At 45.0% G+C, this 57,671-nt stretch carries 53 protein-coding genes (1 of these 53 running past the window's edge); 26 read left to right on the top strand and 27 right to left on the bottom strand.

Annotated features, from left to right (window positions below):
* Positions 1-707, bottom strand: the 5' portion of a protein-coding gene (locus C8R11_RS12135; RefSeq protein ID WP_107795931.1) for an NnrS family protein. 532 nt of this gene lie to the left of the window's left edge; the window shows 707 of its 1,239 coding nt (coding positions 1-707); the start codon lies at positions 705-707; its stop codon lies off the left edge, out of view.
* 132 nt (positions 708-839) lie between these two features.
* On the opposite strand from C8R11_RS12135, the gene C8R11_RS12130 reads away from it, so the two are divergent.
* The 6 genes from C8R11_RS12130 to scpB all read left to right on the top strand — a co-directional run bounded on the left by C8R11_RS12130 (position 840) and on the right by scpB (position 5,817).
* Complete coding sequence (locus C8R11_RS12130) at positions 840-1,697, top strand: 3',5'-nucleoside bisphosphate phosphatase (protein ID WP_107795930.1); 858 nt, start codon at positions 840-842, stop codon at positions 1,695-1,697.
* 29 nt (positions 1,698-1,726) lie between these two features.
* Positions 1,727-2,362 carry an L-threonylcarbamoyladenylate synthase gene (locus C8R11_RS12125; protein WP_090701014.1) on the top strand — a complete coding sequence of 212 codons (636 nt, stop codon included), beginning with the start codon at positions 1,727-1,729 and terminating at the stop codon, positions 2,360-2,362.
* Positions 2,358-3,023 (top strand): site-2 protease family protein, encoded by a 666-nt coding sequence (locus C8R11_RS12120; RefSeq protein WP_090701017.1) that lies wholly within the window; start codon positions 2,358-2,360, stop codon positions 3,021-3,023. Before C8R11_RS12125 ends, C8R11_RS12120 begins: the two co-directional genes overlap by 5 nt.
* Before the next feature lie 77 nt (positions 3,024-3,100).
* Positions 3,101-4,303 (top strand): tryptophan--tRNA ligase, encoded by a 1,203-nt coding sequence (locus tag C8R11_RS12115; protein ID WP_090700913.1) that lies wholly within the window; start codon positions 3,101-3,103, stop codon positions 4,301-4,303.
* Positions 4,304-4,337: 34 nt separating this feature from the next.
* Positions 4,338-5,162: a segregation and condensation protein A gene (locus C8R11_RS12110; RefSeq protein ID WP_107795929.1), complete on the top strand. Its 825-nt coding sequence runs from the start codon at positions 4,338-4,340 to the stop codon at positions 5,160-5,162.
* On the top strand, positions 5,137-5,817 hold the full coding sequence (gene scpB / locus C8R11_RS12105) for an SMC-Scp complex subunit ScpB (RefSeq protein WP_244907660.1): 681 nt from the start codon (positions 5,137-5,139) through the stop codon (positions 5,815-5,817). The genes C8R11_RS12110 and scpB overlap by 26 nt, the downstream gene beginning before the upstream one ends.
* Positions 5,818-5,843: 26 nt before the next feature.
* Here scpB and C8R11_RS12100 read toward each other — a convergent pair whose 3' ends face one another.
* Positions 5,844-6,674 carry an inositol monophosphatase family protein gene (locus tag C8R11_RS12100; RefSeq protein WP_090700920.1) on the bottom strand — a complete coding sequence of 277 codons (831 nt, stop codon included), beginning with the start codon at positions 6,672-6,674 and terminating at the stop codon, positions 5,844-5,846.
* A gap of 283 nt (positions 6,675-6,957) precedes the next feature.
* Here C8R11_RS12100 and C8R11_RS12095 point away from each other — a divergent pair, with 283 nt between their 5' ends.
* From C8R11_RS12095 to C8R11_RS12065, 7 genes are all read left to right on the top strand, one after another.
* The gene (locus tag C8R11_RS12095) at positions 6,958-7,998 is read left to right on the top strand and encodes a type IV pilus twitching motility protein PilT (RefSeq protein WP_090700922.1); all 1,041 of its coding nucleotides are present in this window, start codon (positions 6,958-6,960) and stop codon (positions 7,996-7,998) included.
* Between the two features lie 15 nt (positions 7,999-8,013).
* The gene (locus C8R11_RS12090; protein ID WP_107795927.1) at positions 8,014-9,153 is read left to right on the top strand and encodes a PilT/PilU family type 4a pilus ATPase; all 1,140 of its coding nucleotides are present in this window, start codon (positions 8,014-8,016) and stop codon (positions 9,151-9,153) included.
* Between the two features lie 39 nt (positions 9,154-9,192).
* Positions 9,193-9,888, top strand: coding sequence for a hypothetical protein (locus C8R11_RS12085; RefSeq protein ID WP_107795926.1), 696 nt, complete (start codon positions 9,193-9,195; stop codon positions 9,886-9,888).
* Between the two features lie 95 nt (positions 9,889-9,983).
* Entirely contained in the window at positions 9,984-10,787 is an 804-nt protein-coding gene (gene amrB / locus C8R11_RS12080) for an AmmeMemoRadiSam system protein B (protein ID WP_244907659.1), read from the top strand.
* A gap of 11 nt (positions 10,788-10,798) precedes the next feature.
* Positions 10,799-11,401 (top strand): AmmeMemoRadiSam system protein A, encoded by a 603-nt coding sequence (gene amrA, locus C8R11_RS12075; RefSeq protein ID WP_244907658.1) that lies wholly within the window; start codon positions 10,799-10,801, stop codon positions 11,399-11,401.
* Positions 11,394-12,518 carry an AmmeMemoRadiSam system radical SAM enzyme gene (amrS, locus tag C8R11_RS12070; RefSeq protein ID WP_107795925.1) on the top strand — a complete coding sequence of 375 codons (1,125 nt, stop codon included), beginning with the start codon at positions 11,394-11,396 and terminating at the stop codon, positions 12,516-12,518. The genes amrA and amrS overlap by 8 nt, the downstream gene beginning before the upstream one ends.
* A gap of 24 nt (positions 12,519-12,542) precedes the next feature.
* Positions 12,543-14,945 carry a DNA internalization-related competence protein ComEC/Rec2 gene (locus tag C8R11_RS12065; protein WP_107795924.1) on the top strand — a complete coding sequence of 801 codons (2,403 nt, stop codon included), beginning with the start codon at positions 12,543-12,545 and terminating at the stop codon, positions 14,943-14,945.
* A 723-nt stretch (positions 14,946-15,668) separates the two neighbouring features.
* Here C8R11_RS12065 and C8R11_RS12060 read toward each other — a convergent pair.
* The 4 genes from C8R11_RS12060 to C8R11_RS12045 all read right to left on the bottom strand — a co-directional run bounded on the left by C8R11_RS12060 (position 15,669) and on the right by C8R11_RS12045 (position 20,237).
* Entirely contained in the window at positions 15,669-16,274 is a 606-nt protein-coding gene (locus tag C8R11_RS12060; RefSeq protein WP_107795923.1) for a DUF938 domain-containing protein, read from the bottom strand.
* A 13-nt stretch (positions 16,275-16,287) separates the two neighbouring features.
* A complete protein-coding gene (locus C8R11_RS12055; RefSeq protein WP_107795922.1) occupies positions 16,288-17,442 on the bottom strand; it encodes a PQQ-dependent sugar dehydrogenase in 1,155 nt (384 codons plus the stop codon).
* Positions 17,443-17,608: 166 nt separating this feature from the next.
* Positions 17,609-19,624 carry a TonB-dependent receptor family protein gene (locus C8R11_RS12050; protein ID WP_107795938.1) on the bottom strand — a complete coding sequence of 672 codons (2,016 nt, stop codon included), beginning with the start codon at positions 19,622-19,624 and terminating at the stop codon, positions 17,609-17,611.
* A gap of 226 nt (positions 19,625-19,850) precedes the next feature.
* Positions 19,851-20,237, bottom strand: coding sequence for a VOC family protein (locus tag C8R11_RS12045; RefSeq protein WP_107795921.1), 387 nt, complete (start codon positions 20,235-20,237; stop codon positions 19,851-19,853).
* 142 nt (positions 20,238-20,379) lie between these two features.
* Here C8R11_RS12045 and C8R11_RS12040 point away from each other — a divergent pair, with 142 nt between their 5' ends.
* Positions 20,380-21,996, top strand: coding sequence for a hypothetical protein (locus C8R11_RS12040; protein ID WP_107795937.1), 1,617 nt, complete (start codon positions 20,380-20,382; stop codon positions 21,994-21,996).
* Positions 21,997-24,149: 2,153 nt separating this feature from the next.
* On the opposite strand, the gene trbK is transcribed toward C8R11_RS12040, so the two are convergent.
* From trbK to C8R11_RS12010, 6 genes are all read right to left on the bottom strand, one after another.
* Positions 24,150-24,341 carry an entry exclusion lipoprotein TrbK gene (trbK, locus tag C8R11_RS12035; protein WP_090700944.1) on the bottom strand — a complete coding sequence of 64 codons (192 nt, stop codon included), beginning with the start codon at positions 24,339-24,341 and terminating at the stop codon, positions 24,150-24,152.
* Between the two features lie 182 nt (positions 24,342-24,523).
* Positions 24,524-25,477 (bottom strand): tetratricopeptide repeat protein, encoded by a 954-nt coding sequence (locus C8R11_RS12030; protein WP_107795920.1) that lies wholly within the window; start codon positions 25,475-25,477, stop codon positions 24,524-24,526.
* Between the two features lie 52 nt (positions 25,478-25,529).
* Positions 25,530-26,156, bottom strand: a complete 627-nt coding sequence (locus tag C8R11_RS12025) for a phage tail protein (RefSeq protein WP_107795919.1) — start codon at positions 26,154-26,156, stop codon at positions 25,530-25,532.
* Between the two features lie 91 nt (positions 26,157-26,247).
* Positions 26,248-27,168: a hypothetical protein gene (locus C8R11_RS12020; protein WP_107795918.1), complete on the bottom strand. Its 921-nt coding sequence runs from the start codon at positions 27,166-27,168 to the stop codon at positions 26,248-26,250.
* Between the two features lie 177 nt (positions 27,169-27,345).
* The gene (locus C8R11_RS12015; RefSeq protein WP_107795917.1) at positions 27,346-29,790 is read right to left on the bottom strand and encodes a spermine/spermidine synthase domain-containing protein; all 2,445 of its coding nucleotides are present in this window, start codon (positions 29,788-29,790) and stop codon (positions 27,346-27,348) included.
* A 15-nt stretch (positions 29,791-29,805) separates the two neighbouring features.
* Complete coding sequence (locus C8R11_RS12010) at positions 29,806-30,555, bottom strand: protein-L-isoaspartate(D-aspartate) O-methyltransferase (RefSeq protein ID WP_244907657.1); 750 nt, start codon at positions 30,553-30,555, stop codon at positions 29,806-29,808.
* Positions 30,556-31,143: 588 nt separating this feature from the next.
* On the opposite strand from C8R11_RS12010, the gene C8R11_RS12005 reads away from it, so the two are divergent.
* Positions 31,144-31,542 carry a surface-adhesin E family protein gene (locus C8R11_RS12005; protein WP_107795916.1) on the top strand — a complete coding sequence of 133 codons (399 nt, stop codon included), beginning with the start codon at positions 31,144-31,146 and terminating at the stop codon, positions 31,540-31,542.
* A gap of 193 nt (positions 31,543-31,735) precedes the next feature.
* Here the strand turns inward: C8R11_RS12005 and msrB are convergent, their stop codons facing one another.
* Positions 31,736-32,251, bottom strand: a complete 516-nt coding sequence (msrB, locus tag C8R11_RS12000; RefSeq protein ID WP_107795915.1) for a peptide-methionine (R)-S-oxide reductase MsrB — start codon at positions 32,249-32,251, stop codon at positions 31,736-31,738.
* A 314-nt stretch (positions 32,252-32,565) separates the two neighbouring features.
* Between msrB and C8R11_RS11995 the strand changes: the two genes are divergently transcribed.
* The 3 genes from C8R11_RS11995 to C8R11_RS11985 all read left to right on the top strand — a co-directional run bounded on the left by C8R11_RS11995 (position 32,566) and on the right by C8R11_RS11985 (position 34,922).
* Positions 32,566-33,198 carry a DUF4202 domain-containing protein gene (locus tag C8R11_RS11995; protein WP_107795914.1) on the top strand — a complete coding sequence of 211 codons (633 nt, stop codon included), beginning with the start codon at positions 32,566-32,568 and terminating at the stop codon, positions 33,196-33,198.
* A gap of 186 nt (positions 33,199-33,384) precedes the next feature.
* Positions 33,385-33,822: a CBS domain-containing protein gene (locus tag C8R11_RS11990; RefSeq protein ID WP_090700965.1), complete on the top strand. Its 438-nt coding sequence runs from the start codon at positions 33,385-33,387 to the stop codon at positions 33,820-33,822.
* A gap of 371 nt (positions 33,823-34,193) precedes the next feature.
* Positions 34,194-34,922: an ABC transporter permease gene (locus C8R11_RS11985; RefSeq protein ID WP_107795913.1), complete on the top strand. Its 729-nt coding sequence runs from the start codon at positions 34,194-34,196 to the stop codon at positions 34,920-34,922.
* Positions 34,923-35,562: 640 nt separating this feature from the next.
* Here the strand turns inward: C8R11_RS11985 and C8R11_RS17015 are convergent.
* The 14 genes from C8R11_RS17015 to gyrA form a co-directional block, all read right to left on the bottom strand.
* Entirely contained in the window at positions 35,563-35,691 is a 129-nt protein-coding gene (locus tag C8R11_RS17015; RefSeq protein WP_280523902.1) for a hypothetical protein, read from the bottom strand.
* Positions 35,684-36,676 carry a hypothetical protein gene (locus C8R11_RS11975; RefSeq protein ID WP_107795911.1) on the bottom strand — a complete coding sequence of 331 codons (993 nt, stop codon included), beginning with the start codon at positions 36,674-36,676 and terminating at the stop codon, positions 35,684-35,686. The genes C8R11_RS17015 and C8R11_RS11975 overlap by 8 nt, the downstream gene beginning before the upstream one ends.
* Entirely contained in the window at positions 36,669-37,058 is a 390-nt protein-coding gene (locus C8R11_RS11970; protein ID WP_107795910.1) for a hypothetical protein, read from the bottom strand. Before C8R11_RS11970 ends, C8R11_RS11975 begins: the two co-directional genes overlap by 8 nt.
* A gap of 115 nt (positions 37,059-37,173) precedes the next feature.
* On the bottom strand, positions 37,174-38,232 hold the full coding sequence (locus tag C8R11_RS11965) for a response regulator transcription factor (protein WP_107795909.1): 1,059 nt from the start codon (positions 38,230-38,232) through the stop codon (positions 37,174-37,176).
* A 245-nt stretch (positions 38,233-38,477) separates the two neighbouring features.
* Positions 38,478-39,257 (bottom strand): DUF3618 domain-containing protein, encoded by a 780-nt coding sequence (locus C8R11_RS11960; RefSeq protein WP_107795908.1) that lies wholly within the window; start codon positions 39,255-39,257, stop codon positions 38,478-38,480.
* The gene (locus C8R11_RS11955) at positions 39,250-39,654 is read right to left on the bottom strand and encodes a phage holin family protein (protein ID WP_107795907.1); all 405 of its coding nucleotides are present in this window, start codon (positions 39,652-39,654) and stop codon (positions 39,250-39,252) included. The genes C8R11_RS11960 and C8R11_RS11955 overlap by 8 nt, the downstream gene beginning before the upstream one ends.
* 42 nt (positions 39,655-39,696) lie before the next feature.
* Complete coding sequence (locus C8R11_RS11950; RefSeq protein WP_107795906.1) at positions 39,697-40,194, bottom strand: hypothetical protein; 498 nt, start codon at positions 40,192-40,194, stop codon at positions 39,697-39,699.
* Between the two features lie 627 nt (positions 40,195-40,821).
* Complete coding sequence (locus C8R11_RS11945; protein ID WP_107795905.1) at positions 40,822-41,703, bottom strand: prephenate dehydrogenase; 882 nt, start codon at positions 41,701-41,703, stop codon at positions 40,822-40,824.
* 9 nt (positions 41,704-41,712) lie between these two features.
* Positions 41,713-42,729, bottom strand: coding sequence for a 3-deoxy-7-phosphoheptulonate synthase (gene aroF / locus C8R11_RS11940; protein ID WP_107795904.1), 1,017 nt, complete (start codon positions 42,727-42,729; stop codon positions 41,713-41,715).
* The gene (gene hisC / locus C8R11_RS11935; protein WP_107795903.1) at positions 42,726-43,844 is read right to left on the bottom strand and encodes a histidinol-phosphate transaminase; all 1,119 of its coding nucleotides are present in this window, start codon (positions 43,842-43,844) and stop codon (positions 42,726-42,728) included. The genes aroF and hisC overlap by 4 nt, the downstream gene beginning before the upstream one ends.
* 84 nt (positions 43,845-43,928) lie before the next feature.
* Entirely contained in the window at positions 43,929-44,999 is a 1,071-nt protein-coding gene (gene pheA / locus C8R11_RS11930; protein WP_107795902.1) for a prephenate dehydratase, read from the bottom strand.
* Positions 45,000-45,018: 19 nt separating this feature from the next.
* Entirely contained in the window at positions 45,019-46,218 is a 1,200-nt protein-coding gene (locus C8R11_RS11925) for a 3-phosphoglycerate dehydrogenase family protein (RefSeq protein WP_107795901.1), read from the bottom strand.
* Positions 46,211-47,302 (bottom strand): 3-phosphoserine/phosphohydroxythreonine transaminase, encoded by a 1,092-nt coding sequence (gene serC, locus C8R11_RS11920; protein WP_107795900.1) that lies wholly within the window; start codon positions 47,300-47,302, stop codon positions 46,211-46,213. The genes C8R11_RS11925 and serC overlap by 8 nt, the downstream gene beginning before the upstream one ends.
* Positions 47,303-47,376: 74 nt before the next feature.
* Entirely contained in the window at positions 47,377-49,923 is a 2,547-nt protein-coding gene (gyrA, locus tag C8R11_RS11915) for a DNA gyrase subunit A (protein WP_090700992.1), read from the bottom strand.
* Positions 49,924-50,224: 301 nt separating this feature from the next.
* Here gyrA and C8R11_RS11910 point away from each other — a divergent pair, with 301 nt between their 5' ends.
* The 8 genes from C8R11_RS11910 to C8R11_RS11875 form a co-directional block, all read left to right on the top strand.
* Positions 50,225-51,397, top strand: coding sequence for an aspartate aminotransferase family protein (locus C8R11_RS11910; protein WP_244907656.1), 1,173 nt, complete (start codon positions 50,225-50,227; stop codon positions 51,395-51,397).
* 52 nt (positions 51,398-51,449) lie between these two features.
* The gene (gene argF, locus C8R11_RS11905) at positions 51,450-52,373 is read left to right on the top strand and encodes an ornithine carbamoyltransferase (protein ID WP_107795898.1); all 924 of its coding nucleotides are present in this window, start codon (positions 51,450-51,452) and stop codon (positions 52,371-52,373) included.
* 46 nt (positions 52,374-52,419) lie between these two features.
* Positions 52,420-53,634: an argininosuccinate synthase gene (locus tag C8R11_RS11900; protein ID WP_107795897.1), complete on the top strand. Its 1,215-nt coding sequence runs from the start codon at positions 52,420-52,422 to the stop codon at positions 53,632-53,634.
* A 51-nt stretch (positions 53,635-53,685) separates the two neighbouring features.
* Complete coding sequence (locus C8R11_RS11895; protein ID WP_107795896.1) at positions 53,686-54,171, top strand: YajQ family cyclic di-GMP-binding protein; 486 nt, start codon at positions 53,686-53,688, stop codon at positions 54,169-54,171.
* A 290-nt stretch (positions 54,172-54,461) separates the two neighbouring features.
* On the top strand, positions 54,462-54,839 hold the full coding sequence (gene rpsL, locus C8R11_RS11890; protein WP_090701005.1) for a 30S ribosomal protein S12: 378 nt from the start codon (positions 54,462-54,464) through the stop codon (positions 54,837-54,839).
* 34 nt (positions 54,840-54,873) lie between these two features.
* The gene (gene rpsG, locus C8R11_RS11885) at positions 54,874-55,344 is read left to right on the top strand and encodes a 30S ribosomal protein S7 (RefSeq protein WP_090701008.1); all 471 of its coding nucleotides are present in this window, start codon (positions 54,874-54,876) and stop codon (positions 55,342-55,344) included.
* Between the two features lie 69 nt (positions 55,345-55,413).
* Complete coding sequence (fusA, locus tag C8R11_RS11880) at positions 55,414-57,504, top strand: elongation factor G (RefSeq protein WP_107795895.1); 2,091 nt, start codon at positions 55,414-55,416, stop codon at positions 57,502-57,504.
* Positions 57,505-57,531: 27 nt separating this feature from the next.
* Positions 57,532-57,671 (top strand): GTP-binding protein (locus C8R11_RS11875; protein ID WP_244907662.1); only part of this gene is annotated, 140 nt, incomplete at its 3' end.

Here is a 57,671-nt window from a genome sequence, read left to right as displayed (position 1 = left end):
CCATGTGCTGCGCTGCAGGCGAGCATGACCCAGAGGATCCAGTAAGGTCTGACAAGGACATAATTGTCCAGCACCCGGCTGGAGAAAAAAGGAATCATGCGGTGTGAGACGGTCAGTAAAATAGGCATCAGGAAAAACCAGATACCCGCATGGCGTGAAAATTCCAGCAAAAAATGTATATCAGTCAGCAACCAGAGAAAATAAGCGGCAATACCCAGGCACCCCATGAAAAGTGCTGTACTGGTGACAATCGCATGACGCCTGTCCTGACCGCTGGCTCCGATCAGAATGCGCTGCAATACGCCAAAAGCATTGCCAAAGCCGGCGAGCATGGCGAGGACGCCCAGAATAGCTATCCATTTGCTATGCACTAATCCGGTATAAAACAAAGCGACACCTGCAGCCATTAACAGACAGGTTGTCATGTAGGCGCGCGCGGTGATTTTTTTTCCATTCATCCAGTTTGGATAAGTGGTAAACAGAAAACCGAAAATAAAAAAAGGGAAAAAAGCATAGATCATCAAAAAAGCATGCGCCCAAGTTGGCGCAATGCTCCAGATCGACAGCGTGCCAAAAACCGCATAGCGCCCGGTCAGATCATAAATCCACCAGACGAGTGTAAGCACGCCTTGCAGTGCGCCAGCTAAAAATAAACTGCGATGGGGTGCTGCGGTAAGATGGCGCCATATATTTAAATTATTGTGCATTACGAGTTCCTTGTGCAAGCATTTGATATAATCTGATTATTTTTATATTGAATGATCGGTATTATTATTTATCTTCGCCGGGTTAATTTGTTATGATGCGAGTCCTTTCCTTTATACACCGAAAAAACCTGCATGCTCAACATTGATTTACATTGCCACTCTACTATTTCTGATGGCATTTTAACGCCTGCGCAGCTGGTGCTGCGCGCTTCTCAACGAGGCGTTAAAATACTGGCGTTAACTGACCATGACGATGTGGCTGGATTGGATGAAGCCTGTATGACAGCTGTCGAGAAAAATATCACATTTATCAATGGTGTGGAAATTTCTGTCAGTTGGCGTGGGCGCACAATTCATGTGCTCGGATTGAACATTGATCCGAATTATCAGCCACTTTTCGACGGCCTTGCCGCGATTCGCGACGGGCGTACACAACGCGCCCGGAATATTGCATCTGAACTGGAAAAAATAGGTATTAAGGGCAGTTTTGAAGGCGCTTTTGCGCACGTAGGAGAGCGTGGTTTAATTGGTCGTACGCATTTTGCCCGTTTTTTGATTGAAAACGGACATGCCAAGGATATGAAATCGGTTTTCAAGAAGTATCTGGTTAAAGGAAAACCGGGTTATGCGCACCATGAGTGGGCTGCGCTCAGTGAAGCGGTGGAGTGGATCACCGGCAGTGGAGGAAACGCTGTTATCGCACATCCGGCAAGATATAATTTAGGGAAAAATGTTTTAAATGATTTGCTGGATGATTTTTGTGCGCTGGGTGGTACGGCATTAGAAGTGATCAGTGCCAGCCATACGCAACAACAGGTTGAGATTTTTGCCGGCCATGCGAGAACGCGGGGCCTGATGGTTTCATGCGGTTCGGATTTTCATGGGCCGGGTGAAAGCTTCTATGATTTGGGTAAATTGCCCGAACTGCCGGCAGGGTGCGTGCCAGTATGGCGTGACTGGAAAGTGCCTGGGCATATCGCAGTCTCATAATATTGCAATTTGATATCAAATCTGGCTATATGGCTCAATTTTTCACGATACATACAGATAATCCTCATTTACGTTTAATAAAGCAGGCTGTCAATATTGTGCATAATGGCGGTGTTATTGTATATCCGACCGACTCTTGCTATGCATTGGGTTGTCAGATTGGCGATAAAAGTGCGATGTCACGTATCAGAAGGATACGTCAGGTGGATGATAAGCATCACTTTACACTGGTATGCAGAAATCTTGCTGAAATATCGCTCTATGCCAGAGTCGACAATACGCAATATCGATTACTCAAGGCGAATACACCGGGCAGTTATACGTTCATATTACAGGCCAGTCGCGAGGTGCCGCGCCGTTTGCAGCATCCAAAGCGCTATACAATTGGTTTGCGTATTCCTGATCATCCCGTGGCGTTGGCGTTACTGGAGGAACTGAATGAGCCCCTGCTGAGTTCGACGTTGATATTGCCAGATGATGAATTTCCTTTAAATGATGTTGAAGCTATCAGAGAGCGTCTGGAGCATCAGGTCGATCTGGTGATGGATGCTGGTTCCTGCGGTTTGGAAATGACCTCGGTGATCGACCTGACGGATGAAGTGCCCATGCTTGTCCGGGCAGGAAAAGGTGATCTGGAACCTTTCGGAATCGAACATGGATATTGACAGCATTGTTCAGGGAATCGCAATTTATGCTTTGCCGGTTATTCTTGCCATAACCATGCACGAAGCAGCGCATGGTTATATAGCCAGGCATTTTGGTGATTTTACCGCGTTTAATCAGGGGCGTATCAGTCTGAATCCGGCAAAACATATTGATCCGGTAGGAACAATTCTGGTGCCGGCTACGTTGTTTGTTATCAGTAAGATGACGATGGGCGCAGGCTTTCTTTTTGGCTGGGCCAAACCGGTGCCTGTCAATTTTGCCAATCTACGCCATCCCAAGCAAGATATGCTTTGGGTCGCAGCTGCAGGACCGGCAGCCAATCTGTTCATGGCATTAATCTGGGCGTTGGTGATCAAGCTTGCCATATTCATGCCTATCGGTGATTTTACCAAGCCCATGATATTGATGGGTATTGCAGGTATAGAAATCAATGTAATTCTGATGGTGTTAAATCTACTGCCGTTGCCGCCACTGGATGGGGGGCGTATGGCTGTGAGTCTGTTGCCACACCGGATTGCATACCATTTTGCCAGAATTGAACCTTATGGCTTTATGATATTACTGGTGCTCTTAATCAGCGGTGTTCTGGGCTTCATTGTTTGGCCACTGATCACGTTTATCAAATTAATGATAGTTTCTTTTTTTGGTTTATATGTCTAATCTGGCTCTACTTGTTTCAATTTTAAGCTGCTGAAACAAACAGACTAACTTGTAACGTTTGATATTAGGACACAAAAATGTTTGCTGACCGTGTTTTATCGGGGATGCGCCCAACAGGCAATCTGCATTTGGGGCATTATCATGGTGTGTTAAAAAACTGGGTTGAATTGCAGCAACAATATGAATGCCTTTTTTTTGTTGCTGATTGGCATGCGTTGACGACCCATTATGATTCGCCAGAAATTATCGAGAAAAATGTCTGGGATATGGTGATCGACTGGCTTGCTGCGGGTGTTGATCCGTCAAAAGCTGTTTTGTTTATTCAATCCAAGGTGCCTGCGCACGCCGAACTATATCTGTTGCTGTCGATGATGACGCCATTGGGTTGGCTTGAACGTGTGCCTACCTATAAAGATCAGCAGGAAAAATTGACGGAAAAAGATCTCAGTACATATGGGTTTCTGGGCTATCCGTTGCTACAAAGCGCTGATATCCTGATTTATCGCGCAAACCGTGTTCCGGTTGGTGAAGACCAGGCACCACATATTGAATTTACACGAGAGATTTGCCGCCGTTTTAATCATCTATACGGTAAGGATCCTGGTTTTGAAGAAAGAGCACAAGCTGCTATCAAGAAGCTTGGATCTAAAAAATCAAAATTATACAGTGAGTTACGCAATCGTTATCAGGAGCAGGGTGATGAAAGTGCGCTGGCAGAAGCCAAATCATTGCTCGAAGAGCAGCAAAACCTCAATTTGGGTGACAAGGAACGGTTATTCGGTTATCTGGAAGGTGGTGGGAAAATGATACTTTGCGAACCCGAGACCCTGCTTACAAAAGCATCACGTATGCCGGGACTGGACGGCCAGAAAATGTCCAAGTCTTATAATAATACCATCGGTATGCGCGAAGATTCAGACAGCGTACATAAAAAAATCCGTACCATGCCGACCGACCCGGCGCGCGTTCGGCGGACAGACCCCGGTAATCCCGCGGTCTGTCCGGTGTGGCAATTTCACCTGGTTTATTCGGATGACGATACTTGTAAATGGGTTCAGGAAGGATGTACCACTGCAGCAATCGGTTGTCTTGATTGTAAATCACGCGTAATTGATAAAGTGCTCGCTGAGCAGGAGCCGATGCATGATCGTGCCCGAATGTATGAAGAAGATCCTGTGCTGGTGCGTAATATCATTGCTGATGGTTGTGAAAAAGCAAATCAACTGGCCGAGGAAACCATGCGGGATATTCGTGCCGCTATTGGGCTGGATTATTCCTGATATGCAAATGGGCGTGTTGAATATTTAAGAAACTATGACTTCATCAGTAGATTCTGCTGCTATCCCGCCCGTTAATCAGTCTATAGAAAAGCCTGTGGCCAAAATCTGTGGCGAACCTTTAATGGAGATTCCGCAGGATTTATATATCCCGCCTGATGCGCTGGAAGTATTTCTGGATTCTTTTCAGGGACCATTGGATTTGCTGCTTTATCTGATTCGCAAGCATAACCTCGATATTTTGGATATTCCAATGGTGCAGTTGACGCAGCAGTATATGGCTTATGTTGATATGATGGAGGTGGAGCAATTTGAACTAGCCGCCGAGTATCTGCTCATGACGGCTTTGTTGATTGAGATCAAATCACGTATGCTGCTGCCCGTACCTGTCACTGAAAACGAGGAAGAAAAAGATCCGAGAGCCGAGCTGGTACAACGACTGCTCAAGTATGAACAGATAAAACTGGCGGCATTGCGATTGAACGAATTGCCGCAGGCGGGCCGTGATTTTTCAACTGTACAGGTATGGATGGAACAGAGTACGTATGATCGTTTGCCAAATGTTTCCGCTGATATGCTTCGTCAAACCTGGCTGGGGTTGCTGGCCAGAGCCAAAATCAATCGGCATCATCAAATTAATCGGGAGGCACTCTCGGTACGCGTTTACATGAGCCAGGTTTTGAGAAATTTACATCAATGCGGACAAATTGTTTTTCATGAATTGTTCAGTCCGGCTGCAACCGTGACCGAAGTCATAGTCACATTTCTCGCGATTCTGGAGCTTGCGAAGGAGATGCTGGTGGAAATTTCACAGCCGGAAGTGCTGGGTGTCATTTATGTCCGGTCAGTCGATGCTGTCTGATCAACAGGCGTCTACTGAAGGATATTCACTAGACGCAGCGTTCGATCCGGGGAATCCGGAAAAAATAAAACGGATTCTGGAAGCTGCTTTGCTCACCACGCAGGAACCGCTTCCTGTTTCAGAGCTGAGAAAATTATTTGACAATGCAGTCAGTGTAAAAAACCTGTCCAGGTTGCTTGAAGATTTGCAAGCGCACTGGACAAATAGAGGTGTTGAACTTGTTCAGGTGGCAAGCGGCTGGCGCTTCCAGGCCAGAACCGAAATGCAGGTTTTTCTAAATCGACTGGATCCGCCCAAAGTACCGCGTTATTCGCGCGCGGTACTGGAAACGCTGGCGATTATTGTCTATCATCAGCCAGTTACACGCGGTGATATTGAAGAAATACGCGGCATCAGTGTGTCGTCTTCCATTCTTAAAACACTGACAGCGCGTGGCTGGATTGATCAGGTTGGACATCGTAACGTAGCGGGAAAGCCGGCATTGTTTGCGACCACACAGCATTTTCTGAATGATCTGGGCCTGCGTTCTCTGGACGAGCTCCCACCCTTAGAAGAATTGGGATCATTGATAGAAATAGATGAACATAGCCTGGCAATCGAAGATGACGAATCTGAAACCAAATCCACGGCATCCGATACAGAACCGGATGCTTAAGTTGTGATCCAGGATTCTGCGACTTGTTAACGTTTTTCTGCAGCACGATGATTTTCTATAAGCGCTTGACTGAGATGTGGCATGATAATCTGCAGTAATTGCGAGAATACTTTGGGGTTGCCGGCAATTATCTGCCCGCTTTCCAGATAGGTATCATTTCCTTCCAGGTCACCCACCAATCCACCGGCTTCTTGAATCATCAGACAGCCGGCAGCCATATCCCAAGGGGCCAGCCCGATTTCCCAAAAGCCATCATAGCGACCAGCTGCAACATAGGAGAGGTCAAGTGCGGCTGAGCCGGGGCGGCGAATACCGGCAACGCGTGGGATAACATCTTTAAACATTTTTAAATAGGCTTCCACGTGAGTCAGATCCCTGAACGGAATGCCTGTGCCGATGAGACAATCTTCCAAACGAAAACGTTTACTGACACGTATGCGTTGATTGTTCAGATAAGCCCCGCCGCCTCTGCTGGCGGTAAAAAGTTCGTTGTTATTAGGATTGTAAACGACAGCCTTATTTAACAATCCTTTATGTTTTAATGCAATTGAGACTGAATACTGGGGAAAACCGTGCAGAAAGTTAGTCGTTCCATCCAGAGGATCGATAATCCATTGGTATTCCGCTTTTTCAATGTCTCCACGAATGCCACTTTCTTCCGCCAAAATGGCATGGTCCGGGTACGTATCTCGCAATATTCTAATAATAGCTTCTTCTGCGGCGCCATCGACCTCGCTGACAAAGTCACTATGGGATTTTCTGGAGACATTGAGTAAATCCAGATTCCGTGAAGCCTGATTAATAATGTCGCCAGCGCGGCGAGCGGCCTTAACCGCAATGTTTAGCATTGGGTGCATGTTGTTCTCAAAATTTTAAAGAATAAAGAAAGGCGTAATTTTAATATGAATCCGGAATGTTCGTGCGTTAATGTATTAAATTGCGCGGGGTGGGAAATGATCAGCAATGTATTGTCATCATGTGTTGGCTTTTGAATGGGCAGGTCGATGGTGAAAAACCATTGAATTCTCAATTCTCAGTTGTTTTGTCCGTAATAAAAGAAACATTCTCACTCCCCGGATCTGGTAATCCAGATCTTTCAGGTATTTGAAAAATGATGATAAGTCTGCAAGAGGACAATACATGAATATAGTAGAACTACTCTCATTTGTAGTTAAAAATAAAGCTTCGGATTTGCATTTGTCTGCGGGTATGCCACCGATGATTCGTGTGCATGGTGAAGTAAAGCGAATTAATCTGCCGGAAATGGAACATAAAGAAGTACATAGTATGGTGTACGACATTATGAATGACGGTCAGCGCAAACTCTACGAAGAAAATCTGGAATGTGATTTTTCTTTTGAAATACCCAATCTGGCACGTTTTCGTGTAAACGCTTTTAATACGCAGCGTGGTGCCGCGACCGTCATGCGGACGATTCCATCCAAAGTGCTGACGCTTGAAGATTTGAATGCACCTAAGATTTTTGCTGAAATTGCCAATCAACCACGGGGCGTTGTATTGGTGACCGGACCGACGGGATCGGGTAAATCTACGACGCTGGCGGCTATGATTAATCATATTAATGAGAATGATTATGGACATATATTGACATTGGAAGACCCGATTGAATTTGTGCACGAAAGCAAAAAAAGCTTGATTAATCAACGCGAAGTTGGGCGAGATACACATAGTTTTGAGAATGCATTGCGTTCAGCGCTACGCGAAGATCCGGATATTATCCTGGTGGGTGAACTACGGGATCTGGAGACTATACGTCTGGCAATGACAGCTGCGGAAACCGGTCATCTGGTTTTCGGGACATTGCATACCAGTTCCGCTGCAAAAACAATTGACCGTATTATTGACGTGTTTCCGGCGGAAGAAAAAGAAATGATGCGCGCCATGCTGTCGGAATCATTAAGAGCGGTTATTTCACAGACGCTGCTGAAAACAAAAGACGGTAATGGCCGTGTTGCCGCGCATGAAATCATGATTGGCACACCGGCTATTCGTAATTTAATACGTGAAGCCAAAGTAGCGCAAATGTATTCAGCGATACAGACCGGACAAAGTGTAGGTATGCAAACATTGGATCAGAACCTGACCGATCTGGTTAAACGCAACGTTGTTTCTGTAGCGGAAGCCCGCAACAAGGCTGCCAATAAAGATAATTTTAGATAATCTCAGGAATCGACAATGGAAAAGGCGCAAGCTACAAAATTTATGCATGACATGCTGCGTTTGATGCTGAATAAAAAGGCATCGGACTTGTTTATTACATCGGGATTTCCACCTGCATTGAAGGTTGATGGGAAAATGACTCCCGTCTCCCAGCAATCGCTATCGCCGCAGCATACAGAGGCATTGGCGCTTGCGATAATGAATGATAAACAGGCAGCGCAATTTGAACAAACCAAGGAATGTAATTTTGCCATTAATCCTTCAGATATTGGGCGTTTTCGTGTTAATGCCTTTATTCAGCAACAAAGAGTAGGCATTGTAATAAGGACCATCACTACGCAGATTCCTGATTTTGACGAACTGGGTCTGCCGCCAGTACTTAAAGAAGTAGTGATGAGTAAAAGAGGACTGGTAATCTTTGTTGGAGGTACCGGTTCCGGCAAATCGACATCAATGGCAGCACTCATTGGTCATCGTAATAAAAACAGTTACGGTCATATTATTACCATTGAAGATCCTGTGGAATATGTGCATGAGCATATTAACTGCGTTATTACGCAGCGCGAGGTAGGTGTCGATACAGAATCGTGGGAAGCGGCGTTAAAAAACACTCTGCGTCAGGCGCCTGATGTTATTTTAATCGGTGAAATTCGTGATCGTGAAACCATGGAACATGCCATTGCATTTGCTGAGACAGGCCATCTTTGTATGGGCACACTGCATGCTAACAGTGCAAACCAGGCACTCGATCGGATTGTTAACTTTTTCCCGGAAGAACGCCGGGCACAGTTATTGATGGATTTGTCACTAAATATGCGTGGTTTGATTGCACAGCGCCTGATACCCAAGAAAGATGTAAAGGGACGTGTCGCCGCAATTGAAATTATGCTGAATTCGCCGCTGATCTCTGATTTAATATTTAAAGGGGATGTGCATGAAATCAAGGAGGTTATGAAGAAATCACGCGAACTTGGCATGCAAACGTTCGATATGGCTCTTTTTGATTTATACGAAGCGGATCTTATTAGTTATGAAGATGCTTTAAGAAATGCGGACTCAATGAATGAGCTGCGTTTACAGATCAAACTGCAAGGAAAAGAAGCCATGAATGCAGACTTAAATGCAGGTATAGCACATCTATCTATACAGGAATAACCATTGCGATAATGACGGTAAACATGCATAGTTATTACTATGCGGACTGGGCAAATTAAGAAAAATCCGATTGATTTTGTGGCGGAGCAGGGCGGCAGTTATGCATTTGTATTGGGTATTGATCTGAATGGTTTGAAACCCATAGAAATATACAAATGGTTTCTTGCCGCTCTGCTTTATGGGGCGCGCATTTCGGAAAAAATCGCCACGCACACATGGCAGGTATTCCAAAAACATCATGTCATGTCTCCCAGACAAGTGATCAACACAGGGTGGGGTGGGTTGGTTGCATTGCTGGATGAAGGTGGCTATGCGCGCTACGATTTTAAAACAGCCACCAAATTATTAACTGTCAATCAGACATTGTTGAGTAACTATGATGGTGATTTAAATCAACTGCATGCAGCCGCAAACGATGCGTGTGATTTGGAGCAGCGAATAATGGCGTTGGGTAAGGGTATCGGTAAAGTGACGACGCAAATTTTTTTGCGTGAAATGCGTGGAAGATGGTGTTACGCCAAGCCAGCGCTTTCACCTTTGGCCTGGCGTGCAGCAACAGAAATAGGTTATTTGATCAAGAACGTCAAAAATGATGCGCGGGCACTTGAACAACTGCAGATAATCTGGAGTGATGCAAATCAAACGGCCGCCAAGTTTCCAGATTTTGAAGCGGCTTTGGTTCGTTATGGATTGTATTTACGGCATCAGGACAAGAGCGATCACCCCAATCCATAACCGCTTAGTCAATTTCGAATGCAGCCGGCTTACTTGATTCTGCGCAAAATACCCCTACATTATGAGTATGTTTGATTGATGAATGAGTAAGATTAATGATGCATATTCATACAACTGCCACTCGTAAACCCGCGGTCGCTGGTCAGTTTTATCCACTTGATGCACAACAGTTATCTCAGGAGATACAGCAATTGATATCGCGTGCAAAGCGCTATGTGCTGACTCCAAAAGCGTTGATTGTTCCGCATGCAGGATATATATATTCAGGTGCCATTGCCGCCACGGCTTACGCGACGCTCGGTTCAATGGCAACAATTATAAAGCGTGTTATTCTGCTTGGTCCAACCCATCATGTAGCTGTACGGGGACTGGCATTGCCGGACGTGGGATGCTTGGAAACGCCGCTTGGAACTGTCAATGTGGATACTGAAGCGGTACAAGTCATATCAGATTTGCCGCAGGTGATTATGAGCACTGAAGCTCATGCATGGGAACATTCGCTCGAAGTGCAGCTACCTTTTTTACAACATGTATTAGACGATTTTAATGTGTTACCTTTGGCTGTGGGCATGGCATCAGCAGAAGAAGTAGCTGAAGTACTCGACAGAGTGTGGGGTGGTGATGAGACGCTCATTGTGATCAGTTCCGATCTTTCACACTATTTGCCGTATGCAACGGCACAACAAATGGATAGTGCCACTGTGCGGTCGATCTTGCAGTTAATACAGCCTATTGCGCATGATCATGCCTGTGGCGGCACACCGGTCAGTGGCCTGATCGTAGCCGCCCGGAAACACCATTTAAAGCCGCAGTTGCTCGATTTACGCAATTCGGGCGATACCGCAGGTTCCCATGATCAGGTTGTCGGCTATGCAGCGATTGCCTTTTGTTCAGAATAGGAAGTATGAAAATGTTTTTGCACAGCATGGATTATCGCGAACAAGGTAAAACTTTACTGCAAATAGCGCGATCATCCATTGCGCGCACTTTACAAGTTGATCATTTTAATACTGATGCAATCGATATAAGTGCAAATTGGCTTGCCGAGCCGGGTGCAACGTTTATTACCCTGACGCAGTACGGCCTTTTGCGCGGCTGCATCGGTTCTTTGCAGGCACATCAGGCTTTGATTGATAATGTAAGCAGTAATGCCGTATCGGCTGCATTGCATGATAACCGTTTCTCGCCAGTAACGATCAATGACTTCGATTCCATTTGCTTGGAAGTATCGTTGCTCTCAACGTTGCAGCCGCTTACATTTACCAGTGAAGCAGATGCTTTGGCACAATTGCGTCCCGGTATTGATGGTGTCTTGATGGAGTACGGCGTATATCGCAGTACGTTTCTGCCGCAGGTATGGGAACGTTTGCTGCAACCGTGTGAATTTCTGGGCCAGTTAAAATTAAAAGCGGGTTTGTGTCCGGATTTTTGGGATGATGCGATTCGATTGCGGCTTTATACCGTTCAAAAATGGCGTGAAACAGACTTTATAAAGGAAAAGTGTGATGGATGAACCGATAAGTGTCACTGAAAAATTTCCGGCCAGGTACTGGCATCTGTTGAGTGACGGCCGCATACAATGCGATTTATGCCCGCGTGATTGTAAATTACATGATGGACAGCGCGGCGCATGTTTTGTGCGTGGTCGCGCTGGGGACAGCATGGTATTAACAACTTATGGACGGTCCTCTGGTTTCTGTGTTGATCCGATTGAGAAGAAGCCGCTTAATCACTTTTATCCGGGTAGCAGTGTGCTGTCATTTGGTACAGCCGGGTGTAATCTAGCTTGTAAATTCTGTCAGAACTGGGATATTTCCAAATCACGCAGTTTTGATAAACTGGCTGCGCAGGCCAGTCCGGAAGAAATTGCCGAAACAGCGGTTTCGCTGGGGTGCAAAAGTATTGCGTTTACCTACAACGATCCGGTTATTTTTGTTGAATATGCCATGGATGTGGCCGATGCCTGTCATGCACAAGGTATCAAAACTGTCGCAGTGACAGCAGGTTATATTCATGCCGGGCCGCGGCGAGATTTTTTTGCCAAAATGGATGCTGCAAATGTTGATTTGAAAGCGTTTACCGAAGCATTCTATGTCAAACAAACCGGTGCGCATTTGCAGCCCGTATTGGACACCTTGAGATATCTGAAACAGGAAACGGATGTATGGTTTGAACTGACCACTTTATTGATACCCGGACTCAATGATGCGGTCAGTGAAATTAAAACCATGTGCACCTGGATTATGAGGGAGCTGGGTGATGACGTGCCTTTACATTTTAGTGCATTTCATCCGGATTATAAAATGAACAATATCCTCGGAACACCCAAAGAAACACTGGTCAATGCACGAAAAATTGCTCGCAGCGCGGGACTGAAATATGTTTATACAGGAAACGTGCACTGCAGAGAAGGCGATACGACATACTGTCCATCATGTGGGCATGCTGTCATTGTACGTGACTGGTATGAAATCGAGTCCTGTCATTTGAAAGATGATGGGCGATGCGCAAACTGTGATACGCCGATAGCTGGTTGTTTTGAGAAATTTAATGGCAGTTTTGGGCGGCATCATATTCCCGTCGCTGTTCAGTCTCGGCCACAATCTGAGAGAGAATTACAGGCAACATAAATAACTATTTTAATCAGATAGCCAATGCCCGTTCGATTAGGCATTGCGGCGTTTGTTTCAGGTGTCGCACTGCTGCAATGGCAACCCGATCTGCCTGCAATGATTACGGCATTGGTTTTGTTGCCGTTGTTGGTTGTGGTTGTTTTGTGTTGGCGCTCCCGGTGTTCGGCTCTGGTTGCTACAAGTCGATATCTGTTTTTAATTCTTCTGCTTGGCGGTGGTTATTACTGGGCGGCAGGTATGGCGTACTGGCGTCTTGCAGATTCTTTGCCAAAAGAATGGGAAGGCAGAGATGTCCAGGTTATCGGTGTGATATCCAGCCTGCCTCTGCAGGATGACAGAAAAACACGTTTCCGGTTTGATGTTGAGCAGATTCTGACGCCGCAAGCACATGTGCCCAAGGGGTTGTCACTGTCCTGGTATCAAAATCGAACGGCAGCTAGTAACAGCCCGGAATTGCCGAATCTCCACGCAGGTGAACGCTGGCAATTGACGGTGCGTCTGAAACGTCTGCATAGCAACGCCAATCCATATGGTTTTGATTATGAAGCCTGGGCGCTGGAACATAATATCCGTGCCGTCGGTTATGTGCGATCGGCACTGAGCAATCAACGGTTGGATGCATTGGTGCAAAGACCGGCGTATTGGGTAGCGTCACAGCGTCAGCATATTCAACAGCGATTTAACTCGACGATGGCTGAGCATAGCTATGCGGGAGTTCTGATGACGATAGCAACCGGCGATCAACGTGCTATACCTGCTGACCAGTGGAAGGTCTTTACCAGAACCGGCACCAATCATTTAATGGCTATTTCCGGGCTGCATATCACACTGGTTTCCGGCATGGTGTACGCACTGATTTTTCGGTTATGGCGCGGTAGTGCGCGTTTGTTACTATACTTGCCTGCACGGCGGGCAGCAGTCATTGCCGGTTTGATTGTGGCATTCGCTTATGCATTGCTTTCCGGATTTGCAATTCCCGCGCAGCGTGCTTTTTTTATGCTGGCTGTTGTGGCTCTGGCATTATGGAGAGGGCGTATGACGTCACCCTCAATGGTGTTGGCGCTGGCCTTGTTCCTGGTTATCCTGGTCGATCCCTGGGCGGTGTTGTCTGCTGGATTCTGGCTTTCATTCGGTGCGATTGGTGTGATCATGCTGGTGACTGTGGGGCGTATCGGGCCTATGCACTGGCTGACAGGATGGCTGCGCGTGCAATGGGCGATTACGCTGGGATTAATACCACTGCTGTTGGCCTTGTTTCAGCAAGTGTCTTTGGTATCGCCTGTCGCCAATGCGGTGGCTATTCCGTTAATCAGTCTGATTGTCGTGCCGTTAACGCTACTCTCCACAATGCCATTGTTTGAATTTCTGTTATCCATGGCGCATAGTGTGTTAAGTATTGTTATGTGGTTTTTGCAGTGGCTGAGCGCGCTGCCTCAACCTGTCTGGCAACAGCATGCACCACCATTCTGGACGATACCGGTCGCGATCATAGGTGTGCTCTGGTTATTATTGCCGGGTAGTCTGGGATTGGGTTTTTTCTCAGGATTTCCCGCCCGTTGGCTGGGTATTGTGGCAATGCTGCCATTATTTTTGGTACTGCCGCCCAAACCACCCGAAGGTGCGTTATGGTTGACAGTTCTGGATGTAGGACAAGGGCTTGCCGTGGTGGCGCAAACACACAATCATACCTTGTTGTTTGACAGTGGCCCGGCATTCGGTGAGACAGACAGCGGTGAAAGGACTATTCTCCCTTTTTTACGAGCAAAAGGTATTCACAAACTGGATAGCATGATTATCTCGCATGCTGACTCCGATCATAGCGGCGGCGCGTTATCGATTCTCAATGCCATGCCGGTGGATGCATTGCTTTCATCGCTTGATGCGGATCATCCCATTTCACAAAACGCTTTGCAAAGTACGCAATGCGCAGCAGGTCAGTTCTGGCAATGGGATGGCGTAACATTTGAGATACTGTATCCGGCAGCACAGATCTACCGGAATCCGCAGCGTAAAACCAACGCCAGCAGTTGCGTATTGAAAATAACGACAGCACACGGCAGTGTATTGATACCGGCTGATATCGGTCACCGCGCAGAACAATTTCTGCTGGATCATGTGCACGGGAAACTCCCATCAACGGTACTCATCGCGCCACATCATGGCAGTCTTACATCCTCTGGCGTGGAATTCGTGGAACAAATTAATCCGTTGTTAACCATTTTTACTGTTGGCTACCGCAATCGTTTTGGGCATCCCAGGGAAGAAGTCGTTAATCGTTATCGTGAATTGGGAAACACCCTGCTGCGCAGCGACTGGCATGGCGCCGTTTTGTTGCGGCTTGATTGGGAAGGTATGTCGGTAGAAAGCTGGCGGCAGACGCATCCACGCTACTGGCAGCAAAGGGAATCTCTTACGAACGGGTAAATATTTATTCTTTCGATTGTACCGCAGGTTGCTTGGCGGGTTATCTGACAATCAGTATTTTGTTGAGAGAAAAATAATATGAAAATTTAAAATAAGAATCACAATATTTTGAGCCTTATTATTTTAATATTTTTTGCAATATGCTTAATCAACCTTGTTTTTGCGACATCCATACCTGTCGCTTCCTATAAATTTGATAACTCCCTCAATGTACTTAAACAAAATTTAAGTGCCATAACGTTGATTGATCCATTGTCAGAAATCAGATTCATGATTGATAGGATATTTGGAAAAGAACGAGCTGTTTATCGGTTTGACGGAAATAGGTCATTCGATGAACAGGCAGGGCTACTTCTTTTTTCGAGAAGTGCTTTAAGAAACAGTATTGTTTACTCGGTAGAATTGGTGTTTCAACTCGTGCCTCCCAATTCGCCGTCATTTAGATTAGTTACCGCACGACAAATTAATTTAAACCAGACTAACGATAATAACTGCACAGCAGATTATCCAGTGCGAATACAATGTTGAGAATTTGCCCTGTGTCAATGTTTTCGAAACTTATGGAGGAGTAACAGGCTATAGTGCAAGTCTGGAGTTAATGGCAGGTGTTAATCCTTTAACATTTTTTCTCAAACAAACTGCATGAAGAGATTAAACCTTTTTTTACTTTGATATGATCAGTCGGGATAAAGCTGAGCATCATAAAAGAACCGAAGTTTAGCTTCATTCGACTGATGTGCATTTGCCCCAGATAAGCAGGCGGTTATTAGCCGGCATTGCGTAATTTTCCTGTAAAGACAGACTACATATCCTGGCGTGTTGCTGTAGATTGGCAATGTCACGAATACCACTTTCTGGATTGCGATTTTTAAGCCAGTGATCAAACTGTGCGTTGCTCTCGCTGGTATAGCGGCCGTCAATGTTAAAAGGACCATAGATGCAGCAGATGCCATGTTCCGGTAATAATTTGCCAACTTGGGTAAAAAAACGGCATACCTGCGGCCAGCTGATAATATGAAGCGTGTTGGCGGTAAATACTGCATCGACTTGCACAGTCGGCCATTTTGCAGCATCAATATCCAGTGCAATCGGGGGTGCAAGATTATCAAGCGGATGACCGCTGCAATGGTTAGATAGCAGCGGTAGTTTTTCAAGCAACTCTGACGGATGCCATTGCAGGTGCGGCAAGGCAGCGGCAAAGAAAACAGCATGCTGACCGGTACCGCTGCCGATCTCGAGTACCGATTTGCGTGTGACCAGTAACGGATGCAGTTTTTCTAGAATGGGGTGCTTATTACGCTCGGCAGATTCAGAAAAAACAGCTTGCATCTGACTGTTTTTGTTACTGTGCAGCAGGCGTCATTTTAAGGATTTTGCCAACTTCTTCGTCGGTGAGTAAATAAATGGCGCCCTCCGGCCCTTGTTCCACATCACGTAAACGTACGGTATTTTGTAATAACTGCTCTTCACTCAGCACTTTGTCATTGCTGATAGTCAATCTGATCAGATGTTGGCCGGCTAAAGTACCGATAAACAGATTACCACGCCAGCCTGGAAACAATCCGCCAGTATAAAACAGCATGCCAGAAGGTGCTACGGAAGGTGTCCAGTAATAAATGGGTTCTTCGAAGCCCTGTTCGGCATGTTCATCCTTGATCGGTATCATTGAATAATGTACGCCGTAATTGGCTTCAGGCCAGCCGTAGTTTTTCCCGGGCTTGGGAATATTGATTTCATCGCCGCCGCGCGGACCATGTTCATGTATCCATAATTCACCTGTTTCCGGATGGATTGCGGCTCCCTGAACGCTGCGGTGTCCATAAGACCAGATTTCAGGCTTTGCTTTAGGGTTTTTCACAAAAGGATTATCATCGGGTATGGAGCCATCCGGACGGATGCGTATGATCGTGCCGATATGGTTGCTAGGATTCTGCGCCTCTTCCATATGACTGCCACGGTCACCGAGTGTAATAAACAGATTACCGTCAGGCGCAAATGCCAGACGTGAACCAAAATGCTGACCGCCGTGGGTTTTGGGATCTTGACGGAAAATCACTTTAATATTCGTCAGGCTGTTATCGACCAGTTCTGCACGGGCTACCGCCGTACTGGCGAGGGTTCCACCGGAGGAGGTGGCAGGTTCTGCATAAGATAGATAAATCAACCGGTTGGCAGCATAGTTTGGATCGAGCGCAACATCGAGAAGACCGCCTTGTTTTTCACTGTAAACATCGGGTACATTTTTAACCGGTGCTGAAATGCGGCCATCCGGCGTAACAATGCGTAACCGTCCGACACGTTCGGTCACCAGTATTTTACCATCCGGCAGGAAAGCCATACCCCAGGGGTGTTGCAATCCGCTTGCGAGAATTTTGACGTCAACCTGCGTTGCGATGCGTTGAGCGTGTGCTGTAGATGCGAAAAAACTCCCGCATATTAACAATACAAACCATATATATGGTTGAAAGCGTATTTTAAACGAAAATTGCTGGAACATGTTTTCTCCTCAATTACGGATGGTGTGCCTGCCAGATCAACTATAGCCAGTCATTTTCTCTTTCCCGGACATTTCTTTGAGAAAAAAAGCGAGACCAGATTCTGTGAAACTGAATGTATCATTCTTGACATTCTGTCTCAATACTTTTAATACTGTTTGCCCTAGCTCAGAAAGGCGAAATACGAATCCGCAGACCACCGAATACATTGATCGGTGCCCCAGGTTCAAAGTAGCGGCCGAACGCTGCGTTGATGCGTGTGTTGGCGTTATAGCTCTCGTCAAACAGATTATTGACGCCGATAAATATTGAACTTTCCAGCCAGCGGTAACGCGCACCCCAGCCGAATAATAGTTGTCCGAGATTGTACGCATGATTGGCGACACTGTTGGTATCATTGACGAAAAAAGAACCTACGTGTTGCACATGCAGCTGGCCAAAGAAACCATGGGGGTGGGCGTAGCGCAGCAAACCTTCCCAGCGGTGCGGCGGTATGCCGGGATAGGCATTACCTTTCAGGCTGGCATCGTCGACGATAAATTTTTCAAACTCAAAATCAGAGTAGGTGTAGCTGATTTCGCCACGTAGCCCTTTCCACTCGGGTGTTGCTAACCGGGTTTCTACACCGAGGCGGCTGGATTCTCCGGTATTGCGGAAGAAAGCGCGTCCCGGCGAAGAAGGCAGTTCAAACGGCAGAATTTCATCCCAGGAATGAATGTAGAACAGCGTTGTTTCATAGTGAAACCCGTGCAGCAGACCACGTACGCCGAGTTCCTGGCTCAGCGATGTCTGTGGATTTAGGTTGGGGTTGAATCCGCCTTTGCCGGATGGGTTGTTGACGAGCTCTGTTGTTGTCGGGGTTTCAAATACGGATGCTACGTTTGTGTATATTTGGTGCTGTTCGTTCAGGTGATACACCAGCCCTGCGGTGCCACTGCCCTGGGATAATGTTTTGTTGCCGGACTGGTTGCCATCATCCCTGAAAGTATCCTGGACCTGGTAATGCAGCCAGTCCCAGCGGCCGCCGAGCACAAGATCGAGTTTGTCAAACACACGCCATTCATTGCGAAAAAAAGGTCCCACATTTTGTACGCGCTCTATCTGGTTCAATGTTAATGTGCCACGTTTACCGGCGTCGTTATTAAAGCGCTGACGATCATCGTTCTGGATGCCGTAGTCCACACCGACAATCAAACGATTGGGGCGGTTGAATAGTGTATGGTCGTGTCTGTATTGCAAAGAAATGCCGCCTACTAAACGGTCAAACTGCACCTGACCACCGTCGAAAAACGGCAGGCGGTTCTGAAAATCGCGGTGCAGCATATGTGCTGTGAAGGAAATCTCCTGTCCGACCGAGGGTCTTTTGCGAAAACGGATGCCCATTTGTTCCTGATTGACTTCTTCTCCGGCGTTAAACTGTGCATTTCTGGATGCCGCTTGCTTCGGGTTTTCGCGTACTTGATCCAGCGTCAGTCCGCCGGGGTCTTTTGCTTCCGGTGAATAAAATTTACGAAACAACAGCATCAAATCAGCGTCATCGCTGACGTTGAAATTCAGCTTGGCCTGCGAAAAATAATTCTGAACATTGCTATGGTCGCGCCAGCCGTTTTGTTGCAGATGTGAGCCAAATACCGTGTAATCAAATCGGGTGTGCCGACCGCCGGCAAACAATTCGGACTTGAATAAACCATATTGACCGAATACTTGTCGTGGTGACAGCACAAATTGTTCATCTGGCGCTGCGCGCGTCTCCATGCCAATCATGCCGCCGGAAGCATTGCCGTACAGCGAAGCCAACGGGCCACGTACGATTGCCATCTGATCAATCAGCGAGGGGTCGATCGAGTCGAGCTGTGTCTGACCATCCGGGAGCGTTTGTGGAATGCCATCAACACGCATCTGAATCCCGCGCACGCCAAATGCTGAACGCGCCCCAAAGCCGCGGATGGAAATGCGTAAATCCTGTGAAAAATTGGCCTGGTTCTGGAAAAAAACACCAGGTGTGCTGCGCGCGAATTCATCAAGCGTCACGCCGGGTTGAAAGTTTTGTTGCGGATAACGGTCTATCGTCGTAATTGCATTCGGAATTTCTTTTGACTGCCGTTCGCTGCGCGTAGCCGTGATGTTGATGGGGTTGAGGATAACTGGTTTCGTTGAATCGGCTAATTCGGGTTCTTGCGCCATGGCAAATGAAACGAACAAAAAAGTGCTTGCCAGAATATATAATAAATTCACTGGAAAATGACAGGAATGGAATCAGATAATCACTTCAATGATTTTTGTGTTTCTTGTTGCGACTATGTTCGAATTGAAGCCTGACAGAATTATAGGGTACGCAGAAACTTAATGCATTAATTTGTTAGCGTGATTTTAAGCTTATTCATAACCAGGCTTCATCATAGCTAAGCAGCTACCCGTTGGCTTCAATTTCGTAGTCGGCCGTGAGCATTTCGAGCAGATGTGCGTTTGCATCTCGGAAATAAACACCCCTGCCACCATAGTTGTGGTTGATGTCCATGTTCTCGGGATCATAGGGACCGCTGCCGTATTTGATTTTTTCCGCTTTGATGCGATCAAAGATGACATCAAATTCCGCTTCCGAAACTTTGAATGCGTAGTGATGGGGTTCAAACTTTTCGCTATCAGCGAAATCAAGGCACAGTGTTTCATTAACCCGCACCACGATAAAAGATGCAAATGTGCCGATATATTCGAAGCCAAATATATGCGCATAAAAGCGCGCGGTTTTTACCTTGTCATGTGTAGGAACAATAGTGTGATTCAGCGTGATGGGCATAATGTCATAACCTCAATTTAACAGTCAGTTAATGTGCGTGAAAAGGATGGAATCATTCATCATGATGTAACATTCCTGTCATATTATGTTGGTAAATTGGCCTGACCAAAAGGTTCATGAAACACTTAAATCGGAGATAGAAATGATAAGGTTAAAGAACGGACAAGCAGGGCTATCAATCATATCAGCATTAATGCTCAGCATGTTTGCAACGAACAGTCACGCTGCAGCAGCCACTTTTGATCCTGCTACAGGCGTTGTTGATATGCCTGTCGTGGAAGTATTGAATGGCGCTTCTTCTACATTTTTCAATGCGCAATTACAAATTGATGGCGATGCGTTAAAACTTGTTTCAGCGATTCCAATACCGGAAGCTAAAGGGCAGGAACGTGTGGTATTTGATTTGGCAACGACAGCATTGCACGTGCCATCCATTGGTGTGGGCGCAGATGAGTTTTATGCTAAATTACAATTGATTCCAGGTACCAGCCGTTTTTCAGTTGCACAGCTGGTCAACAACAGTTTTCAAGGGTGTCCGGATTTTGCCGCGCCGGGACCTGTTGAAGGGTCCTGTCTGTTAAGTGGTGAATACAACCAGAATATTACGTTGACGAAAAACACGCAGTGGATCGTATCCGGCGGTGTATTTATCGGTGGCGATAATGTCAATAGTGCAACATTAACGATTAATCCGGGTACACAGATATTCGGGCAGCAGGGCGCTGATTTCCTTTGGATCAGGCGGGGTTCAAAAATTATGGCGGAAGGCACGCCGGATCATCCGATCGTCATGAGCGGCCCGTCACAGCAGGCAGCGGGTGAATGGGGCGGTTTGGTGCTGTCAGGCAACGCACCTGTCAACGGCTGTAACGTAGGTGTCAGCCCTTGTGAAATACCTTTCGAGGCAGTTACTTCAGAAATATTCGGTGGCAACAATCCTGAAGACAACAGCGGTCTTATTAAATATACACAAATTCTTTTTGCCGGTTTTGCGGTTCGTCCGAATGAAGAATTGAATGGATTAACGCTTAATGGCGTCGGTTCGGGTACTGTTATTGATTTTGTCCATGTGCATGAAGGGCTCGATGATGGTGTTGAAATGTTTGGCGGTACAGTGGGCTTAAAACATCTTGTATTATCTAATATCGGTGATGACAGTTTGGACTGGGGTAGCGGATGGACAGGGAAAGCACAATTTGTTTTGATCAAACAGGCTGCTGATGACGGTGACCGGGGCATAGAAGCGGATAATAATGAAGTCAATAACGATATCACACCGCGCGCGAAACCGATGCTGTCAAATATGACCATGATCGGTGCGCCGGTTGCAACACAAGGTATTCTTCTGCGCCGTGGTACCGGTGCGAACATATGGAATTCCGTTATTACAGGTTTTCCTGACTGTGTTTCCATCGATGGTGAGGCTACCTTCCTGAACGCGGGTGCACCGGGCAATCTGACTGGAGAATTGACCATGGTCAATTCCTTTGTGCGCTGCGGTAATAATTTTCTGGATGGAAATGGTGCAACCTTCGCCGTTGCAGACTGGTTTACTGCTCAATCAGGCAACAGTCAGGAAGATCCACTGCTAAATGGTTTTCTGCCGGCAGCAGGCTCTCCTTTGATCTTGGGTGGTGCGCCGGTTAACGATGCTTTCTTTGATATTGTCGACTATGTGGGTGCATTCAAAGATGCTGATGATGACTGGACACAGGAATGGACTTTTAATTTCTTACACGATGCGGTAGACAATTTATAAACTGCAGATGGTATATTACATTTTTTAATTACCTGTTATTAAAATGAAAGGCAGGAGTGTGATTAAAACCCGCAGATCTACTGCGGGTTTTTTATTGATAATCGCCGGTTGCGTTAAATGCAGCCTTTTCCAATTGAAAATTCGGAATAAAGTTTTTTTACTTCGCGTAAGCCTCACCTTTTCCAGAGAAACACAGACAAGTATTTTAATCTGATGCGTTCTTACCTGATTTTCCCAATATGATGAAATATTACCCGTAATTTGAGGCTGCAGGATACGGACAATTTGGATGCAGCGTTTTTGAAATGTTTCACAATAGTTATTAATCTCGTGACGGGTTTATTCTGTTGTACTGAATTGAAGCATGCGGCCGTGAAAGCAGCATTGCAGAAGAGATGATTATCGATTTTGAGATGAATCAATCCAAATTAAGGTTTGTACTAAATTGCCTGTGAAGTTTCTGTAAATTTTGTGTGAAGTTTCTGTGAAGTAACTTAAAGCTTGTGTTACAATGCCTGTGAAGTTTTTGTGAAGTTATTGTGAACTATTTGTGAAGTAGCCAGTCTCATGAAAACACATTTGATAAACATTTTTTAATTTGGAGAAAAATAATGGAAAAATTACATGCTTCTTCCTACGCTGTTATTTTTATTTTGGCTATGTTTCTTATATTGGAATCATTTGTATAATAAATAATAAAAGTACTAAGCAGACTGTTGAACAACCTTTTTTAAGGCGAGTGATGCAAAGTTAAAACAGGCTAAAAGCGGAGTTTATGCACAATAAATAGCATTTTGAACCTGTTTGTCAGCACCGCATCAACAACGCACATGGTTTTCAACATCGCTTGGAATCAGTTCCCCTAAAAATTAGAAGGGATAATTGAATATTTACACCGGTTCAGAGGCCGGTGTTTTTGTGTCAACTCAAGAAAATTTTCAACGTTTGGATTTCGGCGTGACGGCCAAAAGTGATCATTTTTAAAAGATCATTAGATAAAGTTTTTTTACTTCGCGTAAGCCTCACCTTTTCCAGAGAAACACGGACAAGTATTTTAATCTGATGCGTTCTTACCTGATTTTCCCAACATGATGAAATATTACCTGTAATTTGAGGCCGCAGGATACAGACAATTTGGATGCAGCGTTTTTGAAATGTTTCACAATAGCTATTAATCTCGTGATGGGTTTATTCTGTTGTACTGAATTGAAGCATGCGGACGTGAAAGCAGCGTTGCAGAAGAGATGATTATCGATTTTGAGATGAGTCAATTCAAATTAAAGTTTGTGCTATATTGCCTGTGAAGTTTCTGTGAAGTTTCTGTGAAGTTTCTGTGAAGTTTCTGTAAAGTAGTTTAAAGTTTGTGTTATAATTCTTGTGAAGTTTTTGTGAAGTTATTGTGAACTATTTGTGAAGTAGCCAGTCTCATGAAAACACATTTGATAAACATTTTTTTAATTTGGAGAAAAATAATGGAAAAATTACATGCTTCTTCCTACGTTGTTATTTTTATTTTGGCTATGTTTCTTATATTGGAATCATTTGTATAATAAATAATAAAAGTACTAAGCAGACTGTTGAACAACCTTTTTTAAGGCGAGTGATGCAAGGTTAAAACAGGCGAGAAGGCGAAGTGTATGCACAATAAATAGCATTTTGAACCTGTTTGTCAGCACCGCATCAACAACGCACATGGTTTTCAACATCAGTTAGAATCAATTACCCTAACAACCCGAAGGGGTAGTTGAATATTTACACCGGTCCAAAGACCGGTGTTTTTGTGTCAACCCATGATAATTTTCAACGTTTGGATTTCAGCGTGACGATAAAAAGCAATCAATTTTTAAACAGTCATTAGTCCCTTGTGCGCATATATTTTGCGCATTGCTCACTTACGTGACTTGAATCATGGAAAGAAGGATCAGGTGTGAGTGTTGGCGCTGGTGTCGTGATGGGTAGCAGTATTGAGAAGACGTGCCGGAAAATAAGCGGTATATGCCTTGAGTTAAGATAAGGTGTCAGCAGATAAAGCCAACCAGCGACTGACGAATAACCAAAGTCAGTGAATTGTAGGAATATCGGGCCAGTATTTTTATTTCAGTCGTTTCGTTTTTTTATGTTTACATCAAAAAAGTGCGTATGATGACTTGATTTTATTCTTGTCCGGCGAAAGATTTGCATGCATCAATGAATGCCTGGCGGTCAGTTTCGTTAGTGAAACCCGGCAGCACTCTTTCCATACCAGGTGGGGAGCAGTTGATCGAATTGACTGTGGGTGTATCATCACCACAACCTATCAAAGCGATACTTAGTCCGATAACACAAATACCATTTTTATAATTCATCAAAGTTTACCTCCGTTTATAATTTTCAATGCGATTTAATTGATGCCGCATTTGTTGAATGTTCGACCTGGCCCACCACCGAACATTACTGTCTCATTCTACCTGAATCTGTGCGGCCTTAGAATTCTTATACAGCGAGAAATGTGAAAAAGGTAGCTTGTCGGTCAATGTCTGCATTCGATTCAATTCTGATGAAACGCTGACAAATGCTCGAATACTTTCTGGTCCAGATCTTTTTTCCAGCTTGCTGGCATAATTTGTTCAATTTTTTTAAGCATTCTTTCCGTGTCGCGTAGTTCTTTTTTATCTTTTGATAACTGTCTGGTGGCGGATAGCCATAAATAGGCTTTAGCCAGATTGGCTGCGGTTGGCAATTTTGTTTCATCCGACACTGGTGCATTGAAGTATAATTGAGCAGTTGGAAAGTAGGCGGACAAATATCCCTGACTGGCAGCTGTTTCAAACCAATTTAATGCGCGTGTCACATCATTAAAATCATTCAGATTAATAACACCGAGGTGATAGCACGCCTCTAAAGATCCGCTGTTAGCTGCGTAGCTGAACCAGGCAGCTGCTTGACGCGGATCCTGAATAGACGTATCACCATGTAAATAAAATTTCCCCATTTGTATTTGCGCTGGTGTTGAGCCTGTAAGCGCAGCCTGCCTGCACTGTTCCAGTGCTTTATGCGGGTTTTTGGGTATGCCTTTGCCCTGCATGGTTAACTCTGCAATTGAACACCATGAAATGATATGCCCCAGATCGGCTGCATTCTGATACCAGTGTATGGCCGATGTAAAATCTGCAGGTTGATGTGTGCCATTTTGCAGGCACTGGGCAAAAAGGTGATTGGCAGTGGGAATGCCTCCTTCGGCTGCGCTTTCGAACCAGCGGCATGCTTTTTTTAAATCAACTTCTATTCCCCAGCCTTGTTGATAAAAAAGCCCCAGGGTGAACTGGGCCAGGGGATTTTGTTTTTCCTGTGCATGGAAGTGAAATGCTTCGTAGGCCTGTTGATATTCCCCATCAGCGAACCACTGTTGTGCCGCTGCCAGTTCTTTACGGGTATCGATTTGGGGTTGCGCGCATAGTGCGGATACCCCAAATACAAGAAAGAAGACTGCCACATATATCATATTGTGTATTTCACGTAGCAACCTATTGATGTGGAAAAATATACACGTAAATCTAATTACGTGAAGGGAAAATACCCTGCAACGCGATAATCCAGTTCATGGCAACATATGGTGGGCGATTTTCATGGCTCTGTCCTTCGCCAAACGCATTGACAGTGACAGCCGAGGGATTCATGGTGACATTCGGTGCCGCATTCGAATAAATATTCTGGCGGCTGAGTACGCTCCAGACAGTATTAGTTGGGTCAGCACTGTTGCCTGCGCCACTTTGTGCATGGACAGTTACCGTTGGTGTGATAACAGGGAGTTGCGCCTGAGTGAGCGTGACTGTTTCAACGCCGTCTTGCTGCCCCAGTCTATAGTCTGATAAACCGGGCCCATGTCCTGCACCGATGACTGAACGCCCTCTCGTATCCGGTAATGCAAAAGTGTTTCTGCCGTCACCGCCGTAACTTGTTCCCAGGATCGAGAACAGCGCCTGATTCTGGGAAATAGGAAGTAACTGACCATTGGCAAACGCCCACCCGCGTGGTGCGAAGTTTCCGGCAAAAACACACATGCTGCCTATCAGAGGTTCGGCACTGCATGCCTGTGCTTTATTGCTTGTAAGTACACCGAAAAATAGTGAAACAGCAATTGCAACGGATAAAATAAAACGGTGGGAATGATGAGATACCATGTTAGCTCCTTCTTGGTTAGTTACACACGAAAGTGTTCAGTCGATATAAAGAAATCAATGGTTTTTATACCGATACACTTCTATACAGCAGTCAGAATCTGATTTTGCGCCTGAATAAGACAGCAAGCAGACCTGTACTCAGTAGAGCCAGAATATCAGGCTCAGTTATTGGTGCAGGCGGAGGCGGGTTTGTTAGGTTGCGTGCATCAAAAGAAACGAGTGCATCCAAGGAAGCGGCATAGTTAGCGTTGGATGTAAAAGCACCGCCTCTAATTTTATGAAAAATATGAAAATTTAATAAATCTCCCGGATTAAGCACTATATTTTGCTGAAAAGTGCCATTATCATCGAGTGCACCACCGAAATCACCTGTGCGGGCAGCGCTGTTAAATCGATTGCCGCTTACTGTATCCGATTCAATATCTGAAAAAAACAACTCGGTATTGGAGCCATCAAATAATATGATTTCTGACGCAGCAAAAGCATCCGTGGCGCTGGAATCCACATGATTGTCGAAATTCAGTGATAACGTTACCTGTATATTGTCTGTCGCCGATTGGTTTTGCAGGCTAAAAAATAGATCATAGAAATAATCAGGGGATGTGGCACCAGATGAGTTGCCAGTAATGTCCGAGTGAATTTCCCAGCCATCACCTATGTCGATGAGCGATCCAGTGAGAGGATTGGTCCCAGCTGTTATTGTGATTCCATTGGCACCGCCAATGGTTGTCATGCTGCTGGTGCCGCCAATCGTCTGTGTTATTGTTCCTGTTTGTGTGCCGTTTCCTGTTGTCGATACAGAAGCCGTCTCGTCAAAACTGAGTCCGTTCGAAACACCTGAAATTGTTGATGGGCTTGTAGAAATTATTAAATTTGCAGGCAACGGCGCAGCGTCCACTTGGTTTGAGCCAAATGTGCATAACCAGGCCATGACAAGTAATATTACCCATAGCGGTGACTTCGTTTGAACGAGCCATTTCAAATGATCATAATGCACATTAATATTACGCATAATATTTTCCTTTCCAGAATATTTTTCTATGGATTTCGATCAAACGTTCAGTTTGCGAAAAATGGGCATTGATAATTGTTCGGAAAAATTATATACCCTGCTTGCCAGGAAATACAAATATGTGGAAAAAAATTCTTATCACAATAGTCAGACGTGATCATTAAATGAGTTGTCAAGTTATTTGGTAAGGGAAGCGTTTTTTGCGCTGTGTTTTACTGGAAAGCTTAACCAGGCCACACCATACAGCAGTAACGCAAGCAAAATTACCGCATTAAAACCGATGGCAATTGCAAGTAATGTCGCCAGTACAGCACTCACCACAGAAGCGCATCCATTGATACCCCATGCCCAAGGGATCAGTCCCGGTGCGGCTGCACTTAGTTTGGCGAGTGCAAGGGGGAAAGGCATACCCATGAAAAATGCCAGTGGTGCGATTAAAAGGATCGTCAATGGAATTTTGAGAATGATTGCAGACGCCATGAAAAATGCAAATATACTTTGTAAAAACAGCATATACAATAATCCAAGCATGATGATGCCGGTTAAAGACAGCGCGATAGCGCGTTGATAAGAGTATGATTTTAATAGTTTCCAGGAAAAACTGCTGCCTAGGCCGGCGAAGACTAAGAAAGCTGCCAATACCAGTGCCACCGCATAGAGCGGGTGATGAAGAAACAGAATGAATTTCTGAATAAATGCAATCTCAATAAATAAAAAAGCCAGCCCGACTGCTGAAAAATAAGTTATTACGTGACCTTTACTGATTGTATTTATGGGTGGTGTTTGTTTTACAGTAAAAAACAAAGGAAAAAGAATCAAAATGATACTGGTGACAATTGCCTGTGCAAGCGTGGCGACCAAAACCAGATATCCGCCGTCCAGTAATGACAGGCCACCGCTTTCGCGCAGAGAAAGAATCTCAGGCAAAACAGACCATTTAAAAAAATGAAAGAAATACGGACGGTCATCGGTTGCCGGCTGCAGGTCAAATTTATATCGATCAAAAAATGCTGCGCGTTCATCACCGAGTATGGCTTCTGCAGCCTGATAAAAATAGGATTCTGCTAATCGGTTGAAGCGGTTGGTTTCATCAGGTTGAATATCCGGGTGCCAGTCGAGATCGAAAGCGCGCGTACTGGCAAATGCTTTGAGTGCATTGATTTCATCAACGGTGACAGGGCCGTTTTTTATCAATAACGTGCCGGTTTGCCAGCTGCGCAGAAACATGAGTTGTTGCCCGGGGTTTTCCAAACCAGATTTTTTTAAGGCATCGACAGCTGTAGCGAATAGTTTCAAACTATCGCGCGGCGGTAATTTAATCCAGCGTGTAATGACTAAATAACCGTCGGGTTGCAGTCTTTTCAACATGGCTTGCAGCGCTTCGACGGTATAAAGATAGCTTTCGTTCAAGGCATACAAGCCGGCCGAGGAAGCTGCAAACGAATCCAGCAGGGCGATTTCGATCAGATCGTATTGCTTGCCGGTTGCGCTGATAAATCCACGAGCCTCACCTTGATAAATCGTTATATTCTCAGTATTCAACAGATTGCCTGTGAAATCCGCATAGTCTTCTCTCATCAGCCTGATGAGCTGCGGGTTCAATTCCACTGCATCGATTTGGTGCGCGCTATGATAGCGTGCCTGCAGGATGTTGCTGCCACCGCCCGCGCCCAATATCAGCACATGCTTAGGTTGAAAAAGATGGTAGGGTGCTGCTGATGTGACCTGATCCAGATAGGCGTAATCCGCTGGATTGCCGGTTTCGCGCGTAATGGCCGTCATACTGCCGCCATCTGTAAAAACACCGGTTTGTTCGGGTGGTTCGCCGGTGGCACTCAGACTCAAACCCGGCGCATGCCGCAAAGGGATGGCGTGGTTTTGCAATACAGAGAGCAAGCCCAGGGGACTGGAATGCTCGCTGACTACATCTGTGCCGTGGATGCGCAGCATTTGTGTCAATTCTTTGTATGGCGATAGTTTTAATTGACTGCGGCTGTCTATAACCGCCATGCCTGAGCCGAGCAATATCAAGGCACCAAGAATCCAGCCACGCCTCTCTGCTTTTAATTCCCATGCTGCCAAAGCAGCAGCTGTAAGACCCATGTAACCGATGATCAACAGTGCGTGCAATGGCATGGTGATGAAGAGTAATAGCACGATGCCGAAACAACCCAATCCGGCGCCAAACAGATCGAAAGCATAAATGCGCGCAATAGACTGGTGAAAGCAGGTTAACGCCAGTGCAATTGCATTGGCCGCAAAGAAAAAAGGTAATGCGAGTAAAAGATAAATGCCGAGTAGGCGCAATGATTGCTGTCTGTCCCAAAGAATTTCGTCTGGATTGAATGGTGCCGACTGTGCCAACAGAAAACAACTCAAGCTACTGACTGAAAACAGTATAATATTGATCAGGAATACTGCTGTGAATCGCTTGCTGAAGGCTGCTTGAAAAATGGATACAAATGTGCCACTGGCGCCAAAACCCAGCAATGCCAGGCTGATGATCATATAAGCGAAATGATGCCACTGAATAATGGAGAACAGCCGCATCAGCAGAATTTCATACGCCAGCATTGCCGATGACAGCATAGCGATCGAGTAGACTGGCGCTTTCAACTTCATTGAAATGGTCAGGGTTTAATGCTTTCCGGTGAGCGGAACAAAACCGACAGGCAGTAATTGCCGTGTGCTGATTTCGCCTTTATCCGATTTCTGTACCAGCAACAGTTCCTGTACCATGAAACGGGAACCCACGGGAACCACCATACGGCCGCCCGGTTTAAGTTGCTTAATTAAAGGTGGCGGGATATGACTGGCTGCTGCCGTGACTATAATGGCATCAAATGGCGCATGTTCTTCCCAGCCGTAATAGCCATCGCCAATTTTCAGCGTGATGTTGTTATAACCAAGTCGTTGCAATAAAGTTTTTGTCCGTTTGCCTAATGGTTCAATGATTTCTATGCTGTAAGCCTTGTCAACCAATTCGGCCAATACCGCAATTTGGTACCCTGAGCCTGTGCCGATTTCAAGTACACGATCATTTTTCCCCACTTGCAATAAGTTGGTCATGATTGCCACTATATAGGGCTGTGAAATGGTCTGCCCGTGACCTATGGGCAACGGGCGATTCTCATAAGCCGCATATTGCAAATTTTTAGGTACGAATTCATGACGTGGCACTTTGGCCAGTGCTTTGACGACTTTCTTATCCAGATTGTCTCGCTCGAGATTGCCGTAGCCTGCACGCACATCCATTTCAATAGCCGCGATCATTGCGGCCCTTTTAGCTGCGTAGGGATCTTCAGCTTGAGCTGCGGTTGGAATAGCAATTAAAAGCAGGCAGACAATGATTGAAAAAATATGTTGATTGACTAAGAAATGATTCACAGCGGTCCCCGAATTATTGATGCATTAATTTAATGTATGGCCACTTGGATGATTATTCAATTAAAATGAATCTGTTCAGTTTTATAGTAATAATTGTTGCGGCAAGTGAAACTGCGTTGCTCTCAGCCAGAACTAACAAAGTCTTGACAAGGTGATAAAGCATAGCGTTAACTGTAAGTTTTACGGGTATGGCTCAGAATATTTTGAGCGATTTCGCAAGCTCTGACAGTTTGCGTTAATGTTATGGTAATCTGAAAAGCCCATTATGGATTGGGTTTCTGATCAGTGGTTTTTTAACAGACCGTTGAAAACGTTCGCGAGGCAGACAATGCGATAGCATAAACAGGCGGAAAGCGGAGTCTATGTAAGATAACTGAGCAATTTGCCTGTTTTTAACATCACAGTGTGGCAGCGCACATGGTTTTTCAATTGTCTGTTAGACTTTCTGAAATGACAATATTTTCGTTTCTTCAATATGATTGTGGGTGTTACACCCACAGTGATTAACAGAATAAATAGAATATTTTTATTGCTTTCATTGTGACTGGATATTGATACATTGTTACGCGCTCCTCGGATTAAACAATTATGAAAAAAATACTGCTAATTTGGACGCTTATTCTTTTGAGCACGCCAGTTCTTGCTGAATGGACGACGATAGGTGAGTATAAAAATGATAATGAAGACAGTTATACCGTTTATGCTGATTTGACTTCTATTCGAAAAGCGAGGGATAGGGTTAAGATGTGGATTTTATTTGACTATAAAACAGAACAGAAAGCTTCGGGAACCAATTTTTTATCTAAAAAGATTCGTCGCGACTATGACTGCAAGGAAGCGCGGATACGCAGGCTTGCTTTTTCTTTGTTCAGCTGGAATATGGAAAAAGGAGAGCTGCTGCGCGCCTATAACCAGCCACAGAACTGGAAAAGGGTAGTGCCTGGTACAATGGATGAAACTGAATGGAAGGTGGCCTGCGACAAGTAACCGACAGTTGCCCAGATAGATTGGATGGGGATGGTTGTTTTGGCGAGAATAAGTCATTTTGCGGCGTGCTTTTGCATATACGAATCCGCAACGGATTGTCGTTCCATTGAGCCATAATAATCGGCAAGATAACTACGGTGATAGGTTTATACTGCCAATGCAACCGTAATTGGGGTCATTATACTTGGCTGGTCTAGCCTCTTAACGCGGGCAGTTGTTCTGCTATCGGTACAAACTTTAAAGCGATGCCGTTATTGCACCAACGCTCGCCGCGCGGTGGCGGTCCATCTTTAAAGACATGACCTTGATGACCACCGCAGCGCGCGCAGTGGTATTCCGTGCGTGGCCAGATCATTTTGAAGTCGATTTTAGTCGCTATATGCCCGGCAATAGGCTGGGTAAAGCTGGGCCAGCCGGTCCAGCTTTCATATTTATGTGCGCTTTCAAACAGTGGCAGAAAACACGCGGCGCAAACAAAAGTGCCTTCACGATCCTCATAAACGAGATTACTGGATTCCGGACGTTCGGTTGCCTCTTCAAATAGTATCTGATAGGCCCTGGACGAAACTAATTCGCGCCATTCTTCAAGGGGTTTGTTAATGCGTGTAATTGGGCTGGATGTTTCCCCAACCACTTGGGACCGGCATGCCGGAATAAGCGGCAACATGATTAGAGCGGCGAAGCTTTGTAAAAGAATGCGTCTTTTCATACAATTTTCTCCTGGGCATGCGTATGCGTAAATAATTATACGATATTGCAGTATAGGGTAAGGGCGGGTTTGATGCTGAGAAATGCTTTATAAAATTATAGTGCAAAATAATATTCAGGATAAGATAGCGGCAGCGGTAAACCTATATTAGGATGATAGACAAGTAATGTGTGAGATGCTTCTGAATGGAAAGCGCAGCTTACACCGCGCGTTATATTCACATATTGCTGACATATTTTTTAATGATTGACTGATGTTTCAGACTGATTTCATTATGTATATATTAAATATAGGGTGGGTTAGGGTATCTCAAAATGAAACAGCAACGCTTCGACAAGGCAATGGCGCTGATTGACGCTGCGAATAGCGAAGATCCGAACCGGGAAATCTGTGAGGGTAAAAGCTGGCCGAAGGAGTTGCTTTATGCCCATCACATGTCTGACATGCTCGAACGCTATGCGCCCGGTGCCGATGATGCGATAAAACTGGCTGTCAGAGCTCAGCATATCCAGCGTTGGAAATCGCCACGCAGTGATTATCCGATGGATCGCAAAGGTTATCACCAATGGCGCGCCGGGTTAAACGGATTCCATGCCGATACCGTTGTAGGTTTGTTGGAAAAAGCCGGATATGATAATCAATTCATCGCGCGTGTAAAGCAGATTGTCGGCAAAAAATCGCTTAAGACCAATCCTGATACCCAGCTAATGGAAGATATCGCCGGGCTGGTTTTCATAGAACACGCCATGTCTGATTTTGTTGGCAGGCATCCTGAGTACAGTGAAGAAAAATGGATCGATATCATCTGTAAAATCTGGCGTAAAATGTCCTCCCGGGCACATCAATTCATAATTGCAGGACACATAAAGATACCCGAATTGCAGGTTGAGCTGTTCAGGAAAGCGTTGTTTGAACAAGGAGAGAACAATCCGGCCGGATTGAATTGAATAATCATACGATACTTGTTGATGAGTTCTGACTATGTGAAACAATCATCTACTTCGGTGTTGCAATCAACAGAATGTTCGCATCAACAGCCTTGTTTACTATATCCGATAAATTTAGTACGCTTGACAATGATCGGCAAGAAGTGGGGCTGAGCAATTTTATCTGAGAAAGAAAGGAATATTGCCATGAAAACTGTTAAACAGTTATTGCACGAAAAAGGACACGACACTGCAAGTATCGGGCCGGAGGAATCGTTATTCGACGCCATGCAGTTGATGGCGGCCAATAACATTGGTGCGTTGCTGGTGATGAAAGGCGACAAACTGACAGGCATTCTGACGGAAAGGGATTTTTCGCGTAAATCGTATCTGCTGAATAAGCCTGTGAAGGACATTCGAGTCAAAGAAGTCATGACCCAGCAAGTGGCTTATGTCCATCCGGATTTTACGGACAAAGACTGTATGGCGTTGATTACTGAGAAACGGATACGTCATCTACCCGTACTGGAAAACGACCAGGTAATCGGTATTATATCCATAGGCGACCTGGTGAAAGACGTCATATCAGAACATCAATTTATTATTCACCAACTTGAACGCTATATTTATAGTACCCCGGAATGACGCAGCAGCGCTGTGCTATTCGGTTTCGAAAATCGGATCACCAATCCACTCTTGAAGTGACCGGCTGTTTTTGTACATCTCGGTGTTACTGAGAGTAAAGCAATGGACGTTTATCAGTGTGTCAGTACACTTTACTGACACACATGGCTCCATGGTTGATTCATTTTAAATGAAGACGTCTGTAATGTCTCCGGTGCTTTTGGATGCGGTTCGAACCGGTAAATTTATTCGTTATTTCTCATGAATTGAAAATATCAAAATGTCAGGTCAGATTAAAAATGGCGTGTCGTTGTCTGGAATTTGCAGTAACTGGCATTTCATTTCTGACATGCTTTTCAGCTTAAACCCGGAAAAATAACAGTGAGACCTGTATGAGCGATACTGTCCAGACGATATCGCTGTTGAATCTGGTGCTTGTTTTTATCCCGGTTTTTGTTGTGGTCGGTATTCTGTGGAGATGGTCGCTTGCACCTGGTAGTGCCGCATATGCGCTGGGTCGTATGCTGGTGCAGTTGCTGCTCATCGGTTATTTTCTCATGTACATTTTCGAGGCGGAGAATTCCCTGATTGTCATTGCGGTACTGGTGGTCATGGTGACAGTTTCCAGCTGGATTGCCCTGGGCACTGTTAAAACCCGGCGCACCACACTCTACAGACAGGCGCTGGTTGCCATACTGGTTGGCGGCGGTATTGTACTTTTCATTGTCACGCAGGGTGTTTTGCAACTGGATCCGTGGTATCTGCCCCAGTACATGGTTCCCCTCGCAGGTATGGTGTTCGCCAACTCTATGAATGCCGTCAGTCTGGCAGCAGAGCGCATGAATGCCGAGCTGGCGCGGCAGATGAATTTTCATCAAGCCCGCAACATTGCCATGCACGCAGCCATGATTCCCATCATCAATTCCATGCTTGCAGTAGGCCTTGTATCACTGCCCGGCATGATGACCGGTCAGATACTATCGGGCATCTCCCCACTGGTTGCCGCACGTTATCAGATTATGGTGATGTGCATGATCTTTGCCGGCGGTGGACTGTCGACAGCACTATTTCTGGAAATGTCAAGGAAACAGTTTACGATGTTTATGGAAAAGGATACGTGAAACATTTGGAAGTTTCTTAACTCAAGAAAGTTATGAGTTGACACCGTGATGTGGGTTGATTTTTATAGTTTTGTTTCGCTATAACAATCAAATATTCGGAAACTATCGATATAGTTTATCAATGACCGGATAACGCAGCCCTATAGGATGAAACTGCCAGATTAATTATTGAATTTGCAGTTACAATCCTGACGGGGTTATCAGCCCGGACAAGCCGGCAGCAATTATCATTGCAAGTATATATCCCATTATTTTATGAAAGTAAAAATAATAACGAACAATATCAATTTTATGTGTTACTTCTTCATGGTGCTTATCAAGTGTAACTAAAGGGAGTAACATATCAAAACTGTAAAATAGATCCTCGGTAAGCTTTGATTTGTTGTTATCAATCGTTACTAATCTTCCTTGTTCGTAACGCTGTGCCAAAACACCAAAAGAAACAAAAATGAGTACGAGAACTAAAGAATTAAAATGATGTGATCGTTTACGTTATTTGCATTATCTTGCTTATGGTTAAGCTGTACTCCCTATGTGTCAGGATACCTACCGGTTACCCCTTTGCAAAGTTTTCTCACCAAATTTCATATCAGTATTTTTGCTAAGTTATTAAATTTTCATGTACAGTAGCATTTCGCTTCTATTCCCCGATAATCTTCCAATTGCCATCATTCTGTTTCGTAAGGGTGATTTTTACGTTTCCGGCCAAGATAAAATTCTCAATTACTTGAGGAACATCGATTTCGGGCACATCGTTTAACTCAGTCATTTGGCTGTCCTCCTTTGCATCGAATATTGTTCTTTTGGATAAAGGCTTCTCGTTCCTCCGCATATTCTTTAGCACTGATTAATAGCGGGAAGGATTGGGTGGTATGTCCTTTTTCTTTCCACCAATCTTTGATTAGTTCCACATGTTCATTTTTTTTTGTTTCATCTGCAGTCAGCCATTGTTGTATACATGCACTATTTTTGTCCGCATCATCATAAGAGCCTTGTTCTGGAGTTCTATCGAGTCTCGCTAGCAACAATGTTCTAACATAAGGATCTTGCGCCAGTTTGATAGCTGCTGAACCAGTCGAAAAACTTTGCAAATAACTGGCGCCGAAGGACTGAAGCGAAGCTGCATTAGCAGCGACATCGATACTTGCTAGAAATGCGGGCATTTCGGCAGCATAGGGGCAAAGCGGGTCATTAGCCCTTTCGCTACCGAATACAGGTGCCAATGCGAGTTCCTTGCGATTAAATCCAATTTTGAGGGAGTCTGGAAATTGTGCTGTCATACCTGACCAGGCGATTTTTATGCCAAATGTGGTATCTGCTCCGAAAATGAAAGGACGTATTTCGCTTTTTCCCGGCAAGGGGTATGTGCCAAATGGAATCGGTCCCAGGTGTGGCTTTCCTACGGGTGGTGCGCTCAAACATAATCGTGCGTTATGGTCAGGGTTTAATCCTTTATCAGATAAGGCAAATGCGGCATCGCCTCCAGCAAATACAGACGACACATCCAAGCCGAAAAGTAAACGATTGCTTGTTCTGAATCCGCCCACTACCGGTGGCGTTTGGCCGCCCTCAAAAGTTGGCGCAATGACTAATTCTCGCCGGGCGATCGATAATTCTGCAGTTGGCGGTTTGCTGTCAAAATCAATTCCTACGTTTGATTTGGTTACAAAAAGTGTATGATCGAAGCCGATGGCACAGCCTGAAATAAAAAAAGGTAGGATAAAAAGCATGGCGCGTAAAGCGATTTTATTCATGGTTTGCATCCTTAAAATGAACGTCGTATGCACTCTGCTGCTCTAGTAAAGAAGACTTGATACGGACATTTAAGAAACTATTATTGGGCCATAGCAAATCAATGGTCGTATTTTTGTCAATGATTTCAATTCGTCGGTTACTATTCCAACCTAAAGTTAAAAAACCACTATTTTTGTTTTGGCCAAATCCAAATCCGATTAAGTCAGTGCCCAACATAATAGCTTTATGATCATCTTCAGGCGTAGTTGCTTTCATGACCATATGCCCAAATCCAAAGATATGTTCTGCGCCAGTTTTGTTATTGTAGTAATGAAATGCACAACCGTTTAAACCAACGAAAGCAACAATAAGGAAAATTAAAAATAGTAATCTTCTTGACATACTCAGATTAATAACTGAATTTTATTTAAAAAAAAATAACCCAATTGAGTCATTTCGCATACTCAAGCTCAAATTCATCATGAATTTCTAATATTACTAGTATTGCAGATCCGCTTCATCCAACCCACAGCAACATCTCACTACGCGATGAGACTTCCAGTTTGCTGTAAATATTTTTAATATGGTTACGCACGGTGTGGTAACTGAGGTGGATTGTTTCGGCAATTTCACGGGTGGGGATGCCCTGGTAAATCAGCAGGGCGATTTCGAGTTCTCGGTGGGTCAGGCCTTTGCGGCTCAGTTGATTGAATATTTTCCCGATGGTGTGGGTGACGCGCGATAATTGTATTAAATACGAGTACGGCTGATGGTTTGTATCGCTATTAAGCAGTGTCAGTTTAATTTCGTACAGGCGTTTGCCGAGTTTTGACAGAAAGCTGTGCCATTCGAGTTGTTTGCGTTGCAGGGTTTTGATGAGTGCGAGTACTGTTGAAATAACTACAATTTTTTCCTGTTTGAGCATTTGCATGAATGTCGGACTTTGATAAAGGGTGCTGCCGTCATTGCAGATGACTGCGACCGGCTCGGTATGTTCGGACCAGAATTCCATGAATTGATGGGAATTCAAACTTTCTTCGTGGAACAGTATGAGTTTTAATGTTTGCAGTAAGGGTGATTTGAAGGCTTTCAATATTTCGGAGTCCCTTTGGTTGAAAGCTTGTTCCAGAGTGCTCTGGCGGCAAAAGTGGAACTGGTATATTCGGTTCTGGTCAGCTTGTAATGAGAGCGTTGTGCAAGACTTGTGCGCCGGCTGTCGTATACTTAAAGTGTTGTCATAACGACGCCTTTTGTCATCGAGAGAAATTGCTGTATCCGAACATTTAACAGCGAATTGTGCAGCCGCCGGATTTTGCGCGGTGCAGTGCATCAGCCGGTTCCAGTTGTGTTGACAGCAGTTTGATATGTTAACGCTGCCGAGTAGTTGCGCGTTATTGCGACCGTTTGTCAGTCGCCCATAAAAAACGCTGTTGCTCGTCATCAGGGGCAACAGCGCTTCTTTTAATATTAGATTGAATTCAGTTTTTGTCCGGCAATTATTCAGCCAGTTAATAATTGCCAGCGTTTTTTGGTGGTCTGAGCCTGAAAGTACTTTCAGTGCAATTTCATTATCCATCTTGCACCTCCGTTTATTGATATTCGTGAGGTATTGATTAATGAAGCAGCAATGCTGTGCTGTTCGCTGAATATGTAAAATAGTATTATTGATACCGATATCTACATTTTGACAAGGTCAGTATACTGAAAACCAAATCAAAGGGTATGTGTTTTCTCACAAATTATGTAAAAATACTGGCAAATCTGGAATTTCCTACTATGGTCAATGTGGCGATGTGAACGTTGTTTTCACAACACTTTATTTTACTTTTGCTTACTTGACTCTTTTTCTTTCTCTGCAACTTGACTGGTCGAGTTATTATCTTTTTTATTTTTTTCCTCGCGTGCTTCTGAGGCATTGCTTACTTCATCAACTGCCTGACTGATGGTTTCAACCGCTGAAGTAACCGCTTCTTTGACTTTTTCCAATTGCTCACTTCCAGTTTCCGCTGCCTGATCAATTTGTTTTTCCAGATTCTTTTTTGATAATTTATCACTGCGTTGTGTCGAACTCAGGTACACGCCCAGTGCAGCGCCTAATGCCAGGCCTGCCCCAATCAAGACCAAAGGCTGTTCGTGTAGTTTATGCAGAGGGCTTTCTGTTTGGTTACCGTTATGTTGACTTACTTTTTCTTTGGTATCGTTGGTACTACCTAAGCGGGTGTCTTTTTTGCTATTTGCGTTACCCGCAGCAGAGTCCGTATGATTTTTTAATTGTGTATCTGTTGCTTTATCAGCCCCGCTGTCTTCCTGGCTGCTTGCAGTCTTGGTTTGAGTCTCATTGTTTTGGCCAGAAATTATCAGCCAGCCTAATCCCAGACCAATTAATGCCGTAGCTGCCGGATTTTTTTTGGCTGTCTCTGTCAGGCTGGAAAAATAATTATTATTTCTCAGGAGCTTGTCACTAAAATATTCAAAAGCATTATCTACAAGCTGATTCGGTGACAGGCGGTCGTGAATTTCCTCCAGGGTGTCACTCATTTGCTCACGGGTTTTCTCTATATCAGCTTCTAACTGTTGAGGGTTTCTGTGATTATTATCCATTCAGATTCTCTTTCACCATATTTTTGTCACGTTGCAGCGAATCGGCAGTTCTGGGGGTCAGGTTTTCAGGCGCCAGATTTGACTTGCTCATTATGATTAGCAGGTATCCGATCAAACTCGTTACTATGCCGACAATCAGCGCAGCCAGCCATGGTGAATAATCAGGTGGTAATAATTCAGCGAGACCGTAAACAACTGCATCAAGAATATAAATTAAGCCCACTAATAACAACCCAGCGCCTGTAGCTAAAGCTGTTAAATTACGTTTGGTTTCTGATTTCTTTTCTGACATTTCAGCTATCGCCAGTTTTGTTTCTTGGCGTACCAGATCTGATGTTTGTTGCGCCAGATCTTTCAATAAAGTACTCAGCGTACGATCTTCCTTGCCGGTTTGCATGATGGCCTCCTGGAATTATAAATGAGCGATACTCAATTCATTTTAATCATCGTTCTTTTGGGTGGTTTCTTTGACATGATCGCTGGAATTTTTCAGGAATTTGACCAGAAAGAACCCGGCGATGGCAGCACCGCCCAGCACAATCACCGGTCGACGCCGCGCGTAATCCTCAAAGTTGTGTACCAAGGTACCAAAATCACTTTCACTGATTGATCCAGACACTCTCTCTAGCGCTTTGGCCGTTTGCCGAGTGCCGTCTGCTATCCAGGTGTGGGCATCTTCCATGTTGTCTGCAGTTTTTGTTAAAGCGCTGGCGATGCTATTTATCTGGTGTGCTACAGTTTGTAATTGCTGCTCAGCTATTTTACTGGTTTCTTGTTTAGTTTCATCAATTAATTTACTGGTTTCCTCTTTTGCGTCGCTTACGATCTGCTTGCCTTTTTCCTTGGTTTTTTCTATAGTTTCATCAATTTTTTTTGATGTTTGCTGACTGGATTGCGTGCTCTTGTTTCTCGTACTTCTCGTTTTAGGTTGTGGCATATCAATTTCCTGTTAGAGTTGTGACGACTATGAATTAATCACATAATTAATAATAATAGAAAAGAGGAGGTTAGTTTAGTAATTAGATTGATTATTGAGTTTAATTCTGCAGCACTGTTAACAGAAATTTCTATAATTCCTTTTTTTGCTTACTCATGTGCAGGGCTGATAAACTTTCAGAACCAAAGTTCTTTTTTTGATCATTCAGGTTGTGGCGGGCCGGGCTTGTGCACTCCAGCTGATTGGCGAGTTAGTTTTTGACAGTACTTTTGGGTGTTTGAACCTGAAAGTATATTCAGCACGATTTCATTATCCATCTTTCACCTCCGTTTATTGGCATTCATGAGGTATTGATTAATAAAGCAGCGATGCTGTACTGTTCACTTACTATGTAAAAAAGTATCTATTGATACTGATATTTCTATGTTGACAGGACCTGTATAGTGAAAACTAAATCAAACGGTGTGTGTGTCTGACATTTGTTTCTAACAATTTATGTGAACTGATGACAGCATAGGGAAGATACCAAAATAATCAAATGTGACATTGCCATCTAAGCCTAAAGGAGTCAGGATCAAAATGAATTGATACCAATTCATTTTGGGTTTTTGAAAGCCGTAATCTTTTTTAATGCTTATTCTTCAACCAATCCTCGCGCATCTCGCGCGCCTGCGAAAATACTTTCTCCAATGCTTCACCATCTCCATTGTTTAATATAGCCTGTAAGGATTGTAATTCATCCTGATACTTAGCCATCTGTTTAAGCAATGCTTTACGGTTGGCGAGGCAGATGTCTCGCCACATTTCGGGCGAACTGCTGGCGATTCGAGTGAAGTCACGAAAACCGCTGCCGGCGAAGCGTAACAGGTTTTCCGGATTGTCGGTACTCTGATGTAAATGATGCATAAGCGCGAAAGCGAGTATGTGTGGCAGATGACTGGTCGCGGCGAGGATTTCATCATGCGCTTCCACTTGCATTTGCGAAACCTTTGCGCCACAGGCTTGCCATAGTATGCTTGTTTTTTCAACGGCATCAATACGGGTTTCCTTGAGCGGCGTGAGGATGACATGTTTGCCAGTGTACAAGTCATGTTGCGCGGCGCGGACACCGCTTTGTTCGGCACCCGCGATCGGGTGGCCGGGCACGAAATTCTTCAGGTTTGCTTTGAGATGGTTGCGTGCTGCGGTGACAACATCCAGTTTGGTGCTCCCTGCGTCAGTGACGATGGTATCGGCTTGCAGATGCGGCGCCAGTTTTGTCATGATAACTTCGGTTTGGCCGACGGGCATTGCGAGCAGGATTAAATCTGCATTTTCCAGAGCTGATGCCATGTTTTCAGCAATCTCATCAATCACGCCTTGTTCAAGCGCGCGTTGCATGTTTTCTCGGCTGCGCCCGACACCAACGATATGCCGTACGGCATCGGCTTTGCGCAGCGCCATAGCGAAAGAGCCACCGATCAGGCCAACACCGATAATTACCAGTTTATTTAGCGGAATCTGTGTCATCTTCCCGTTTTAAAGGCTACGCCCTATCACTTGAGCAATGCCTTTAAGTGAACACATCAAATCGGTGAATTCCTGCGGACTGAGTGCCTGGTCTGCATCACACCAGGCTTCACACGGATTGGGGTGCATTTCAACCAACAAACCGTCGGCACCTGCAGCAATTGCGGCGCGCGCCAGTGAAGGTACCATCCAGGATTTCCCTCCGGCATGTGATGGATCAATGATCACAGGCAGGTGTGTTTCACGTTTGAGTACCGGTACACAGGTCACATCCATGACATTGCGATAGGCGGTTTCAAAGGTGCGGATGCCGCGCTCGCAAAAAATAATATTATGATTACCGCCGGCTGCGATATATTCTGCCGCCATCAACCATTCTGAAATGGTGGCGGACAAACCGCGTTTGAGAATGACGGGTTTATTGGTACGGCCGACTTCCTTTAGTAAATCAAAATTCTGCATGTTTCGCGTGCCAATCTGTATGACGTCGACATCATGTTCCAGAAAGGTATCGAGCATACGCACATCCATAAGCTCGGTGACAATCGGCAGGTTGTATTTGTCCGCGGCTTTGCGGAATATACCGAGCCCATCGCGCCCTTTGCCCTGAAACGTATAGGGACTGGTGCGTGGTTTGAAAGCGCCGCCACGCATCAGACGGCAACCAGCGGATGATACCTGCTGCGCCGCCAGGCTCATTTGTTCCGGTGTTTCCACCGAGCACGGGCCACCGATAACCTGTATCTGATTGCCGCCAACCGGAATGCCGCGTACATCAATGATCGAATCCTGTTTGTGCGATTCGCGCGATACGATTTTGTATTGTTTGACAATATGCATCGAATATTCGACGCCCGGCAAGGAATCAAACATTTCCGGGTCGAGTTTGCTCTCGTCACCGATAGCGCCAATTATGGTGCGATTGGTACCGCGTGAGATATTAACCTCGTGCCCGAGATCCTGTATTTTTTTGACCACATTACCGATTTGTTCCTCGGTAACCTCTTTATTCATGACGATAATCACGCTAATTCTCCCAGTGCGTATTCAAGTGATTTCAGAAATTTCTGATTCTCGGGTTCAAGTCCGATAGTAACCCTCAGGTGATGGGGCATTTCATAGATGCCCAGTGGGCGCACAATGACGCCTTGTCGCAACAGATTTTGGTAGACTTTTGGCGTATTGGCTGCATCGCCTTCGACACGGAAACTGATGAAATTACCGTAAGACGGAATATACTCAACGCCCAGTTTCCGGAACCCGTCAGTTAGCTGGAGCATGCCGGCCCGGTTAAGCGCGTAGGAACGCTGCACAAATTCGCTATCCTGTAATGCGGCCAGCGCGCCGACCAGTCCTATGCTGCTGACATTAAACGGTTGGCGCACGCGATTCATGAGATTGGCGACTTCTGGATGTGCCAGACCAAAACCGACACGTACACCTGCCAATCCATAAACTTTGGAAAATGTGCGGGTAATAACCAGATTAGGAAATTGCTTCAACCAACGGATACTGTCGGCTTGATTTGCTGCAGGCAGGTATTCGTTGTAGGCCTGGTCCAGCACAACTAGCACGTCCCGCGATACGCGTTCCATAAAACGCAATAAGTCGTCAGCACTAGATAATGTGCCTGTCGGGTTATTTGGGCTGGCGATAAATACCATGCGTGTTTCGGGCGTGATGGCATCAAGCATGGCTGCCAGATCATGACCGTAGTCTCGCGCCGGTACCGCAATACCAAAGGCGCCTATGGTCTGAGTGACCAGTGGATAAACAGCGAATGCATGCTGTGAGTAGATGGCTGTAGCGCCGGGCTTCAGGAAGACGCGCGCAGCCAGATCCAATACATCGTTAGAACCATTGCCCAGAATAATTTGGCCGGTATCAACAGCATATAGTTTGGATAGTGCTTGTTTCAGTTCAAAACCGCTGCCATCCGGATAACGCGCGATATCATGCAGTGCATGTATCATGGCGTCCAGTGCCAACGGGCTGGTGCCGAGTGGATTTTCGTTGGAAGCCAGTTTAACAATATTGCGCTCGTCAAGTCCCATTTCTCTTGCCAGTTCTGATATTGGCTTACCTGGTTGATAGGGCTGTATGGCACGGATATATTCTGGTGCAAAATCGCAAAGATTCATAGTGTCATGTGCTTATTAATAGTTGAATAACTGTGAAAATTGTTGTTGTGTAAAAGGAAATTTCTGGAATGCTTTAGAAACGGCTCATGTGGCTGGATAAGAGCCCAGTATCTTCAGGAAGGTTGCCTTTTTGGTAAGCTCTTCAAGGGCGCGTGAGACATTTTTATCTTTTTGATGCCCTTCAATATCGACAAAAAAAACATACTGCCAGAGACTGGTGCGCGATGGACGGGATTCGAGGCGGCTCATGCTGACATTATGCTCCGAAAATGGAGTCAGCAATTTATGAATGGCGCCCGCATAATTCCCGGCAGACATGACCAGAGATGTTTTGTCTTTGCCAGATGGTTCAACTTCCTGTGTTCCAAGAACCAGGAAACGCGTGGTGTTTTTTGAATCATCTTCGATGTTTTCAGCACAGATAGCTAATCCATAAAGATCGGCAGCTCTTTTGCTTGCAATGGCGGCTGCATGCTCATCTCGTGCGGCCAGGCGGGCTGCGTCAGCATTGCTGCTGGTATTAATATAAGCAGTGCTGGAAATTCCAGACAGGTTGGTCTGTAACCAATGATGACATTGTGCAAATGACTGGGGATGTGAAAAGATTTTATCGATTTTAGTCAAATCAGGTTGACTTGCCATCAATGATTGATGAACCGGCAACTGAATTTCTCCGCAAACAGTGAGAGAAGTTTGTAACAGCAAATCCAATGTTCTCCCCACGGCTCCTTCCGTTGAGTTTTCAACGGGAACGACGCCGTAACCGGCATTGTCGGATTCGACACTGCGAAATACAGCGTCGATTGAATCGCATGGCAGGGTAGTGATGGCATTGCCAAAACGTTTAATTGCAGCTTCTTCAGAGAATGTGCCCTGCGGTCCCAGGAAAGCGACCGTCATGGATTTTTCCAATGCACGGCAGACCGACATGATTTCTGTAAAAAGTTGCGCGATGCGTGTGTCCTCTAACGGCCCAGGGTTGTCCTGTCGTACCCGGGATAAAATCTGGGCTTCGCGTTCAGGCCGATAAATAGTGTCGCTTTTTTTTATGATACCAATTTGTTGTGCATATTCGGCGCGCTTGTTGACTAGTTTGAGAATTTCTCCGTCAATTTTGTCTATCTCATCACGTAATTGTTTTAATTGCTCGGTCATATACAGTTATGATTAGAGTTTATCGAATTGGGAAAGGCACATAGCGTGCCGACAAAACGCCTGAAACCAGAGCAATTTCATCAATAACTTTTTGTGGAACCGGACTGTCGACGTCAACCAGCGTATATGCCATTTCACCACGCGATTTGTTCATCATATTATGGATATTCAATCCTGCTTTAGCCATGTCGGTGGAGATCTGTCCCACGATATTGGGCACGTTCGAATTGGCTATGGCTATCCGGTAAGGTGATTCGCGCTCCATACTGATATTGGGAAAATTGACTGTATTGGTAATGTTTCCGTTTTGTAAATAATCAATGAGTTGGTTAACAACCATCACAGCACAGTTTTCCTCGGCTTCCTGTGTGGAGGCGCCGAGGTGCGGCAATGTAATGACAGATTCCTGGTGTTGCAATTTTTGACTTGGAAAATCACATACATAAAACTTTATTTTCCGTGATGCGATACCTGTTAATACGGCATCTTCATCAACAATTGCATTGCGGGAAAAATTTAACACAATCGTGTTTTGTTTCATGACACCAATGCTTTTTTCATTGATGATATGGCGTGTTGTATCCAACAAAGGTACGTGGACTGTAATAAAGTCGCTGTTGCGAAGTAATGCTTCGATACTGTGTGCTTTTTTGACTTCCGCTGACAAGCTCCAGGCCGACTCAACCGTGATATTCGGGTCATACCCGATTACTTTCATACCGAGTTTGATTGCCGCATCGGCGACCAGTCTGCCGATTTCTCCCAAGCCGATAATGCCCAGTGTACGCCCCGGTAATTCCACACCCGAGAAGCGTTTTTTTTCACTTTCAGCCTGTTTGTGTAATGTATCGTCATCACCTTGCAGGGTTTCTACAAAGCGCAAAGCGGGCAACAGATTGCGCGCAGCCAGTAATAACCCTGCCACTACAAGCTCTTTGACGGCATTGGCATTTGCTCCGGGTGTGTTAAACACGGGGATGCCGCGTTCGCTCAGAGCGTAGACAGGGATATTGTTTGTTCCCGCACCTGCGCGCCCAATTGCCAGAACACTTTTTGCAATTTTCATGTTCAGCATATTATGCGAACGTACCACAATAGCGTCCGGGTCCATGATGTCTGCGCCAACCTTATAGTTATCTTCAGGAAAACGACCCAATCCCAACGGCGAGATTTGATTCAATGTTAGAATCTTGAAGTTGGTTTTCTGATTTTCAGGCATGTTTGCTGGCAAATTCCTTCATAAAGGTAATGAGTTGAACAACGCCTTCCACAGGCATGGCATTGTAAAGTGATGCGCGCATACCGCCGACTGAGCGATGCCCTTTTAATTGAACCAAGCCGTTTGCTTCGGCCTGTTTAAGAAAGGCTTCGTCCAATGCAGGGTCCTTAAGGGTAAAAGGGATGTTCATACGTGATCGATCCTGTCTGGCAACCGGACAGTGATAAAAATCGCTGGTATCCAACAAGTCATATAATAATGCCGCTTTGTGAATATTGTTTTGTTCGACGACAGTTAACCCGCCTTGTTGCTTTAACCATTTTAATACCAGTCCGGTAATGTAAATGGCGTATGTGGGTGGCGTGTTATACATGGAGTCATTTTTGATATGTACCATATAGTCGAACAGAGTGGGTGTTCCTGGTAGCGGAAAGCCAGCCAGGTCTTCTCGGATAATGACAAGTACCAGACCGGCAGGTCCCAGGTTTTTTTGTGCTCCGGCATAAATGAGTCCATAACGGGAAACATCCAGTGAGCGCGATAAAATGTTGGATGACATATCGGCCACTAATGGAACTTCGCTGTCCATGGGGAAATCCGGTGCCCAGTTAAACTCTACGCCGCCTATGGTTTCATTGGATGTATAGTGGATATAGGCCGCATCATCGTTAAGTCGCCATTGATCTTGTGTTGGGGCATAAGTGAATCTCGCGTCTTCTGATGAAGCGGCAATGTTGACGGTGCAGTATTTTTTTGCTTCTTTAATGGCCTTCTCTGACCATTGCCCAGTGTTGATATAATCCGCTTTTTTTTTGCCGCGTAATAAGTTCATGGGTATCATGGCAAATTGACTTGATGCGCCGCCCTGTAGAAACAATACTTTATAATTTGATGGAATACCCGCCAGGTTACGTAAGTCATTCTCAAGGTCTTCAATAATGGCCATGAATTCCTTTCCGCGATGACTCATCTCCATTACAGACATGCCGCTGCCATGCCAGTCAAGCATTTCATCGCGTGCCTGTTGCAAGACTTCTTTCGGTAACGCTGCGGGCCCTGCGCTGAAGTTATAGATTTGACTCATTTAAGTAATTAAATTGGTACTAGATATTTTTTTGATTATTTGAAGATTTAGAAGAAACAGAAAGCTGTTTTTGATCACTCATCCGCGCTCTCTATAACTCTTTCCAGTCCGGCTAGTTTTTCACCAGCATCCAGATTAATCAGGGTGACGCCTTGAGTGGCGCGACTCATTTCACGTACTTCATTAACGCGCGTACGAATCAGTACACCACCGGATGTGATCAACATAATTTCATCATCTGGGCGAACCAGCTTTGCAGTGACTACTTTTCCATTACGTTTACTCGTTTTGATGGCAATCATGCCCTGTGTTCCGCGGCTGTGACGGGTATATTCGTTGATGGGTGTACGCTTGCCATAACCATTCTCGGTTACAGTCAGTACGGCTTGCTCCTCATTCTCAGCAACCAACATAGAAATAACTTTTTGGCCGACGCCCAATTTCATACCACGTACACCACGTGCGCCACGACCCATAGGACGTACATCGTTTTCGCTGAAACGCATAGCCTTGCCGTTATCAGAAAACAACATAACATCATATTGACCGTTGGTCAGTGCAACACCAATTAGATAATCATCTTCATTTAATCCTATGGCAATAATGCCATTGTTGCGAGGTCTGGAGAATTCTGACAACGGTGTTTTCTTGACGGTGCCGGATGCTGTAGCCATGAAAATAAACTGGTTAGCATCAAATATTTTTACCGGCAAAATGGCATTAATTTTTTCGTTTTCTTCCAGTTGCAACAGATTTACAATTGGTTTGCCGCGAGAGGAACGTCCACCTTGTGGTACGGTATAAACCTTGATCCAGTATACGCGGCCACGACTGGAGAAACAGAGAATATAATCATGTGTATTGGCGATAAAGAGGTTGTCAATAAAATCATCCTCTTTGGTACTGGTAGCCTGTTTGCCGCGACCGCCTCGCTTTTGAGCGCGGTATTCATCCAAAAGCTGCGATTTGATATAGCCACTGTGTGAGAGTGTGACCACCACGTCCGCGGGCGCAATTAAATCTTCCATGCTCAGGTCTTGGGTATCGATGACAATTTCGCTGCGACGTTTATCGCCAAACTGTTGCCTAATAACTTCAAGCTCTTCGGTGATAATGCCGGTGATACGCTCTGAATTGGCAAGAATATCGAGGAAGTCTACAATTTTGTCCATAATGTCTTTGTATTCTTCGACAATTTTGTCTTGTTCCAGACCGGTCAGTCGTTGCAGGCGCAATTCCAGGATGGCTTGTGCTTGTGCATCGGATAAGCGATATCCTTGTGCCTGCAGGCCAAATTCAGGTGCCAGTCCCTCCGGGCGAAATGACTGACTATCGGTTACTGCGCGAGCGAGCATTTCTTCGACCAGACCGGAACGCCATTCCCGCGCCATTAAACCTTCCTTGGCAACCGCAGGTGTCGGTGATGCCTTGATGAGTGCGATGACTTCATCTACGTTTGACAGTGACACCGCCAGGCCTTCCAGAATATGGCCACGGTCACGCGCTTTTTTGAGTTCAAAAACAGTTCTACGTGTGACGATCTCACGTCGGTGGCGTAGGAATGCATCAAGAATCTGTTTTAAATTCAGCAGGCGCGGCTGGCCGTCCAGCAGAGCGACCATATTCATGCCGAAAGTATCCTGCATCTGTGTTTCTTTGTATAGATTATTAAGGATAACTTCAGCTAGTTCTCCGCGTTTAAGTTCAATCACGACACGCATTCCGGATTTGTCTGATTCATCACGTAAATCCGAGATACCTTCAATTTTTTTGTCGCGAACAAGCTCGCCTATACGGATGAGTAAATTAGCCTTGTTAACCTGATAAGGCAATTCATCGACTATGATGGCCTGGCGGCTACCTTTTTCCATATCTTCAAAGTGCGTGCGTGCACGCATCACAACACGGCCACGTCCTGTGCGATAGCCGTCATGAACGCCGGATAAGCCATAAATGATACCGGCTGTCGGGAAGTCCGGCGCTTGGATGCAGTCAATGAGTTCATCAATGCTGATTTGTGGATTTTTAAGTAATTTTAGGCTGGCATCGATAACTTCATTCAGGTTATGCGGCGGGATATTGGTAGCCATGCCAACAGCAATGCCGGAAGAGCCGTTAATCAACAAATTGGGAACTTTGGTTGGAAGTATTAAAGGTTCTTTTTCGGTCTCATCATAGTTAGGTCCAAAATCGACAGTTTCTTTGTCCAGGTCAACGAGCAGTTCATGTGCAATGCGAGACATGCGAATCTCAGTGTAACGCATGGCGGCTGCATTATCGCCATCAACAGAACCAAAATTACCCTGGCCATCAATCAACATATACCGTAAGGAAAAAACCTGTGCCATGCGCACGATGGTGTCATAAACAGCGGTGTCGCCATGCGGATGATACTTACCGATCACATCACCCACGATACGTGCCGACTTTTTATAGGGGCGATTCCAGTCATTGGATAATTCATGCATTGCAAATAATACGCGCCGATGAACTGGCTTAAGACCGTCCCGAACATCAGGTAATGCGCGTCCGACGATTACACTCATAGCGTAATCCAGATAAGAACGGCGCATTTCCTCTTCTAGGCTTATAGGCAGAGTTTCCTTGGCAAATTGGTTCATTTTTTATGATTAATTAAGAAACAGCTGGTTATGATATAAATGCAGGTATCGATTTGATTGCCGGCAAGTACAAATTTTTTCATTTTACCATGATGCTGTCATTTCTCTGGTAACTTTGAAACTATCTTGTCATAAAAACCGAATTCTAAGCTTGTAATGGAAAAAAAACTTGAAAAAGCAGGCTATATGAGTAAAGATAATCGCTTTTTTAAAATTTATGGCGTGTTGCAGTATTGTTGAAATCTTGCTTGATACTTGCACCGTTTTTCGTAATTATTTCAATCAATGAGCGTAAATTAACGTGTCAAATGTAATGAATACATATGCACAGTTGCCTGTTACTTTCGTAAAAGGTGAGGGTGTGTGGCTGTGGGATGACCAGGGCGAGCGATATCTTGATGCGTTGGCTGGGGTTGCTGTATGCGGACTGGGTCATTGCCATCCACGCCTGGCTGAAGCGCTGTGCAAGCAAGCCAGAACGCTCATTCATACATCCAATGTCTATGTTATTGAGAAGCAGGAGCAATTGGCGTCACGATTGGCTGGGTTGTCGGGTATGGAAAAGGTTTTTTTCTGCAATTCGGGCGCAGAAGCTAATGAAGCTGCCATTAAGCTTGCACGGCTATACGGACATAATAATGGGGTGGAACTGCCAACCATAGTGGTCATGGAGCGCTCGTTTCATGGTCGCACGATGGCGACTTTAACCGCCACAGGTAATCGCAAGGTGCAGGCCGGATTCGAACCGTTATTATCGGGTTTTGTGCGCGTACCCTACAATAATATTGAAGCGGTCAGGCAGGTTGCTGTCAATAACAAAAGTGTAGTAGCTGTTTTAGTTGAACCTTTTCAAGGAGAAGGTGGCGTCAATATACCGCAAGCGCGTTATTTGCAGGAATTGCGCAGCCTGTGCGATGAATATAACTGGCTATTAATGCTGGACGAGGTTCAGTCTGGAATTGGGCGTAGTGGTCAATGGTTTGCGTTTCAACATACCGAAATCATGCCGGATGTGATGACGCTTGCCAAAGGCTTGGGTTCCGGTGTGCCGATTGGGGCATGTTTGGCAAGTGGTATAGCCTCAAAAACCTTTCAGCCAGGTAATCACGCTTCAACATTTGGTGGCAATCCTTTGGTTTGTGCAGCCGCTGCCGAGACGCTTGCCGTCATTGAAGAGGAGGGCCTGATTGCCCATGCAAGAACATTGGGTGCTTTTATACATGAACGATTGGAGGCACAGCTTGCCGGCATGAGTGATGTGATAGAAGTAAGAAGTCAGGGGCTGATGATAGGTATTGAACTTGCCGTTCCTTGCACTGCATTGGTCAAAAAAGCATTGGAAAAGAAACTGCTGATTAATGTTACTTCGGAGAAAGTGGTGCGTCTGTTGCCTGCGCTTGTGATGCAGCAAGATGAAGCCGAGCTAGTAGTTGATACTGTCAGTGAATTAATAAAGGAGTTCCTCAGTAGTTAGATAGATTATTCATTTTTTTATAATCTATCTGGTTTATTCTGTTTACTTGTATATGCAATTGAAGCATTTTTTGCAATTTAATGATTTTTGCCGTGAAGAATATGAATATTTGTTTGAGCGTTCGCGTTGGATAAAGCAGACGTTTAAACAATATCATCAATATTGGCCATTGGTCGATCGAACACTGGCGATGATTTTTGATAAAAGCTCAACCCGAACACGTCTGTCGTTCGAAGCGGGTATGAATCAATTAGGTGGCACGTCTATTTATCTTCCTACTCGAGATACGCAATTAGGACGTGGGGAACCCGTTGAGGATGCTGCGCGTGTTATATCGCGAATGGTTGATATAATTATGATTCGAACTTATGAGCATGACATATTGCAACGTTTTGCGGAGAATTCGCGTGTGCCGGTAATCAATGGTTTAACCGATGAATATCACCCGTGTCAGATTATGGGAGATATTTTTACGTTTATTGAGCATAGAGGTGCTATTGCAGGTAAAACAGTGGCCTGGATAGGTGACGTTAATAATATGTGCAATACTTGGCTGCAAGCTGCAGAAGTTTTTGACTTTAAAGTGCATGTTTCGGCGCCGCCCGGCTATGAAATAGTTTCGGAACAGATCGGTTTGTCGGGTACAAATAATTATGAGATGTTTTCCAGTCCACATGAGGCGGTGAAAAATGCAGATTTAGTAACGACAGATGTCTGGATCAGTATGGGATTTGAAGCGGAAACCGAAAAAAGAAAAACGGATTTTGCGGATTTCTGTGTGGACACTGAAATGATGGCGTTAGCAAAGAGAAACGCATTGTTTATGCATTGCCTGCCAGCTCATCGGGGTGAAGAAGTGGCGGCAGAAGTCATTGATGGACCTCAATCGGTGGTGTGGGATGAAGCGGAGAATCGATTACATACCCAGAAAGCGTTGATGGAGTACTTGTTGTTGGGAAAAATAAAGAAAGCTTGAACAAAACTGAATAGCCCGGTATTTGTAAATCTGTGAGTGATAAAAAATGAGAAAAATAAATAAAGTGGTTTTAGCCTTTTCGGGTGGACTGGATACATCGGTTATTCTCAAGTGGTTGCAGGATACCTATCAGTGTGAGGTGGTTACTTTTACAGCGGATATCGGCCAAGGAGAGGAAGTAGAGCCTGCGCGCGCAAAAGCACAGCAACTGGGTGTCAAGGAAATCTACATAGATGATTTGAGGGAAGAATTTGTTCGTGACTTTGTTTTTCCAATGTTCAGGGCAAACGCCATTTATGAGGGCGAGTATTTGCTTGGCACCAGTATTGCCAGGCCTTTAATTGCGAAAAGACAAATTGAAATTGCAAAAGAGACGGGCGCGGATGCCGTTTCGCATGGTGCTACGGGTAAGGGTAATGATCAGGTGCGTTTTGAATTGGGTTATTACGCGTTGCAGCCGAGTATCCATGTTATAGCGCCGTGGCGTGAATGGGAATTGACTTCGCGTGAAAAACTGATGCGCTATGCTGAGCAGCATAATATCCCTGTTGAAATGAAGAAAAAAATTGGTTCGCCCTATAGTATGGATGCCAATCTTTTACATATTTCCTACGAAGGCAGAAGCCTGGAGGATCCGGCTGTGGAGCCCGAAGAGTCTATGTGGCGCTGGAGTGTGTCTCCTGAGCGTGCGCCTGATGAAGCCGAATATCTGGAAATTGAATTTAAACGTGGTGATATGGTTGCGCTGAATGGTAATAGAATGACACCTGCTGAAGCTCTAACCACGCTTAATCAACTGGGTGGAAAGCATGGGATTGGTCGCCTTGATCTGGTGGAGAATCGTTATGTGGGTATGAAGTCTCGTGGTTGTTATGAAACACCTGGCGGGACTATATTGCTACGCGCACACCGCGCAATTGAGTCGATAACTCTGGATCGAGAGGTTGCACATTTAAAAGATGAGCTGATGCCACGATATGCTGCTTTGATTTACAATGGTTACTGGTGGAGTCCGGAGCGGAAAGTTATGCAAACCATGATCGACGCAACGCAAAATTCTGTCAACGGATGGGTCAGAGTGAAGTTGTATAAAGGCAATGTGATTGTGGTTGGACGTGATTCTGCAACAGATTCACTATTTGATGAAAAAGTTGCTACATTTGAGGATGATGCAGGGACATATGATCAGGCAGATGCACTTGGGTTTATCAAGTTAAATGCGCTGCGCTTACGTATTGCGGCAAATATGTTAAGGAAATAAAGCTTGCGCCTATTTGTTATTTTCCATTGGTTAGATCGAGAGGTGAAGTGAATGCCGTCATTTGATGTTGTTTCTGAAGTTGATGGACACGAGGTTAAAAACGCAGTCGATCAAACGAATAAAGAAGTCAGTGCAAGATTTGATTTTAAAGGAACTGATGCAAGGGTCGAGCAGGTCGATCTTGAGCTAACCGTGTTTGCTGATGATGAATTTAAGCTTGAGCAAGTTCTGGATATTTTGCGCTCCAAATTAACAAAAAGAAACATCGATGTTCGTTGTCTGGAAAAGGGACGAATAGAAAAAATAAGTGGCAACAAGCGGCAACAACAAGTAACTGTGAAAACGGGATTGCATATCGAGTTGGCTAAAAAGATTGTTAAAATTCTCAAAGAAAGTAAGCTGAAAGTGCAATCGAGTATTCAAGGCGACAGTGTACGTATATCTGGGGCGAAAAGAGATGTGCTGCAAGAAGCCATTCAGATCATAAAAACGGCGATAACAGATTTTCCGTTGCAATATCAAAATTTTAGGGAATGATTGCATAGAATGTGGTCTGCGCATGCAAGGATATGGTGGTGCCTGACATCGGTAGAGTTGACTGTAAAACTGAACAGGTAGTTGAGAGCAGTAAGCTAACTTTGTCTTGACATGAGGAAGTAAACCCCATAGAATCCGCTCTCTTTTCTATCGCGTCGAAAGTATCTATTTTAAGCGTCTGAAGATGCGGTAAGTTCAATTTCGTAGGCAGTAGGGTTGTTAGAGAAAACCAATTCAGCAAATAAGTCAGGACGGCTATGCGCCGTCCCAGTTTTTTAGGACATAGTGATATGCCGACTATTAGTCAGTTAGTACGCAAGCCGCGTGTGGCAAAAAGAGTGAAAAGTAGTGTGCCTGCGCTTGAGGATTGCCCGCAAAAAAGAGGTGTTTGTACCCGGGTATACACAACAACACCGAAAAAACCAAATTCGGCGTTGCGTAAGGTCGCCAGGGTAAGGTTAACAAACGGTTATGAAGTCTCCAGTTATATAGGGGGAGAGGGGCATAACCTGCAAGAACACTCAGTGGTACTCATTCGGGGTGGTCGTGTGAAGGATCTTCCAGGTGTGCGTTATCATACGGTGAGGGGAAGCCTTGATACTGCTGGTGTGAAGGATCGCAAGCAGGCGCGTTCAAAATATGGTTCTAAGAAACCTAAAACAGCCTAATGGTCAGTTGGTTAAAAGTTAAGAAGGAAGCATAATGCCAAGACGTAGAGAAGTGCCAAAGCGTGAAATACTGCCAGATCCAAAATATCATAATGTTGAGTTGGCTAAATTTGTGAATGTGTTGATGACACGTGGGAAAAAATCTGTCGCTGAGAGGATTATATACGGAGCGTTGGGGTATATTGAAAAGAAAACTGGTGGTGATCCAATGGAGATTTTCACGCAGGCGTTGACAAATGTGCGTCCGTTGGTAGAGGTGAAAAGTCGACGGGTAGGTGGCGCAAATTATCAAGTTCCTGTTGAGGTTCGCTCTGTTCGACGGAATGCATTGGCAATGCGATGGTTGCGTGATGCGGCAAGAAAAAGAAGTGAAAAATCAATGGATATGCGTCTGGCAGGAGAATTGGCCGAGGCGGCCGAAAATCGAGGTGGGGCAGTCAAGAAAAAAGAAGAAGTACATAGAATGGCGGAGTCAAATAAGGCTTTCTCGCATTTTAGGTTTTAGTGTATCGATTTTTTGACTCATTCATTCAAATAGTAAGTAAACAATTATATAAGTTAGGGCATTTGTACCGTGGCAAGAAAAACTCCCATCGAACGCTATAGAAATATAGGCATTATGGCGCATATTGACGCCGGTAAGACAACAACTACTGAGCGTGTTCTTTTTTATACTGGCGTGTCTCATAAAATTGGCGAAGTACATGACGGCGCGGCGACCATGGATTGGATGGAGCAAGAGCAGGAAAGAGGTATTACTATTACTTCAGCTGCTACTACTTGTTTTTGGCAGGGTATGGATGGTAATTCTCCCGAGCATCGCATTAATATTATTGATACCCCCGGTCACGTAGATTTTACGATTGAAGTGGAAAGGTCGTTACGTGTGCTTGATGGAGCTTGCACGGTGTTTTGTGCTGTAGGAGGGGTTCAGCCGCAAACAGAAACTGTTTGGCGGCAGGCCAATAAATATCAAGTGCCTAGGTTGGCTTTCGTAAACAAGATGGATAGATCTGGTGCGGATTTCATGCGTGTATATGAGCAAATCAAAACACGATTAAAGGCAGTGCCAGTGCCGATACAGCTGCCTATTGGCGCGGAAGATAAGTTTGAGGGTGTGGTTGATCTCGTAAAAATGAAAGCTATTTATTGGGATGATGAGACCAGAGGGCTTAAATTTGAAGAGCGTGAAATACCTGATAATTTAAAAGAAGATGCGCAGACGTGGCAGGAGAAAATGATTGAGACTGCAGCCGAAGCAGACGAAGATTTGATGAATAAATATCTGGAAAATGGAGAGTTGGATGTTTCAGATATAAAAAAAGGGTTGCGACTAAGAACAATCAACAATGAAATTGTGCCCATGTTGTGTGGTACTGCTTTCAAAAATAAAGGTGTTCAGGCAATGCTTGATGCTGTCCTTGATTATATGCCTTCCCCGGTAGATGTTGTGGCTATTCAGGGAGAGAAGGAAAATGGGGATGCCGATAAAAGAAAATCAGATGATAAAGAACCCTTTTCAGCACTGGCTTTTAAAGTGGCAACTGATCCGTATGTGGGGCAGCTAATATTTTTTAGAGTGTATTCGGGGGTGGTTAATTCCGGCGATACTGTTTATAACCCAATCAAAGCTCGTAAAGAAAGAATAGGTCGTATATTGCAAATGCATGCTAATCAGCGTGACGAGATAAAGGAAGTGCGTGCTGGTGATATTGCCGCGGCTGTGGGGCTTAAAGACGTAACAACTGGCGACACGCTGTGTGATCCGAGTGCAATAATAACCCTGGAAAAAATGGATTTCCCTGATCCGGTTATACATGTGGCGGTTGAGCCAAAAACGAAATTGGATCAAGAAAAAATGGGTATTGCCCTAAATAGATTGGCGCAGGAGGATCCCTCATTTAGAGTCAGAACAGATGAAGAATCTGGTCAAACAATTATCTCTGGAATGGGAGAGCTCCATTTGGAGATCATCGTTGATCGCATGAAGCGGGAATTTGGTGTTGAGGCAAATGTCGGAGCGCCGCAGGTTGCTTATAGAGAGGCAATTAAGAAACAGGTGGAAATCGAAGGTAAGTTTGTTAAGCAATCGGGTGGTCGTGGGCAATACGGTCATGTGTGGTTAAAAATGGAGCCCAACGAAACAGGCAAGGGCTTTGAGTTTGTTGATGAAATCAAGGGGGGGGTAGTGCCAAGGGAGTACATTCCGGCGGTAGAAAAAGGATTGCTTGATACTCTCCCAAATGGTATATTGGCAGGTTTTCCTGTTGTCGATGTAAAAGTGACGCTTTTTGATGGTTCGTATCACGATGTCGATTCAAATGAAAATGCTTTTAAAATGGCTGCATCAATTGCGTTTAAAGATGGGATGAGAAAAGCCAGTCCGGTGCTGCTCGAGCCAATGATGGCAGTTGAAGTGGAGTCACCGGAAGAATTTATGGGAAATGTTGTGGGTGATTTGTCATCGCGGCGTGGAATGATACAGGGAATGGAAGATACGCCGGGCTTAAAATTAATTCGTGCCGAAGTTCCGTTGGCTGAAATGTTTGGTTATTCTACAGCATTGCGTTCGGCGACTCAGGGTAGGGCTACATATTCAATGGAGTTTAAGCATTATGCCGAAGCGCCAAAAAATGTAGCTGAAGCGGTAATTAATAAGAAATGAAATTAGTGAGAGTATAAGGGAAAGGTCATGGCAAAAAGCAAGTTTGAGCGTTTAAAGCCGCATGTGAATGTGGGTACAATTGGGCATGTGGATCATGGTAAGACCACGCTGACGGCGGCAATTACTACAATACTGACATCAAAATTTGGGGGAGAGTCAAAAAGCTA

The sequence above is a fragment of the Nitrosomonas aestuarii genome, assembly GCF_003046585.1.
Classification (GTDB): domain Bacteria; phylum Pseudomonadota; class Gammaproteobacteria; order Burkholderiales; family Nitrosomonadaceae; genus Nitrosomonas; species Nitrosomonas aestuarii.
This window is presented reverse-complemented; position numbering and strand designations above follow the sequence as displayed.

Coding starts and splice junctions, on each gene's coding strand:
- C8R11_RS12130 (WP_107795930.1), top strand. CDS start 840: ATGCTCAACATTGATTTACATTGCCACTCTACTATTTCTGATGGCATT.
- C8R11_RS12125 (WP_090701014.1), top strand. CDS start 1,727: ATGGCTCAATTTTTCACGATACATACAGATAATCCTCATTTACGTTTA.
- C8R11_RS12115 (WP_090700913.1), top strand. CDS start 3,101: ATGTTTGCTGACCGTGTTTTATCGGGGATGCGCCCAACAGGCAATCTG.
- C8R11_RS12110 (WP_107795929.1), top strand. CDS start 4,338: ATGACTTCATCAGTAGATTCTGCTGCTATCCCGCCCGTTAATCAGTCT.
- scpB (WP_244907660.1), top strand. CDS start 5,137: ATGTCCGGTCAGTCGATGCTGTCTGATCAACAGGCGTCTACTGAAGGA.
- C8R11_RS12100 (WP_090700920.1), bottom strand. CDS start 6,674: ATGCACCCAATGCTAAACATTGCGGTTAAGGCCGCTCGCCGCGCTGGC.
- C8R11_RS12095 (WP_090700922.1), top strand. CDS start 6,958: ATGAATATAGTAGAACTACTCTCATTTGTAGTTAAAAATAAAGCTTCG.
- C8R11_RS12090 (WP_107795927.1), top strand. CDS start 8,014: ATGGAAAAGGCGCAAGCTACAAAATTTATGCATGACATGCTGCGTTTG.
- C8R11_RS12085 (WP_107795926.1), top strand. CDS start 9,193: ATGCGGACTGGGCAAATTAAGAAAAATCCGATTGATTTTGTGGCGGAG.
- amrB (WP_244907659.1), top strand. CDS start 9,984: ATGATGCATATTCATACAACTGCCACTCGTAAACCCGCGGTCGCTGGT.
- amrA (WP_244907658.1), top strand. CDS start 10,799: ATGTTTTTGCACAGCATGGATTATCGCGAACAAGGTAAAACTTTACTG.
- amrS (WP_107795925.1), top strand. CDS start 11,394: ATGGATGAACCGATAAGTGTCACTGAAAAATTTCCGGCCAGGTACTGG.
- C8R11_RS12065 (WP_107795924.1), top strand. CDS start 12,543: ATGCCCGTTCGATTAGGCATTGCGGCGTTTGTTTCAGGTGTCGCACTG.
- C8R11_RS12060 (WP_107795923.1), bottom strand. CDS start 16,274: ATGCAAGCTGTTTTTTCTGAATCTGCCGAGCGTAATAAGCACCCCATT.
- C8R11_RS12055 (WP_107795922.1), bottom strand. CDS start 17,442: ATGTTCCAGCAATTTTCGTTTAAAATACGCTTTCAACCATATATATGG.
- C8R11_RS12050 (WP_107795938.1), bottom strand. CDS start 19,624: ATGGCGCAAGAACCCGAATTAGCCGATTCAACGAAACCAGTTATCCTC.
- C8R11_RS12045 (WP_107795921.1), bottom strand. CDS start 20,237: ATGCCCATCACGCTGAATCACACTATTGTTCCTACACATGACAAGGTA.
- C8R11_RS12040 (WP_107795937.1), top strand. CDS start 20,380: ATGATAAGGTTAAAGAACGGACAAGCAGGGCTATCAATCATATCAGCA.
- trbK (WP_090700944.1), bottom strand. CDS start 24,341: ATGAATTATAAAAATGGTATTTGTGTTATCGGACTAAGTATCGCTTTG.
- C8R11_RS12030 (WP_107795920.1), bottom strand. CDS start 25,477: ATGATATATGTGGCAGTCTTCTTTCTTGTATTTGGGGTATCCGCACTA.
- C8R11_RS12025 (WP_107795919.1), bottom strand. CDS start 26,156: ATGGTATCTCATCATTCCCACCGTTTTATTTTATCCGTTGCAATTGCT.
- C8R11_RS12020 (WP_107795918.1), bottom strand. CDS start 27,168: ATGCGTAATATTAATGTGCATTATGATCATTTGAAATGGCTCGTTCAA.
- C8R11_RS12015 (WP_107795917.1), bottom strand. CDS start 29,790: ATGAAGTTGAAAGCGCCAGTCTACTCGATCGCTATGCTGTCATCGGCA.
- C8R11_RS12005 (WP_107795916.1), top strand. CDS start 31,144: ATGAAAAAAATACTGCTAATTTGGACGCTTATTCTTTTGAGCACGCCA.
- msrB (WP_107795915.1), bottom strand. CDS start 32,251: ATGAAAAGACGCATTCTTTTACAAAGCTTCGCCGCTCTAATCATGTTG.
- C8R11_RS11995 (WP_107795914.1), top strand. CDS start 32,566: ATGAAACAGCAACGCTTCGACAAGGCAATGGCGCTGATTGACGCTGCG.
- C8R11_RS11990 (WP_090700965.1), top strand. CDS start 33,385: ATGAAAACTGTTAAACAGTTATTGCACGAAAAAGGACACGACACTGCA.
- C8R11_RS11985 (WP_107795913.1), top strand. CDS start 34,194: ATGAGCGATACTGTCCAGACGATATCGCTGTTGAATCTGGTGCTTGTT.
- C8R11_RS17015 (WP_280523902.1), bottom strand. CDS start 35,691: ATGACTGAGTTAAACGATGTGCCCGAAATCGATGTTCCTCAAGTAATT.
- C8R11_RS11975 (WP_107795911.1), bottom strand. CDS start 36,676: ATGAATAAAATCGCTTTACGCGCCATGCTTTTTATCCTACCTTTTTTT.
- C8R11_RS11970 (WP_107795910.1), bottom strand. CDS start 37,058: ATGTCAAGAAGATTACTATTTTTAATTTTCCTTATTGTTGCTTTCGTT.
- C8R11_RS11965 (WP_107795909.1), bottom strand. CDS start 38,232: ATGGATAATGAAATTGCACTGAAAGTACTTTCAGGCTCAGACCACCAA.
- C8R11_RS11960 (WP_107795908.1), bottom strand. CDS start 39,257: ATGGATAATAATCACAGAAACCCTCAACAGTTAGAAGCTGATATAGAG.
- C8R11_RS11955 (WP_107795907.1), bottom strand. CDS start 39,654: ATGCAAACCGGCAAGGAAGATCGTACGCTGAGTACTTTATTGAAAGAT.
- C8R11_RS11950 (WP_107795906.1), bottom strand. CDS start 40,194: ATGCCACAACCTAAAACGAGAAGTACGAGAAACAAGAGCACGCAATCC.
- C8R11_RS11945 (WP_107795905.1), bottom strand. CDS start 41,703: ATGACACAGATTCCGCTAAATAAACTGGTAATTATCGGTGTTGGCCTG.
- hisC (WP_107795903.1), bottom strand. CDS start 43,844: ATGAATCTTTGCGATTTTGCACCAGAATATATCCGTGCCATACAGCCC.
- pheA (WP_107795902.1), bottom strand. CDS start 44,999: ATGACCGAGCAATTAAAACAATTACGTGATGAGATAGACAAAATTGAC.
- C8R11_RS11925 (WP_107795901.1), bottom strand. CDS start 46,218: ATGCCTGAAAATCAGAAAACCAACTTCAAGATTCTAACATTGAATCAA.
- serC (WP_107795900.1), bottom strand. CDS start 47,302: ATGAGTCAAATCTATAACTTCAGCGCAGGGCCCGCAGCGTTACCGAAA.
- gyrA (WP_090700992.1), bottom strand. CDS start 49,923: ATGAACCAATTTGCCAAGGAAACTCTGCCTATAAGCCTAGAAGAGGAA.
- argF (WP_107795898.1), top strand. CDS start 51,450: ATGCAATTGAAGCATTTTTTGCAATTTAATGATTTTTGCCGTGAAGAA.
- C8R11_RS11900 (WP_107795897.1), top strand. CDS start 52,420: ATGAGAAAAATAAATAAAGTGGTTTTAGCCTTTTCGGGTGGACTGGAT.
- C8R11_RS11895 (WP_107795896.1), top strand. CDS start 53,686: ATGCCGTCATTTGATGTTGTTTCTGAAGTTGATGGACACGAGGTTAAA.
- rpsL (WP_090701005.1), top strand. CDS start 54,462: ATGCCGACTATTAGTCAGTTAGTACGCAAGCCGCGTGTGGCAAAAAGA.
- rpsG (WP_090701008.1), top strand. CDS start 54,874: ATGCCAAGACGTAGAGAAGTGCCAAAGCGTGAAATACTGCCAGATCCA.